The sequence below is a fragment of the Nonomuraea sp. NPDC050022 genome (assembly GCF_044460705.1).
Taxonomy (GTDB): domain Bacteria; phylum Actinomycetota; class Actinomycetes; order Streptosporangiales; family Streptosporangiaceae; genus Nonomuraea.
The window spans coordinates 225,294-279,786 of sequence record NZ_JBITKE010000017.1; the positions used below are offsets into that span (position 1 = coordinate 225,294).

Sequence of the window (54,493 nt, forward strand, 5' to 3'; positions counted from 1 at the left end):
CGGCGCCCGCGTCCACGACGGCGGCGTCGAGCGTCTGCTCGGCCTCGCTCGCCGCGGCGGCCGACAGCCCGGCCTCCCGCCTCACCAGCCGGGACAGCCGTCCCGCCAGCTCGCCGCGCCGCCGGGTCAGCTCCGCCAGCGCCTCGGCGTCGTGCCTCTCCCACGCCTCGCGCAGCTCCTGCCCGAGCGCCAGCAGTTCGCCGAGGTCGTCCGGGTGCTCGCGGGCCAGCCGGTTCACCGCCGACGCGGAGACCGTGGGTTTGCGCAGCCCGGCGATGTCGCGGGCCAGCCGTACCTCGCCCGCGTCCTTGGCGGCGCGGGCCTCGGCGTCGCGCGCGGCGGTGAACTCGGACGGCGGGAGCCCATACAGGCGACCGGCCACCTCGTCAAGATCCACACCTGTCAATTACCCCACATCCGCTGGTTTGTAGCGCATAGTGGAGACACGCCACTCGAACGGAGGCCTTCGGTGTTCGAGCGCTTCACTGACCGTGCCCGCCGGGTCGTCGTCCTCGCCCAGGAGGAGGCGCGGACGCTGAACCACGCCCACATCGGTACGGAACACATCCTGCTCGGCCTCATCCACGAGGGCGAGGGCGTGGCGGGCCTGACACTCGACAGTTTCGGCATCGAGCTGGGGAGCGTGCGCGCCTTCGTCACGCGCGAGGCTGGCCAGGGCGACGAGGCGCCGAGCGGGCACATCCCGTTCACCCCGCGCGCCAAGAAGGTCCTGGAGCTCTCGCTGCGCGAGGCGCTGCAGTTGCGCCACAACTACATCGGCACCGAGCACATCCTGCTCGGGGTGATCAGGGAGGGTGAGGGGCTGGCCGCCCAGGCGATCGTGGACGCCGGTGTGGAGCTGGGCGAGCTGCGGCACCGCGTGCTCATGCGGCTCGGGCAGGCGACGAAGGACCGGCCGGCCGAGATGTTCTTCGCCGGCGGTATGGCGCTCGGCGAGCGGCTCACGCAGATCCAGGAGAGCCTCGAACGCATCGAGCGCCACCTGGGCATCCAGCAGCCGGTGTCCGACCCGAAACCGGCAGAACCGGGCTCCGGGCCGGACCCGATGGAAAGGGACTCCGCCCCGAAACCGGCAGAAGGGGGCTCCGGGCCGGACGAGGACGAGCGGGACGATGGACGGGGTGAGAGCGCGTCAGGCTGACGCGACGAGAGCGCCTCAGGCCGACGCCATCGCGCCGACCGGCAGCCTGGCCTCGATCACGCCCGGGTCCTCGGTGTAGCCGAGCGTGGCGCCCAGCGACAGCAGCAGCCGCCGCATCCGTACGTTGTCGGACAGCATCGTGGCCCTGACCTCGGCGTAGCCGAGATCGCGCGCCTCACGCACCAGGCTCCTGGCCAGCTCCGTGCCAAGGCCGCGCCCCTGCCAGCGGTCCTCGACCAGGAAGGCCATCTCGGCGATACCGGGGTCGGGCGTGAACATAAGACTGGCCATGGCCACGACTTGGCCATCGTGCCCGGCGACGATCGAGCGGCCGCGGCTGCGGTCGCACAGCCGGTCGAACATCCGCGGCGGCAGCTCGGGCATCGAGGTGAAGTAGCGGAACCTGCGTGCCTCGGGCGAGCACCGGTCGTGCAGGTCGCGGACGGCCTCGCGGTAGATCGAGGTGAGTGGCCGGACCGTGACCTCCTCGCCGTCGGCCAGCTTGACCGTGGGCTCGGCGGCGCCCTGCTCGACCGGCGGCTGCGCGAGCCGGACGAAGGAGGCGGCCCGAGCCGCCTCGGTCAGGGTGAAGGGCAGCTCGGCGCGGCGCAGCCGGACGGCACGCCTGGGTGCGACGGGCACCACGAGCAGGGTCGGGTCGGGAAGATCACTCACCGCTTCACCATAGATCCACCTGGCATCGTCGGCGCGCAGCAACTCGGCCAGGAACTCCGGCAGCCGCCACGGCATCGACCGCAGCCGGGAGGCCAGCAGCAGCGCGCGGGTGGGCTCGTCGGTCAGCTCGTGCGCCGTCGCCGGGACCACCTGGACGCGGCGGCCACCGGCCGCCTCCAGAGCCGCGCGCACGGCCTCGGGCGCGGCGGGGATGTCGGCGACGAACTCGTCGACGGTGCCGTCCGCGTCCGACTGGACGCTCAGGCCGAGGATGTTGCCGCCCCTGTCCGCCAGGGCCGCGGCCAGGGAGGCCAGTCGTCCCGGACGCTCGTCCACCGTCGTGCGAATGCGCAAGAATCCCATAGGAAGAGGATGCCGGGGAGGTGTTACCTGGCCGCTAACGCCGTGTTTCGAATGCGAGTTTCATAGCGAGATGCGGCGTATAGGAGGATACGGGCCATGAACGCGCATGTCTCCCTGTCGTCCGGATTCGTGAACGGCGACGTATCCTTCTGGTACCGCTCCTCCGGCGTACCGGCCCCTGGTCCGCGACTCGACGGCGACCTTCAGGCGGACGTGGCGATCGTCGGCGCGGGCTACACGGGGCTGTGGACCGCGTACTACCTCAAGCAGGCCCAGCCGTCGCTGAACGTCGTAGTGCTGGAGAAGGACTTCGCCGGGTTCGGGGCCTCGGGGCGCAACGGCGGCTGGCTGACCGGCGACCTGGCCGGCTCGCATCAGCGCTACGCCAGGACGCACGGGGTGGAGGGGGCGCGGCGGCTGCAGCGCGAGATGTACGCCTCGATCGACGAGGTGATCCAGGTCTGCGAGAAGGAGGGCATCGACGCCGACGTCGTCAAGGGCGGCGTGGTCAACGTGGCCCGCACTCCCTCCCAGGCGGCCCGGCTGCGGGCCTCGGTGTCGGCCGCCCGCGCCTGGGGCATCGAGGAGGCGGACCTGCGGCTGGTCGATCCCGCCGAACGCCTGCGGGTGGCGGGGGCGGTGGCCGCCTCCTGGAGTCCGCACTGCGCGCGGGTGCAGCCCGCCAAGCTGGTACGAGGGCTGGCGCGGGCCGTACGGGAGCTCGGAGTGACCGTCTACGAGCGGACGCCCGTCACGGAGATCGCCCCGGGGCTGGCCGTGACGCCGTTCGGGACGGTCCGGGCGCGCCACGTGCTCCGCGCGACCGAGGGATTCACCTCGCGGCTGAAGGGGCTGCGGCGGCAGTGGCTGCCGATGAACAGCTCGCTGATCGTCACCGAGCCGCTGCCCGCCTCGTTCTGGGAGACGGTCGGCTGGGCGGGGTCCGAGCTGCTCGGGGACATGGCCCACTACTACATGTACGCGCAACGGACCGCCGACGACCGCATCGCCTTCGGCGGGCGCGGCCGGCCGTACCTGTACGGCTCGCGGGTGGACGCCAGGGGGCACACGCACGAGCAGACGGTCGAGGCGCTCTGGCGGCTGCTGATCGACTTCTTCCCCGCCGCGGCGTCCTCGTCAGTGGCGCACGCGTGGTCGGGAGTCCTGGGGGTGCCGCGCGACTGGTGCTCGACCGTGCACGTCGACCCGGCCACCGGCCTGGGCTGGGCGGGCGGCTACACCGGGCACGGGGTGACGACGGCCAACCTGGCCGGCCGGACGATGCGGGACCTCGTCCTGGGCGAGCGTACGGCGCTGACGGAGCTGCCGTGGGTGGGCCGCCGGGTGCGGGCCTGGGAGCCGGAGCCGCTGCGCTGGCTGGGGGTGCACGCGATGTACCGGTTGTACCGGGTGGCGGACCATCGGGAGCGGTCGATGCCGGGTACGTCCGTGCTGGCCCGCATGGCCGATCTGATCACCGGTCACTGACAAGATTGGGAGCAGGATGAACACGCTCTTTCGAGGGGGACGGGTCTTCACCGCGAAGACCGGCTTCGCCGAGGCCGTGCTGGTCCGTGACGGCGTGATCGCCGCCGTGGGCGACGAGCGGGACCTGGTACGGCTGGCGCCGGGGCACGAGACCGTGGACCTGGACGGGGGTCTGCTGGTGCCCGGGTTCACCGATGCGCATGTGCATCCGGTGCAGGCGGGCCTGGAGCGCGCCAAGTGCGATCTATCCGAAATTTACGGACTCGATGCCTATCTGGGGAAGATCGCCGACTATGCGGCGAAAAATCCTGAAAAAGAGTGGATTGATGGCGGCGGGTGGGACATGTCGGCCTTCCCGGGTGGGCTGCCGCACCGCGACCAGCTCGCCTTCGCCGACCGGCCCGTCTATCTCATCCAGCGCGACCATCATGCCGCCTGGGTCAACGCCCGCGCCCTGGAGCTGGCCGGCGTCACCGCCGACACCCCCGACCCCGCCGACGGCCGCATCGAACGCGACGCCGACGGCACCCCCAGCGGCGTCCTGCACGAGGGCGCGATGGACCTCGTCGGCCTCCTCACCCCCCGTCCCTCCTCTCGCGACCTGGACCTGGCGCTGGAGGAGGCGGAGCGATACCTGTTCTCGCTCGGCATCACCGGCTGGCAGGACGCCATCGTCGGCTCCTACGCGGGCTCGGTGGACCAGCTTCCCACCTACCTGTCGGCGGCCGGCTCCGGCAGGCTGCGGGCCCGCGTGGTGGGCGCGCTGTGGTGGGACCGTACCCGTGGCCTCGACCAGATCGACGACCTGATCGCGCGGCGCGCCTCGGCGCAGGGGCTGGACCGGTTCCGCGCGACCTCGGTGAAGATCATGCAGGACGGCATCACCGAGAACTTCACCGCCGCGACGCTGGAGCCCTACTGCCTGTGCGGCGGCACGGGCCTGTCCTACGTCGACCCGGCCAAGCTCAGGACGTACGTGGCCGAGCTGGACCGCCTCGGCTTCCAGGCGCACGTCCACGCGATCGGCGAACGGGCCGTACGCGAGGCGCTGGACAGTTTCGAGGGCACCTCGCCCGCCAACCGGCACCACATCGCGCATCTGCAGATCATCGAGCCGTCGGACGTGCCCCGCTTCGCCGCGCTCGGCGTGACGGCCAACCTGCAGCCGCTCTGGGCGACCCATCACGCGCAGATGGACGAGCTGACCCTGCCGTTCCTGGGCGAGCCCCGCTCCTCGTGGCAGTACCCCTTCGCCGACCTGCTCTCCCACGGGACGAGGTTCTGCGCGGGCAGCGACTGGCCGGTGTCGAGCGCCGACCCGCTGCAGGGCATGCACGTGGCCGTCAACCGTACGGAACCCGGCAGCTCGGTGCACGCCGGCTATCCCACGGCGCAGACGCCGTTCCTGCCCGGCCAGCGCCTCGACCTGGCGACCGCGCTGACGGCGTACACGGCCGGCTCGGCCTGGGTCAACCGCTCCCCCGCCGGGGTGATCGAGCCGGGCCGCCCGGCTGACCTCGTCGTCCTGGACCGCGACCCGTTCACACTGCCGGAGCGCGACATCTGGACCACCGGGGTGCGCATGACGTTCGTGGACGGCGTCACCGTCCACGACGGGTGACCCCGACGGGACAGGTAGGTGCGCGATCCGGCGCTACGGAACGCGCACCCTTCCCGCGTACCGTCGCCTCCGACACTAGTGGAGGGTATGAACTGTCGCCGGCATTCGCCATGCGAGCTGGTGGTTACCGTTAGAACTGTTGTTGGATTTCTCCGACGCGATCTGTTGCGACGGATGGTAATCGCAGGGTAATTTTCTGTCACAGCCGGGTGCCTGACTGGCGCTCGGTCCCCACCCCTGTCGGTGTCCGCATCAACGGGACAGTGTCCGGCGGGGCGGTGGCCCAAGAGGCGCACTTCCTCCAGGAGTGCGCAATCAGGCCCTGACAACGCGGTTCTCCATCACGGTCCACCCCGCTCCCGGGCGGACGCGGCTCCGGCTTCCACCGGATCGCTTCCCGGCCTCGGCCGGCATGCGACGAGGCTACGCCGATGTCCGTTTTACTTAGGTGAACACAGAGAATCGAAGACACTGACATGGTGATGCGGAGAACGTGGGCCGTCGCGGCGCTCGCCTGCGCGATGACGGTGACCATTCCCGGCGTCGCACAGGCGACGACCCAGAGCGGCAGGGACGTGGTGATCACGTCCAGGCGCGGCTGGCAGGACACCGGGATCTACGTCTACGCGGGCGACCGCGTCCGGGTCGAGCAGGTGGGCGGCAGCTGGACGGTCGACAACAACTCCTTCCCGTGGGTGGGCGCCGACGGCTACGACTGGGACACCGACTCGCACATCTACCAGGGCTGCAAGATCCACGACAGCTCCCCGTACGGCAGGCTCCTGTCCCGGATCAACGGCGGCTCGCGTGCCCTGGGCGCGCACCGGAGCTGGCGGGCCGGTTCCGGTGGCCGGCTGTTCATGAGGATCAACGATCAGAACCGCTGCCTCGGCGACAACGCGGGCGCGCTGATCATCAGGATCTGGCACTAGCCATCAGGTCCGGAGTGTAATGACCGTGTGACGGGGACACACGGCAAGCGCGTGGTCGTCGTGGACGACGACGACATCAGCCGCACCGGCATCGTCGCCATCCTGTCCGAGACACCGGGTGTGGAGGTGATCGCCGGACTCGATCACCGGGCGGCGGCCGGCTGGTCGTACGAGGGCGTCGACGTCGTGCTGGTGGACGCCGCCGACGAGCGCAGCCCCGACGACCACTTCCCCGGTGTGGCGGTCGTGGAGGCCGTCCGCCGCGTCCGGAGCCGTCAGCAGACCACGGTCATCGTGCTCACCGGCCACTTCCTCGACGGCGCGGTCCGGCGGCGCATGCGGGAGGCCAGGGCCGACTACTTCTACCATCGCAGCCAGCTCGGCGACGCGGCCCGCCTGCGCGCCGCCGTACTCCAGCCGTCTGGGGGCGTGCCCGGCCCCGCCGACCCCGAAGAGGAGATCCGGCTCGGCGTCTCCCCCGTCAGCCGGGTCAACGCGGCCGTGGCGCACGCGCTGGCGGAGCATCTGCCGGAACGGCTGGACGAGCGGGCCAGCCCCCGGTCGCGGGCCTGGATCCGATTACGGGAGCGGTTCAACCGGCAGGCCCGGCTCGCGCCGACGACCTCCGACGGCCGCGCTCCGGACCGCACCCAGTCCCTGCCGTCGCTGCCACAGATCGCCCGCTTCCTGACCTGGGCGACAAGGGTCAAAACACCCCCGCCACCGCCAGCCCCACCACCTTCCCCCTCGCGATGTCCCGCACCACCTCCGTCACCACGGCGACCACCCCGCCCCTCCCGGTCACAGTCGCCGCCACCGGATGAGTGAACCGCTCAGGGGCGCCACGCGGTCCACCTCGTTCACCGCCGTCCGCCTCTTCCTCAACCTGCGGCTGGCCTCGCGGGTGACGATCTGCGTGACCCTCTGGGAGACCCTCACGCCACCCGTGGCGCTGCTCACCCTGCTCGCCTCATGCCTGTACGACGTGCTGGTCTTCCGCGCCCTCAGACGCCACGGCATCCCCGTCCCGGTACGGCTGGCGCTGGACGTCGCCGACGTGGCCGCCTGGTCGGCGCTGGCCGGCGACCCGATCGACGCCCCCGCCCTGCTGGCCGCGCCCCTGGCCTACGAGCTGGCCTTGGCGCACGGCTGGACGGCGCTGGCCGTACCGCTCACGTCGGGCGCGGTGGCCAACGTGGCACTGGCCGTGGCGGGCTGGTCGTACAGTCCCGCGCCCTTTCTCTGGCCCGCCGGGGGTGTGGCGGGCGGTGTGTTCATCGGCCGGTACCTGCGTGGGCGGCTGCGGCAGCGGCTACGCGTGGCCGCGGCGGAGCGGCAGGCCGCCAGGAGCCGCGCCGAACTGGCCGGTCGGCACAGCGTGGCCATGGGCGCCGACACCGTGGTGGACCTGCTGACCCGTACCTGGCCGCTGCTGGCGGGGCCGGGCCGCCAGGTGGCGTCGCCTCTGTCGGCCTGGCGGCAGCGGCTGGCGGAGGAGACTGCCGACCACGCCGAGTACCTGGCGGTCGCGTTGCTGCGCTGGGAGCAGCGCCACAATCTGGCCAGCCCGGACCTCTCCCGCGACGTGGAGTTCCGTCCCACGGACGGGAGCGGCTCGTTGCTGCTCTCCCCCGCCCAGACGGCCGCACTGCACGACGCCCTGGTACGCCTGGCACCCACAGGCTCGCTCACCGTCACCGCGGAGGAGCCACGGCCGCTCGGGCGACGGCAGGAACTGCGGATCGGCTCCAGCAAGGTGGTCCTGCCTGAGGACGCCCGCCCGCACACTCCGCCGTTCGACGCGGGACCGATCGCCATCGCCCTCGGCGCCGTCGGCTCGCTCAGCCACTCGTGGCGCGACATGGACGGTGTGCCGCTCCCGGCCTGCGCGGCCCTCACGGTGACCGGGCTGCTGGTCGCCTTGTGGGCGCATCGGCGCGTCCTCGCCCGTGGCACGGCGGCGCACGCGCGGGTGCTGGCCGCGGGACTCTGCTTCGGCGCGGTGGACGCGCTGGTCTCGACGTCCCTCATGCGGACGATGGCCGCCGGCGGGCTCACCCGGATGCCGTTCCTGCACGCGATGCTCTTCGCCGTCCCGCTGACGGTCATGTACTGGCGCGACCTGGGGCTGGGACGCCGGATCGCGGCCGTGGCCTCGGTGGCGTCGATCCTGTGCGTCTGCGTGTGGCTGCTGCCCGTACCGCTGCACTGGGCCGACCTGGCCGGACTGGTGTGGCCGTTGGCGTTCACGATCGGCGCCTCGGCGGTGCGCGACCTGCTGGACCTGGACACCACCGGGGTGGATCACGAACTGGCCGCCGAACACGCGGCCGCGGTGCGCGAGGGCTACCTCAGCGGCCGGGCCGACGTGCTGCGGCTGGTGGAACAGGTCACGGACGAGGCCGCCCACCGCCTGAGCACGGACCGGGAGTCACTCGACCCGCGCTTCCTCCCGGAGATCGAACGCCGCCTGTCCCAGGTCCGCGACCGCGTCTCAGCTCTCCGGCACCAGCCAGACCCCTGAGACCACCCCATAGACCCCGGCACCCCGAACCCCGCCAAACGCTACAGACCCAGCCGTAGAGGGCCCCAGTACCCCGCCATACCCGTAGAGGCCCAGCACCCCGCTATACCCCCCGCAAGGCCCGCTATCCCGCGAACCCCACAGATCCCGACGCCCCGGCCGAACCCCACGCCGCGAACGGCCACCCACGACTCACAGCACCGCCGACCCCCACCCGGCGAAACCCGGGTCGCCCATGACAGCCCATCCCACGAACAGCGAAGGACCCCGGCGCAGTTGTGCCGGGGTCCTTCGGAGATAACTCTGAGATAACAAGGTCCTACCAGGGGGACTTGTTGTTGCGCAGACGCTCCAGCGCTTCCTCGAGGATCGCCTTGCCGTCCTTGTCGCTCCTGCGCTCCTTCACATAAGCCAGGTGCGTCTTGTACGGCTCGTTCCGGGGCGGGGCAGGCGGGGCCTGCTCGTCCTGGCCGGCCGGGAGGCCGCAGCGCGGGCAGTCCCACATTTCGGGCACCGCCGCATCGCTGGCGAAGCTGGGACGCGTCTCATGCATGTTGGCGCACCAGAACGAGACCCGCACTCTCGGAGCTGCCTCGCCGCGCTCGGCCTCCCCCATCGGGCCGGCGCCGACACGGCTGCCACGGATCGCGTTGCCACTACCCACGGATGAACTCCTCGCTCGATCGCCCCGTGACACACGGGGGGAGAATCACTGTCACGCGTCAATCTGACTCAGGGCCGCAGAAGCAGACCCAGAGCGATGATGCAGACGAACCAGACGGTGCCCGTGATCACGGTCAACCGGTCGAGGTTACGCTCCACCACCGAGGAACCACCGAAGTTCGACGAGAAACCGCCGCCGAACATGTCAGACAGGCCACCACCCTTGCCCTTGTGGAGCAGGACGAGCAGGATCATGAGACAGCTCGCCAGGATGAGGGCGATGGAGATTCCGATTTCCACGGTATGCCTAGTCCTTCAATGCTCTGTCACGCGTGACGATTCAAACTTGCTTCTAGAGGGTACGGCTTGTTGTCAAGTCGCACCCCCGGAACGACTCAGTTAGCCAGACATATCGGAGAAACGGCAGATCTTAACGAACTCCCCGGCATCGATGCTGGCACCGCCCACGAGCGCGCCGTCGATATCGGGTTGAGCCATGATCCCAGCGATGTTGCCTGACTTGACTGACCCTCCGTAAAGGATACGTACTGCGGAGGCCACTTCGGCGTCGTACAGCTCAGCGAGTCTGCCTCGCAGCGCCGCACAGACCTCCTGCGCGTCCTCGGGAGTGGCCACCTCGCCGGTGCCGATCGCCCACACCGGCTCGTAGGCCACTACCATCGATTGTGCCTGCTCAGCGGAGACTTTGCGCAGTCCGCCGTCAAGCTGAGCCAGGCAATGTGAAACGTGCTCGCCCGCCTGGCGCACGGGCAGGCCCTCGCCGACGCACAGGATCGGCGTGAGCGAGTGGCGGAACGCGGCGTGCACCTTGGCGTTGACCAGGTCGTCGTCCTCGCTGTGATACTGGCGCCGCTCCGAGTGGCCGGCCAGGACGAACGTGCAGTTCAGCTTGGCCAGCATCGCGCCCGAGATCTCGCCGGTGTAGGCGCCCGCCTCGTGCTGGGACAGGTCCTGGGCACCGTAGACGATGCGCAGCTTGTCGCCGTCGACGAGCGTCTGGACGCTGCGCAGGTCGGTGAACGGCGGCAGGACGGCTATCTCCGCCTTGTCGAAGTCCTTGTCGGTGAACGCGAAGGCGAGCTTCTGGACCAGTGCGATGCCCTCAAGGTGGTTGAGGTTCATCTTCCAGTTGCCGGCGAAAAGCGGCTTTCTCACGGTCAGTCCTCCAGGGCGGCGAGTCCGGGCAGAGTCTTGCCCTCGAGATATTCCAGGCTCGCGCCACCACCGGTGGAAATGTGCGAGAAGCCGTCTTCGGGCAGGCCGAACTTGCGTACGGCCGCCGCCGAGTCGCCACCGCCGACCACTGTCAGGGCGTCGGCCCCGATCAGCGCCTCGGCCACGGCCCGGGTGCCGCCGGAGAAGGCGTCGAACTCGAAGACGCCCATGGGGCCGTTCCAGAAGATGGTCTTGGCGTCGGCCAGCTTGGCCGCGAACAGCTCACGGGTCCTGGGACCGATGTCGAGCCCCTCGCGGTCGGCCGGGATCGCCGTGGCCTCGACCACGTCGTGCGGCGCGTCCTCGGCGAAGCCGGTCGCGGCCAGCACGTCGACGGGCAGCACGAGGTCGACGCCGCGCTCGGCGGCCTCGTTGAGGAAGCCGCGCACCTGGTCGAGCTGGTCTTCCTGGAGCAGCGACTTGCCGACCTCATAGCCCTGGGCCTTGAGGAAGGTGTAGGCCATGCCGCCGCCGATCAGCAGCCGGTCGACCTTGGCCAGCAGGTTGGCGATGACGCCGAGCTTGTCGGAGACCTTGGCGCCGCCCAGCACCACCACGTAGGGGCGCTCGGTGTCCTCGGTGAGCCTCCTGAGCACCTCCAGCTCGGCCACGATGAGCTTGCCCGCCGCGTGCGGCAGCAGGCGGGGCACGTCGTAGACGCTGGCGTGCTTGCGGTGGACCGCGCCGAAGCCGTCGCCGACGTAGAGCTCGGCGAGCCCCGCCAGCTTCTCGGCGAACGCGCCGCGCTCGGCCTCGTCCTTGGACTCCTCGCCCGCCTCGAACCGGAGGTTCTCCAGCAGGGCGACCTGGCCCTCCTCCAGCGCGCCGGCGACGCCCTGGGCGCTGTCACCGACCACGTCGGTGGCGAAGGTCACGTCCTCGCCGAGCAGCTCGGCGAGGCGCTCGGCGACCGGCTTCAGCGAGAGGCCGGGGTTGGGCCGCCCCTTGGGACGGCCCAGGTGAGCGCAGACGATGACCTTCGCACCCGCGCCGGTCAGCGCCTTGATCGTCGGCACCGACGCGCGGATGCGGCCGTCGTCGGTGATCGTCTCACCGTCGAGTGGGACGTTGAGGTCGGCGCGCACGAGCACACGCCGACCCTTCACATCGAGATCGTCGAGCGTACGCATCAGAGGTCCGCGCCCACCAACTGGATGAGGCCGACGAGGCGGTTGGAGAAGCCCCACTCGTTGTCGTACCAGCCGACGACCTTGACCTGGTTGCCGATGACCTTGGTCAGGCCGGCGTCGAAGATGCAGGAGGCCGGGTCGGTGACGATGTCGCTGGAGACGATCTCGTCCTCGGTGTAGCTGAGCACGCCCTTGAGCGCCCCCTCGGCGGCGGCCTTGTACGCGGCGTTGACCTCTTCGACTGTCACGTCGCGGCCGACCTCGACGGTCAGGTCGGTGGCCGAGCCCGTGGGGATCGGCACGCGCATCGCGAACCCGTCGAGCTTGCCCTTGAGCTCGGGCAGCACCAGGCCGATGGCCTTGGCGGCGCCGGTCGAGGTGGGCACCACGTTGACGGCGGCGGCGCGGGCGCGGCGCAGGTCCTTGTGCGGGCCGTCCTGCAGGTTCTGGTCCTGCGTGTAGGCGTGGATGGTGGTCATCAGGCCCTTCTCGATGGTGAAGGCGTCGTTCAGGACCTTCGCCAGCGGAGCCAGGCAGTTGGTGGTGCAGGAGGCGTTGGAGATGATCGTGTGCTTGGCGGCGTCATAGATGTTGTCGTTGACACCCATCACGATCGTGACGTCTTCGTTCTTCGCCGGGGCGGAGATGATGACCTTCTTGGCGCCGTTGTCGGCGTGCACCTTGGCCTTGGCCGCGTCGGTGAACAGGCCGGTCGACTCCAGCACCACGTCGACGCCGAGGTCGCCCCAGGGCAGCTTGGCCGGGTCGCGCTCCTCGAAGACCTTGATCGTCTTGCCGTCGACGGTGATCTCGTCGCCGGAGACCTTCACCTCGTACGGCAGGCGGCCGAGGATGCTGTCGTACTTCAGCAGGTGGGCGAGCGTCGCGTTGTCGGTCAGGTCATTGACCGCAACGATCTCGATGTCCTTGCCGCTGGCGGCCACCGCACGCCAGAAGTTGCGACCGATGCGGCCGAAGCCGTTGACGCCTACGCGGATGCTCACGGAAACCGATCTCCTCGTACGTGATGGCGAGCTAAAAACCTCAATGCCAAACCCTATCGGAACCAAATTGGTTTAGACCACTCGACTCCCCCTACCGTGAATCCGCGATCAGGCGGCGTAATTTGTGAGCTTCGAGTAAAGTGCCCGACTCATCGGAGTAAGTTCCGGCATTCTCTGGGGGCTGAGATGTCACAACCTAGGTCCGGCCTGCTGTCTGGCCTGATCGTGGGTTTCGTTGCCACGCTCGTCTGCGCCATCGCGCAAGCGGCGGTACTCCTGTACGGAGACCGCTTCATCCCGGCTGCCTTCCTGACCGCCAGCGACGGCCTCTGGGCGATGACCACGATCGCCTTCGCCTCGGCCCTGCTCCTGTCTCTCCTGGTATGCCTGTTCAGGCCGGGCAGCCGGCTCCTGCCATGGTGGTCGGGCCTCTGCTCGGCGGCGGCGGTGGCCCTGGGATGGACCACCGCCCGCGCGACGACCACCGGCGGCCGGCCCGACCTGAGCCTCGAGCGCCTCATCACCAACTTCCCGGCCGAGCTGACCGGCCTCTGGCCCTCGCTGAAGGACTCGTGGGAGCCCTGGCTCCCGCTGGTGTTGGCGGCCCTGACGGCTTATTTCCTCGTACGCGTACGAGTACGTCGCGTCCGAGCCCGCCGAGCCTCCCTCACCCCACCGGAGGACCCGGCCCCGGCCGAACCGGAGTACCGGGCCCCCTTCGAGCCCCTCCAAAGCCCCTCCAGCCCCTCACGCCCCACGGGCGACCTCTTCACCCCGAGAGACTCGGGCCAGGCCTGAAACGGCTCACCGGCCCATTCCACGGAGACGGCCAAGCATGCGCACGTCACGGCGGGAAGTCCCGCCACCGGAGGAGCGTCCCCCTGGACAGGGCCCAGCCCACAACGGCGGTCGGCGCCCACCGTGCCTGCCGTAACACATGAACCGCCTTGGCGGAAAGGCACGCACGGCAGAGCGACGCAAGCGATACCCCGCACGAACAGAACCCTCAGAACGCTCCTACCGCGCTCTCAGAGACTCCTGACACACGCAGTCACTTGCCCGCGGTCACCGGGCCGCCACACCGCGCACAGAACCTTCACGGGGCCACCACACCGCCCAGAGACAGAGGCAACGGCCGTTGAGAACCCTCACTGGGCGAGCATGTCCACGGTGAGGTTCGCCTCGGTGTTGGGGATGCCCAGGTCGGTGGCGCGTTTGTCGGCCATCGCCAGCAGTCGCCGGATACGTCCGGCGATCGCGTCCTTCGTCAGCGGCGGATCCGCGATCTGTCCCAGCTCCTCCAGAGACGCCTGCTTGTGCTCCACCCGCAGCCGCCCCGCGATCACCAGGTGGTCGGGCGCCTCCTCGCCCAGGATCTCCAGCGCCCGCTGCACCCGCGCCCCCGCCGCCACCGCGGCCCGCGCCGAGCGGCGCAGGTTGGCGTCGTCGAAGTTGGCGAGCCGGTTGGCCGTGGCCCGCACCTCGCGGCGCATCCGGCGCTCTTCCCAGGCCAGCACGCTGTCGTGCGCCCCGAGCCGCGTCAGCAGCGCGCTGATGGCGTCGCCGTCGCGTACCACCACCCGGTCGACGCCCCGCACCTCCCGCGCCTTGGCGTGGATCTTGAGCCGCCGCGCCGACCCCACCAGCGCCAGCGCCGCCTCGGGCCCCGGGCAGGTGACCTCCAGCGACATGGAGCGCCCCGGCTCGGTCAGCGAGCCGTGCGCCAGGAACGCCCCGCGCCACGCGGCCTCGGCGTCGCAGGCGGCCCCCGCCACCACCTGACGAGGCAGGCCGCGGACCGGGCGCCCGTGGTTGTCGATGAGACCCGTCTGCCGGGCCAGCGCCTCACCGTCGCGGTAGACGCGCACGACATAGCGCGAGCCCTTGCGCAGCCCGGCGGGTGCCAGCACGAGCACTTCGGCCTTGTGACCGAACACCTCCCCGATGTCCTTGATCAGCCGCCGCGCGGTGGCGTTGGTGTCGAGCTCCGCCTCGATCACGATGCGCCCGCCCACCAGGTGCAGCCCGCTGGCGAACCGCAACAGCGTCGACACCTCCGCCTTCCGGCAGCAAGGCTTCAGCACCGGCAGGCGGCTCAGCTCGTCCTTCACCACACCCGTCATCGCCATAAGCGTTAGTCCTCCCCCATTCAGACCGGCTCTCAGCAGTGTCTCGCACCTTTGCGCCGCGCCGACCAGGATCAACGCTTCTGGAGGAAAATCTCGTCCAGGACGGAGGCAAGACGTCGTGAGTCATGCCGGGGGGAGCCGTCTGCGGCCGCGACGTCGGCCATGACGAGCCGCCCGCCGAGCGCGGTGGCGGCCTTCTCCAGAGCGTCGCGGTCGTCGACCACGCCGGTGTCGGCGAGCACGACGTCGACGCGCAGGCCGGGCGCGTGCTGCCGGAGCACCTCCAGGTGCTGCTGGGGTGAGAAGTCGTCGGTCTCGCCGGGCTGCGGCGCCAGGTTGAGCGTCACCAGCCGCTGAGCCTTCGACTCGTGCAGCGCCCGAGCCAGCTCGGGCACCTTGAGATGCGGTAAAACGCTGGTGAACCACGATCCGGGCCCGAACACCAGCCAGTCGGCCTCCAGCACGGCGCGCACGGCCTCGGGCCGCGCGGGCGGGTCCTCCGGCACCAGCGAGATCGCCTGCACCCGGCCGGGGGTCAGCGCGCAGGCCACCTGCCCGCGTACGGTCGAGGTGACGCCGTCGAGCTCCACCTCGGCCACGATGTCGAGCGGCACCGACGCCATCGGCAGCACCCTGCCGTGGGCGCCGAGCAGCCGGCCCACCCAGTCGAGACCCGCCACGGGGTCGCCGAGCAGCTCCCACAGCGCCACGATGAGCAGGTTGCCGACGGCGTGGCCGTGCAGGTCGCCCTCGCTGCGGAAGCGGTGCTGGACCACCTCGCTCCAGGTGCTCCCCCACTCGTCGTCGCCGCAGAGCGCGGCCAGCGCCATGCGCAGATCGCCGGGAGGAAGCACGCCGAGTTCACGCCTGAGCCGCCCGCTGGAGCCGCCGTCGTCGGCGACCGTCACCACCGCGGTCAGGTCGCCCACCACGCCGCGCAGCGCCGACAGCGAGGCGTAGAGCCCATGCCCCCCGCCCAGCGCCACCACCCGCGGCCGGTCATCCGACGGCGCGCCGGCTGCGACGGCGTCACCCAGCGCCGCGTCGGCTACGGCCGCCTCACCCTGGTCTTGGCCTTCATCGGTCACTCCCGCCCCACATCCCGGTGGCTGACCTGGACTTCCATGCCGCGGTCCCGCAGTCGGCCGGCGACCTGCTCGGCCATCGCCACGCTGCGGTGCTTGCCACCCGTACAGCCCACCGCCAGTGTGGCGTAGCTCTTGCCCTCGCGCGCGTATCCGGCGGCGATCACCTGCAGAACCTCCTCGTACGCGTCGAGGAACTCCTTGGCTCCCGGCTGGCCGAGCACGTAGTCGCGCACCGGCGCGTCGAGCCCGCTCATCGGCCGCAGATCCGGCACCCAGTGCGGGTTGGGCAGGAAGCGGCAGTCGACCACGAGGTCGGCGTCGACCGGCAGGCCGTACTTGAAGCCGAACGAGACCACGTTGAGCCGCAGCCCCGGCCGGTCCTCGCCGCCGAAGAAGTTGACGATCTTGTTGCGCAGCTCGTGCACGTTGAGCGAGGAGGTGTCGATCACCAGGTCGGCGTTGGCGCGCACCTCGCGCAGGATGCCGCGTTCGCGGGCTATGCCGTCGACGAGCCGGCCCTCGCCCTGGAGCGGGTGGGGCCTGCGTACGTTCTCGAACCTGCGTACCAGCCCTTCGTCGCTGGCCTCCAGGAAGACCACGCGCACCCGCACGCCGCGGCCCTCAAGCTCTTCGATGGCGGCGTTGAGGTCGCTGGTGAAGGCCAGGCTGCGCACGTCGACGACGGCGGCCACCTTGTCGGCGGCCAGCTTGACCTTGCCCGCCTCCTCCGCCATGGCGAACAGCAGTCCCGGCGGCAGGTTGTCGATGACGAACCAGCCCAGGTCTTCCAACGCCTTGGCCGCGGTGCTGCGACCCGCGCCTGACATGCCGGTGACGATGACGAACGCCGGCTCGGTGTTCATTGCCTCACTCCGTTCGGCGGGCTCACTGTCCCTCCCCCTTCAGCGTCGACGCGATCACCTCGGCGATGGCCGGGCCGATGCCGGGGACCTCGCACATTTCGGCGGCGGTGGCCTCGCGCAGCTTCTTCACGGAGCCGAAGTGTTTGAGCAGCGCCTGCCGACGCGCCGGTCCGAGGCCGGGCACAGTGTCGAGCGCGCTCTCCTTCACGGTCTTGGACCTCTTAGCACGATGGTAGGTGATGGCGAACCTGTGTGCCTCGTCCCGCACGCGTTGCAGCAGGTAGAGTCCCTCGCTGGAGCGCGGCATGATCACCGGCTGGTCGTCGCCGGGCAGCCACACCTCTTCGAGCCGCTTGGCCAGGCCGCACACGGCGACGTCATCGATGCCGAGCTCGTCGAGCGCCCGCTGGGCGGCGGCCGCCTGGGGGCCGGCGCCGTCGACCACGACCAGATTGGGCGGGTAGGCGAACTTGCGCGGCTTCCCGGTCTCCGGGTCGATGGGCCCGTTGGGTCCGTCGGCATCGTCGTCGGCCGCCAGCTCTCCAGTGTTCGAGCGCTCCTCCAGGTAGCGCCGGAACCGCCGCTGGATGACCTCGTAGATGGAGGCGACGTCGCCTTCCTTGGTCTTGACGGCGAAGCGGCGGTATTCGCTCTTGCGGGCCAGGCCGTCCTCGAACACCACCATCGACGCCACGACGTTCTCGCCCTGCAGGTGCGAGACGTCGTAGCACTCGACGCGCAGCGGCACCTGGTCGAGGTCGAGCGCGTCGGCGATCTCCTGCAGCGCCTTGCTGCGGGTGGTCAGGTCGCCGGCCCGGCGGATCTTGTGCTGGGCGAGCGACTCCTTGGCGTTGCGCTCGACGGTCTCCATCAGCGACTTCTTGTCGCCACGCTGCGGCACCCGGACCTCGACCCGGGCGCGGCGCTGCTCCGACAGCAGCTCGGTGATCGCCTCGTTGTCGGGCGGCAGCACGGGCACGAGGACCTCGCGGGGCATCGACTCGGCGCCCGCCTCGCCGTACATCTGCAGCAGGAACTGCTCCACCAGCTCGCCCGGCGAGCTCTCCTCGACCTTGTCGACCACCCAGCCGCGCTGGCCGCGGATGCGGCCGCCGCGCACGTAGAAGACCTGGACGGCGGCTTCGAGCGGGTCCTCGGCCAGCGCGATCACGTCGGCGTCGGTGCCCTCGCCGAGGACGACGGCCTGCTTCTCGAGCGCGCGCTGCAGGGCCTGGATGTCGTCGCGGAGCCTGGCGGCCCGCTCGTATTCCTGTGCCGCGGCGGCCTCGCGCATGTCGCGCTCAAGCCGCTTGATGAAGCGGCCGGTGTTGCCCGCCATGAAGTCGCAGAAGTCTTCGGCCAGGGCCAGGTGCTCGTCCGGGGTGACCCGGCCCACGCACGGCGCCGAGCACTTGTCGATGTAGCCCAGCAGGCACGGCCGGCCGATCTGCCCGGCCCGCTTGAACACCCCCGCGCTGCACGTGCGGACGGGAAAGACGCGCAGCAGCAGATCGACGGTCTCGCGGATGGCCCAGGCGTGGGAGTAGGGGCCGAAGTAGCGGGTGCCCTTGCGCTTGGCGCCCCGCATCACCTGCACGCGCGGGAAGTCCTCGCCCATGGTGACGGCGAGGTAGGGGTAGGACTTGTCGTCGCGGTATTTGACGTTGAAGCGGGGGTCGAACTCCTTGATCCAGGAGTATTCGAGCTGCAGCGCCTCGACCTCGGTGCCGACCACCGTCCAGTCGACGTCGGCGGCGGTGGTGAGCATCGTCTGAGTGCGCGGATGCAGCGCGGAGAAGTCGGCGAAGTAGGAGTTGAGCCGCTGCCGCAGGCTCTTGGCCTTGCCGACGTAGATCACCCGGCCATGCGCGTCCCTGAACCGGTAGACCCCCGGAGAGTCGGGAATGGACCCCGATTGGGGGCGGAAACTCAGGGGACTGCGCGCTGATCTCGCCACGTTCAAAGACTAACGGGCCGCACCGACAAGGCGGCCCGCCGTACCAGTCGTCCTGGTACGGCGGGCGTGCGCCTAGGCGAGCGTGATCTGGTCTCCCTCAACCTTGATCTGCTGCTCAGGAAGCGGCTTCTTGGCCGGTCCGGCGGAGACGGATCCGTCGTCGATCTTGAACTTGCTGCCGTGGCATGGGCAGTCGATCATCCCGTTCGCGACGCCGCCGACCGTACAGCCCTGGTGGGTGCAGATCGCGCTGAACGCCTTGAACTCGCCCGACTTGGGCTGCACCACCACCACTTTCTGCTCCTTGAAGACCGTCCCCCCGCCCACGGGGATGTCGGAGGTCTTCGCCAATGCGCCGCCCGCGGCCGCCGGAGCACTCGACTGCGTGTCGGCGGTCGAGGTCTGCGCGCCGCTCGCGGCGTCGTTACTGCCGCACGCGGTCAGCGCCAGTGTCAGACCACCTACGCCCACACCGGCGATCATCGCTCTGCGACTCTGAAAGTCATCTCCCATGAGCTCACCCAACCGCACACAGGTGAGAAATTCATGAGGACCCGCTAGGCGAGCGTGATCTTACCGTCGCTGACCTTGATCTTCTTCTCCGCGAGCGGCTCGGAAGCCGGGCCACCTGCGACGGAACCGTCCGAAATCTTGAACTTGCTCCCGTGGCACGGGCAGTTGATGGTGCCGTCCGCGACCTCGTCGACCGTGCATCCCTGATGGGTGCAGACCGCCGTGAACGCCTTGAACTCCCCCTCCGTCGGCTGGGTGACGACTATCTTCTGGCTCTCGAAGACCTTCCCGCCCCCGCTGGGGATGTCGCCGGTTTCGGCGAGCGCCTTGCCGGCGGCGGCTTTCTTCTTCTTCGGGGCCGCGGACGACGGCTCGTCGGCCGCAGGTGCCTCACTCGCCTGGGTCGTCGGCGAGCCGTAGCTCGCGCAAGCGGTCATCACCACTGCGAGCCCGGCGCCTCCGGCCCCGAGCACCACCGCCCGGCGCGTCGTTTCGGTCATATTGCGTCCTCCCAGGTCTCGTTCTCACTTCAGGTACGGCCAGCGCCCTCGCGCCGGTTCAGCCTGCCGTACGCCAATCCCGGGAACCACGCAGAATTACCTGTTCAGGCCACCACGACGCCGTCACCCACGACCTTGACCTGATAGGCCACGAGCGGCGCGGTCGCCGGGCCCTTGAGCGCCTTGCCGCTGTCGGCGGCGAACTCGCTGCCGTGGCACCCGCACGTGATCACGTTCTCCTCGGGCGAGCCGACGGCGCAGCCCTTGTGCGTGCAGACCGCGCTGAACGCCTTGAAGACGCCCTTCGCCGGCTGGGTGACGACGATCTTGTACTTCTCCACCAGGACGCCGCCGCCCACGGGCACGTCCGCGGTCTTGGCGAGCACCTGCCCCTTGATTCCGGCAGGCTCCGCGCTGGCGCCGCCGCCACACCCCGCGACCGCGAGACCGCACGCCGCCAGTCCGGCCGCGCCGAGCGCCTCGCGACGCCCGATTTCGGGCATGGCGCTGCCCAGCTCCGTAATCCCCATGGTGTGAGCCCTTCCCCGTGGCCACTGACCCCCTGCAGGCCAGGCCGCTATCGTCTGGTCAACTTTATTCCCGACACCCCTCGGTCCCCCGTCCGGGTCATCGCCGCGAGGCAGAGAATCCCGAGCCACCGCGCCTCGCCCGACGTAGGCCCCGCAGGCCCGCCCGACCGTTCAACGCCCAGCCAGCACCGCATGACGCCGCCTCAGGGACCCGCACCTTCGGGGCTGTGACCGCCTTACCGGACCTCATGACGCCCCTCAGAGGCCCGCCCTTCGGGGGTTGTGACCGCCTTACCGGACCTCATGACGCCCCTCAGAGGCCCGCCCTTCGGGGGTTGTGACCGCCTTACCGGACCTCACGGACCCGCCCCTGCGAGGGGGTGACTGTGACACATTGCTATCGGGCCCCATGGCGCCCCTTAGGGACCCGCACCCCCTCAGGCCCGCACGACGGTCCCAGGCCCCGTCCATCACCAGGCCGAGCCCCCGACCGTCCCGTCCCGACGGACACGGCCGGTCCCCGGGTTTCCGTACGGCGGCTACCCGCCGTACAGAAAAACCCTGGAGAAAAGGGAACCTCAGAGCGAGAGGATCTTGCGCAGGAAGCGCCCCGTGTGGCTCTCGTCCACCAGCGCGATCTCCTCAGGCGTCCCCGTGGCGACCAGCGTGCCGCCCCGCGAGCCACCCTCGGGCCCCATGTCGATCACCCAGTCGGCCGTCTTGATGACGTCGAGGTTGTGCTCGATGACGATCACCGTGTTGCCGCCGTCGACCAGCCGCCCGAGCACTCCGAGGAGCCGCCGGATGTCCTCGAAGTGCAGCCCGGTGGTCGGCTCGTCGAGCACGTAGATCGTCCGCCCGGTCTGCCGCCGCTGCAGCTCGGAGGCCAGCTTGACGCGCTGCGCCTCGCCGCCGGACAGGGTCGTGGCGGGCTGCCCGAGCCGTACGTAGCCGAGGCCGACGTCGTTGAGCGTCTGCAGGTGGCGCTTGATCGCCGGAATCGCGTCGAAGAAGCCGAGCGCCTCCTCGATCGGCATGTCGAGCACCTCGGAGATCGTCTTGCCCTTGTAGTGGACCTCCAGCGTCTCCCGGTTGTAGCGGGCGCCGTGGCAGACCTCGCACGGGACGTACACGTCGGGCAGGAAGTTCATCTCGATCTTGATGGTGCCGTCGCCGGCGCACGCCTCGCAGCGGCCGCCCTTGACGTTGAAGCTGAAGCGTCCCGGCTGGTAGCCGCGCACCTTGGCCTCGGTGGTGGCCGCGAACAGCTTGCGTACGTGGTCGAACACGCCGGTGTAGGTGGCCGGGTTGGAGCGCGGGGTGCGCCCGATCGGCGACTGGTCGACGTGGACGACCTTGTCGACCTGGTCGATGCCGTTGATCCGGGAGTGCCGCCCGGGCACGGTGCGCGCCCCGTTGAGCTCCTTGGCCAGCGCGTTGTAGAGAATGTCGTTGACCAGGGTCGACTTGCCGGACCCCGACACGCCGGTGACCGCGGTGAACAGGCCGAGCGGGAACTCGATGTCGACGCCCTTGAGGTTGTGCTCGCGCGCGCCCTTGACCGTGATCTGCCGCTTCCTGTCGCGCTTGCGGCGCTTGGCGGGGATCGGGATGCTCCTGCGCCCGGACAGGTATTGGCCGGTCATCGACTCTTCGCTGGCCAGCAGCTCCTGAACGGTGCCGGACACGACGACCTGGCCGCCGTGCTCGCCCGCGCCCGGACCGATGTCGACCACCCAGTCGGCGGCCGCGATCGTGTCCTCGTCGTGCTCGACGACGATCAGCGTGTTGCCCATGTCGCGCAGCCTGATCAGCGTGTCGAGCAGCCGCATGTTGTCGCGCTGGTGCAGGCCGATCGACGGCTCGTCCAGGACGTACAGGACGCCGACCAGGCCGGAGCCGATCTGGGTGGCCAGCCGGATGCGCTGGGCCTCGCCGCCCGCCAGGGTGGCGGCGGCGCGGTCCATGGTCAGGTAGTCGAGGCCGACGTCGAGCAGGAAGCCCATGCGGGCGTTGATCTCCTTGACCACCCGCTCGGCGATCTGCATGTCGCGGTCGGACAGCTTGAGCTCGGACAGGAACTCCGCGCACTCGCCGATCGACATGGACGACACGTCGGCGATCGACTTGTCGGCGACGGTGACGGCCAGCGTGACCGGCTTGAGCCTGGCGCCCTTGCAGGCCGGGCAGGGGATCTCGCGCATGTAGCCCTCGAACCGCTCGCGGGTCGAGTCGCTCTCGGCTTCGACGTGCCGGCGCTGGACCCACGGGATGACGCCCTCGTAGGTGGTGTAGTAGGAGCGCTGCCTGCCGTAGCGGTTGCTGTAGCGGACGTGCACCTGCTCGTCGTGGCCGAACAGCAGGGACTTCTGCGCGGCCTTGGGCAGCTTCTCCCACGGCGTGTCGAGGGTGAAGCCCATGGTGTGGCCGAGCGCCTCGACGAGTCTGACGAAGTATTCGCTGGTGTGGCCGCCCGACCAGGGGTGGAGCGCGCCGTCTCGGAGCGTCGCCTCCGGATCGGGGACGACCAGGTCGGGGTCGACCTCCATCTTGGTGCCGAGCCCCGTGCACTCCGGGCAGGCGCCGAAAGGCGAGTTGAAGGAGAACGAGCGCGGCTCCAGCTCCTCGAACGACAGGTCGTCGTAGGGGCAGTAGAGATGCTCGGAGTAGAAGCGCTCGCGGTTGGGATCGCCCTCGGGCAGGTCGACGAACTCCAGCGTGATCGTGCCGCCGGACAGCTGCAGCGCGGTCTCGACCGAGTCGGTGAGCCGTCGGCGCGACGACTCCTTCACCGACAGCCGGTCGACGATGACCTCGATGTCGTGCTTCTCCTGCTTCTTCAGCGTGGGCGGCTCCTCCAGCCGGATGATCACGCCGTCGACCCGCGCCCGGGCGAAGCCCTTGGTCTGCAGCTCTCGGAACAGCTCGGCGTATTCGCCCTTGCGACCCCTGACGACCGGGGCCAGCACCTGGAAGCGGGTGCCCTCCTCCAGATCCATCACGCGGTCGACGATCTGCTGCGGCATCTGCCTGGCGATCGGCCGCGCGCACACCGGGCAGTGGGGCTTGCCGATGCGCGCCCACAGCAGCCTCAGGTAGTCGTAGACCTCGGTGATCGTGCCGACCGTCGAGCGGGGGTTCTTGCTGGTGGCCTTCTGGTCGATCGACACCGCGGGAGACAGGCCCTCGATGAAGTCCACGTCGGGCTTGTCCATCTGACCGAGGAACTGGCGGGCGTAGGCCGACAACGACTCGACATAGCGCCGCTGGCCCTCAGCGAAGATCGTGTCGAAGGCCAGGCTCGACTTGCCCGAGCCGGACAGGCCGGTGAAGACGATCAGAGAGTCTCGCGGCAGGTCCAGCGAGACGTCTTTGAGGTTGTGTTCTCGTGCACCACGCACGATCAGGCGGTCTGCCACGGCGATCCCGGATGTCGAAAGGCGGATAGGTCCACGGGGGATGGTAGACGGGGGCTCCGACAATTTCGGCGGCCCGCTCGTCGAACCCCGAAAATCCGTCGCTACCAGGTTACGGCCTACTCCCACCCCTGCAGGTGGCCTTTAGCTGTCAACCGCGTGACCAGCCATTTTATGCCCCCAGCAGCCCCCAGAACCCCCCGGATGATGAAATATCCGGCATGACCGTTCTGCTGACGCTGCAGGCCGAGCTGGCCGCGTCGACCGCCCGTTTTCTGGCCACGGCGGCGTCCCTTACCGAGGACGACGTCGCCGCCCCCTCGCTCCTTCCGGGCTGGTCCAGGGGCCACGTGCTCGCCCACGTGGCGGGCAACGCCGACAGCCACATCAACCTGCTGACCTGGGCCAGGACCGGAGTCGAGACGCCGCAGTACCCGACCGCCGCGGCGCGGGAGGCGGGCATCGAGGCCGGCGCGGGCCGTACTCCCGCCGAGCACGTCGCCGAGCTGGCGGCCGCCGACGCCCGGCTGGCCGCCGAGATCCACGACCTCCCGGAGGCGGCGTGGCGGGCGACCGTCTCGGCCATGCGCCCGCCGCCGCACCCCGCCTGGTACATCCTCGTACGGCGGCTGCGCGAGGTCGAAGTGCACCACGTGGATCTCGGCGCGGGGTACGGCCCGGCGGACTGGCCCGAGACGTTCGTCGACCGGGAACTCCACGACTGCATGCGGTGCTGGCCGCACGCGCGAAGCACCGTCAGCGAGATCACCCTGCGCGGTGGGCGGACGTGGGGCGACCTGGGCCCCGGGCCGGCGGTCGAGGGCGACGCGGCCGACGTTCTGGCATGGCTCATCGGGAGATCCGACGGCACGGGCGTTAGGGTGGTGACGGAGGGGCGGCTGTCAACGCCGGTTCCCGTGGCGCCGCCCTGGATGACGATGCCCGCCCCCGCTGATCTGCCCGCGACGCCCCCGAAGGACTACCCATGACCTACACAGGTGACGTCCAGGTCGGCGGTCCCGCCGACGTACGCGAGCTCCCGAAGCTGTCGATCTGCAAGCTGGCAGTGGGGCCGTTCGACAACAACGCCTACCTGCTGCGCTGCACCCAGACCGGCGACGGCCTGCTGATCGACGCCGCCGCGGAGGCCGACCGGCTGCTGGCGCTCATCACCGACCAGCCGATCAGCGCGATCGTCACGACCCACCAGCACGGCGACCACTGGCAGGCGCTGGAGCAGGTGACCAAGGTGACGGGCGCCCAGGTGATCGCGCACCCGCTCGACGCGCCCGGCCTGCCGATCCCGGTGGACCGCACGGTCGAGCACGGCGACAGGATCACGGTCGGCGTGGCCGACCTCGAGGTGATCCACTTGCGCGGTCACACGCCCGGTTCGATCGCCCTGCTGTACGACGGCGGCGACGAGGGGCGACACCTGTTCACCGGCGACTCGCTCTTCCCGGGTGGGGTGGGCAACACGCAGAAGGATCCGGAGCGCTTCGCCCAGCTCTTCGGCGATGTCGCCGAGCGGATCTTCGACCGGCTGCCCGACGACACCTGGGTGTACCCGGGCCACGGCAAGGACACCACGCTCGGCGCCGAGCGCCCGTCCCTGCCGGAATGGAAGGCCCGAGGCTGGTAAGACCCGCCAACGTCAGCGGTTCGCCAGGACTCGGGCGATCCGCTGGGCCGCCAGGGCGGGATCGTCGGCGAGGCCGACGACCTCGCCCCACGACCAGCGGTAGAACCAACCCTCCGGCAGCGGCACGCAGTCGACGGTCTCGACGAGCATCGCGGTGTCGGGATCGCTGACCCGCAGCGCGGGCGGGTAGGGCAGCAGGGTAGTGGTCAGCCCGTGCAGCTCCAGCTCCCTGGCCAGCTTCGCGAGAAAGTACGTACGCGTGTGCTCGCGCGGCGTGGCCGACATGGCTGCATCACCACCCGGATAACGGCGGACGTATCCGCTCAGCTGCCGATGCGCTCGGCTTCCCTGCGCTGCTCACGCTTGTAGAACAGCACCCGCAGCGGGATCGCCGCCACGAGCGCGATCTGCATGGTGGCGCCGATCTTGATGGGCAGGTCGCCACCCTCGGGCCAGGCCACCCAGAAGGTCAGGAAGGCCACATTGATCATGATCCACCCGAGCACCACCGCGGCGAGCTGCCCCTTGGGCTTGGGGTATTCGATCCGGCTCACCATCAGCCAGGCCACGCCGAGCACCGCGAGCAACGAGTAGAGGCTCGGCTGGAACAGCATCACGATCGAGATGACGGTCATGGCGCCCATGGGAATGGGCAGGCCCATGAAGTCGCCGCTCTTGGTCTTGACGCAGGCGAACCGCGCCAGCCGGACGACACCGGCGACCAGCACCGCCGCGGCGGCGGCCACCACAGCGGCGAACGGCACCTTGTCCGTGAAACCACCCCAGATCACGACCATGAACGCGGGCGCGAACCCGAAGCTGATCACGTCGGCGAGGTTGTCGAGCTCGGCGCCCATGGCCGAGGCGCGGAAGCGCCGCGCGACCAGACCGTCGAACAGGTCACAGGTGGCGCCGATGAGCAGCAGCACCACGGCGGTCGCGAAGTAGCTCGGCGCGGGCGTGAAGTCGCCCCCGGCCTTGAGCGACTGGATCGCCGATGAGGCCAGGACGCACACCGCGAGAAACCCGCAGATGGCGTTGCCCAGCGAGAGCGAGTCCGCCGCGGACAGGCGGAACGCCTTGCCGACGGGTCCTCGAGGTTCTTCGTCGTCGGCCTGCCAGCTGCCGGCGTCAGCCGCGGTCAATTCTGGTCACCCCCGCAACCGTCTTCTCGCCCACGGACACCGCGGACGAGATCCCTTCGGGAAGGTAGATGTCGACCCGCGACCCGAACCTGATGAGCCCGATCCGCTCGGTCTGCGAGACCTTGGCGCCGACGGTCACGTATGGCACGATCCTGCGCGCCACCGCGCCTGCGATCTGCACCATCTCGACGTCGCCGAGCGCCGTCGCGAAATGCCACACCACGCGTTCGTTCTGGTCGCTGTCCTTGTTGAAAGCCGGCAGGAACCCACCCGCCACATGCTGCACGGAGGTGACATTTCCCGCAAGGGGGGCCCTGTTCACATGGACGTTCAGCGGGCTCATGAAGATCGCGACGCGGGTGCGCCCGTCGGCCTGCGGGTCGATGCTCTGCACGACGCCGTCGGCCGGTGACAGGATCCGCCCCTCGCCCGGCGTGCGGTCCGGGTCACGGAAGAACCAGAGCATGGCACCGGTGAGGGCGCCCAGCGGCACAGCCGCCAGCGCCCATCGACGGTCCCGGCGCGTCAGCAGCGCGGTGGTGGCCGCGGCGGCGACGGTGGGGAAGAGCCACGGGGACACCCCGCGCGCGAGCCGCACGCGGCCCGTCTTGGCAGAATCGTCTGACACGTACAACCTTCGATGGTGACTGGACTGGGCGCTTTGCCGTGATGTTACAGAGTCAGCAACTATTACACGGCGCAACTTCTCAAGCAAAGCGCCTCGAAAGCCATTTAGCTAGCCCTGCTGGCTTCCTCGCCCTTGCGCGCATCGACACGGGCCTTGATCAGGCTGGCCGCGGTGGTGATGACCATGGTGGCGCCGATGACCGTGAGCGAGACCCAGATGGGGATTTCGGGCGCCCAGGAGACCTCGCTGGCATGCAGTGCCTCCAATATGAGCTTAACCCCGATGAAGCCCAATATGAACGCAAGTCCATAGCTGATGTAGACCAGTCGCTGAAGCAGGCCCCCCAGCAGGAAGTAGAGCTGACGTAGTCCCATCAGCGCGAACGCGTTGGCCGCGAAGACGATGAACGGGTCCTTGGTGAGTCCGAAAATGGCGGGAATCGAGTCGAGCGCGAACAGCAGGTCGGTGCTGCCGATGGCGACCATCACGATGAGCATCGGGGTGACCATCCGACGCCCGTCGATCTTGACGGTGACCTTCGACCCGACGTAGCCCTCGGTGGTGGGGAAGGCCTTGCGCACCCACCTGAGCAGGATGTTCTCGTTGAACTCCTCTTCGTCGCCCTTGAGGTGCTGCCGGATCAGGTTGATCGCGGTGTAGACCAGGAAAGCGCCGAAGACGTAGAACAACCAGCTGAACCGCTCCAGCGCCGCCGCGCCGAGCGCGATGAAGATGCCGCGCATGACCAGCGCCAGCAGGATCCCGACGAGCAGCACCTTGTGCTGGTACGCCTTGGGCACCGCGAACCTGCTCATGATGATGAAGAAGATGAACAGGTTGTCGACGCTCAAGCTGTATTCGGTGATGTAGCCGGCGAAGAACTCCCCCGCCTTGGCACCGCCGAGCGTGGCCCACAGCAGACCGCCGAACACCACGGCGAGCAGCACATAGAAGGTGACCCAGTATCCGGCCTGCCGCATCGAGAACTCGCGGGCTTCACCGCGGTCGACGATCCAGAGGTCGATGGCGAGAACGACCAGCAGGCCGCCTATGACGGCGATCCAGGCCCAAACAGGTACGATCACGTGGTCTACCTCCGGCATGCAAAAAAAGAGCGCCGGAGGTCTCTCCCGCCCGCCAAGCACGCGGACCGGCAGCCCCGGGGGCCCCGTGGAGCGGGACTACACCGTGATGACGAGGCTGCCGCGAAGGGATACTCCCCTCCCTAACGCACGCAGTATATGAGAACGCGTAAGTCTCGCCTAATCATTCGTGCTGTCTTGACCGTCCGTAGACGTTCAGCACACTTTCCACCGCTTCGTCGGCATCCGGAAGCTCGGCCCCCCGCAGCGCCGCCGCCGCGGCCAGCCGCGCCGCCCCGGCGTCGTCTCCGACCACATCCTGTACGGCACCCCGCAGCGCCGCCACGTCCCCGTACGGCACCAGGATCCCCGCCCCGGCCAGCAGATCGGGCACCCCGCCCACCGCCGTCGCGATGACCGGCCGCCCCACCATGAGGGCCTCGCTCACGCTCAACGGCTGGCCCTCCCACCTGCTCGCCCACACCACGACAGTCGCGGCGGCGAGCAGGTCGGGCACGTCATCCCGGTTGCCCAGAAGCACCACGGGCAGCGCCTCGGCCTCGATCCGGCGCCGCAACTCGCCGAGCAACGGCCCATCCCCCGCCACCGCGAACAGCGGCGTCTCACCCTCGCCCGCCCAAGGCCCGCGAGCGGCGTCGAGGAGCGTCTCCAAGCCCTTCTGCTGGGCCAGCCTGGCGACGGTCAGCACGATCGGTCGCCGCCCCGCCCCCAACTCGGCCCTGACTTCCTGCGGCGAACGCCGGGCGGCCCGCGGCACCGGCGCGGGCACCACGGCCGGCCCTACCTCCCGCGCCCCCAGCGCCCTCATCCGCTCCCCCAGGTCGGGCGAGACGACCAGCACCTGGTCGGCCAGCCTGGCCACAACCCGTTCGAGCCCGCCGTAGACGACCCCGATCAGCCCCCCGGCGGTGAGCGCGTTGTGCAACGTCACCACCAGCGGCACCCGGCCCCACAGCCCCAGCCCGGCCAGCGCCCCGGCCCGCAGGCCGTGGGCGTGCACCACCTCGGCGTCCTTGGTCACCCGCCGGATCGCGAGCACGGCACGCAGGTCATTGACCGGATGCGGCCGATCCGACATCGGCACCGCCACGAACCGGGCCCCGGCCGCAGCGAACGAGAACTGCTCCTCGACGCTCTCCGGCCCCACGACCACCACGCGATGGCCACGCCGGATGAGCCCCTCGACCAGCATCCGGACATGCCGTCCCGTCCCCCCGGACGCGGTGCCCATCACGAACGCCACCCGCACAGCCACCCCTCACTTCCCAGATCCACGCCTGAACGAACCGGCCACCGCCCGAGCCGTCGGCCGGTCCACCAGCGCCACCACCACGCCACCGGCGACGGCCGCCGCGAGCGCCGCCAGCACGGTCGCCCCGACATTGGGCCAGATGCCCCGCGCCCCCAGCACCCCCACGACCGCCGCGCCGGCGAGGTAACCCGCGCCACCGCCGGCGACCGAGGCCAGCGCGGCCCGGCCCAGCCCGGCCACCGCGACGTGCCCCCGCGCCCGCACCACCGAGGCGAGCAGCAGCGCGCCCCCCACCGTCATCCCGGTGGTCATGCCGAGCGCCAGCCCCCCGAGCTTCCAGTCACCGGGAAACGTCAGCGCGAACACGGTCTGCGCCACCATGACGACGCCCCACCCCAGCACGGTGCCCGTCGCCACGGCCCGCCCGCGCCCGGCCGCGTACAGGACCCGGCTCAGCTGCGCGATGAGCCCATAGCCGACGAGCCCTGGCGCGAACAGCGCGATCGCGCGGGCGAAATCCGGCGCGGGCACGTCGCTCTTGAAGCCGAGGAACACCACCGCCCCGGGCTCGGCCACTGCGGCGAGCACCCCGGCGGCCAGCCCCGACACCAGCACCACCGCCCGCGTGGTCCGCGCCGCGAGCGCCGCGAACCCCGCCGTGTCGCCGCTGCCCGCCTGCGCGGACAGCCGTGGAAAGGCGCTGGTGGCGATGGGCACGGCCAGCACCGCGTACGGCACCAGGTAGATCGCCCAGGCGTAGTTGTAGACCACGATGGCCCCGTTGCCGACCTCCCGGTTGGACAGCACGACCACCATGGCCATGGCGGCCTGCTGGGCGATCAGCGCGGCCACCCCGGCCAGCGCGAGCCTGCGCACCTGGACGGCCACGCCGTCGGGGAAGCGCAGCGTGGGCCGCCACCGCAACCCGAGCCCGGCGACCGGGCCGATCACGGTCAGCACCAGGGCCAGCACCCCGAGGCTGGTGCCCACGGACAGCGCGAGCTCGGCGGGCACGGGCACTCGGCCAGGATCGGTGACGCCCCCGCTGAGCGGCACGAACAGCAGGTAGGCGACGATGACCACGAGGCTGGACACCAGCGGGGCGACGGCGGGCCCGGCGAAGCGGTGGTGGGACTGGAGCACGCCGTAGAGGACGACCGCGACGCCGTACAGCGGGATCTGGGGGGCGAAGACGACCAGCATGCGGGTGGCGACCGCGGTCACCTCGCTCAGGTCACAGTCAGGCACCGCGTTGCCGAAGAACAGCCCGAGGATCGGCCCGGCGAGCACCGCGGTCAGCACGCCGAGCGGCACCAGCACCACGAGCACCCAGCTCAGCAGCGCCGAACTGATCCACCCGATCCGCTCCCGGTCCGGGCCGCCGCTCGAATCGTGCCCCGGCCCGGCTCCCGCGAGCACCGGGACCACCATCCCGGCGAGCGCGCCGCCGACGACCACCTCGAAGACGATGTTGGGGATCCCATTGGCCGTGGCGTAGGCCGTCCCCAGGCAGTTGGTGCCCACCGTCTGGGCGAACGCGTATTGCTTGGCGAACCCGGCGACCCGGGCCAGCACGGTGATGGCCCCGATGAGCAGCGCCCCACCGGCGACGCCGCGGACGAGCCGCTCCCTCACCACACCCGCCCCGCCCCGAACCCGATCACGCGAACATCCTGGCAGGCCGCACCGACAATCGCGCAGGGCGCCCCATCACCTAACAGGACACCGACTCACACCACGCCGCAGGACACCACACACCACATCGACGGGACGGCGACTCATGCCGGGTCGACGGGACGGCGACCGAGCATGTCCAGCCGATTGAGCACCGGATTACCGGCGATGACCTTGGTGAAGCTGACCTTCTCCGACGCCGCCGTCAACGCCGCCACCGTACCGAGCAGCACGAACCGCCCCGGACGCCCCAGTTTGGTCACCGCGGCCAGCCCGAGCAGCGCCCCCAGCGCGTTGGCCCCCGCGTCGCCGAGCATCGCCCGCTCGCCGAGGTCGTCGGGGAGCAGCGCGGCGGCGGCGCCCAGGGGCACGGCGGTCAGCGCGGCGGTCAGCGGCGCGTCACGGAAGAGCGAGGCCGCCAGCAGCGGCCCACCCGTGAGCAGGCCCACCTTGATCGCCCGGCCGGGCCGCAGGTCGAAGAGGTTGGCCAGGTTGGCGGTGCCCGCGATGGCCGCGCCGTTGACCAGCGTGTCGACCGGCCCCCGTGAGACGAGCGCCGCCGCGCCCAGCCCGGTGGCCCCGATGCCGAGGATCTTGACCGCCCCGCTGGTCACCTCGCCGCGGCCCAGCGCGGTCAGGTGCCCCTTGAAGCCCTTGGACTTGGTCGTGCCGTAAAGGTCGTCGTAGGCGCCGAGCGCTCCGCTGCCGACCCCGGCCAGCAGCGCCGCCAGGCGTACGCGGGGCGGAAGACCCGGCGCGAGCGCGGCCGCCGCGCCGGAGCCGGCCACGAACGCGGGGCCCTCCAGCAGCGTGATCGGCTCGCCGCGGTGGTTGGTGCGGGTCCAGCGGCCCGGCTCCTTCTCGTCGGCGCGCGGCGCCAGGCGGGTGAAGGCGGTGTAGGCGGCGCGGGCCGCGACGGCGCCGATCGCGGCGCCGGCGAGGGCGTAGAGGAGGCCACGAGCCATGTCAGCTCCCTGACTGGGTGGGGGACGGGGTCGCGGTCGGTGCCGCGGGCTGGAACGTAGGGGCTCCCGTGCCGATGCCGTAGTGGCCGGCGCGGCCGCTCAGCTGCTCGCGGAGCGCGTCGACGACCACGATCCGGCCCGCGGGCATGTCGGGCGTGTCGACGGTCGAGACGCGCTTGGCGATCTCGCCCTCGTCGCGCAGCGCGCCGACCACGCCTCCGGAGACGGCGGCGGTGGCGGCGGTGCCCGTCACCACCGCGCCCTTTCCGCCGGCGTCGAGGCCGCTCACGAGCGAGATGAGGGCGTCGGCCTGGGCCTCGGCGTTCTCGCCTTCGTACGGCTTCTCCGGGGCGAACATCACGGCCAGCGTGGCCCGCTTGCTCGGATCGCCCTCCACGCTGAGGAAGCCGCCCTCCTCGAAGCCACCGAGAACCGCGCCGGTGGCCGGGTTGGCCGTGCCGGCCACGGCCTGGTCGGCGGTCATGACGGCGGCGGCCAGCACGGCGCCGGCCTTCTGGTAGGCGGTGATCGCGGCAGGAAAAGTGACGTTGTCCGGCTTAAGAGTGTTGGCCAGACCGTCGATCACACCGCTCTGCTTGGTGTCGACGAACTTCTCGCTCAGCACGACGCGCCCCGTGACCACGGCGCCCGACTGGGCCAGCACCTGCTGCTCGGCCTCGCGGTAGGTGGTGCTGGAGCCCGGCGCCTCGATGAGCACGACGTGCTGGCCGGTGAGCTCGCCCGCGACGCGTTGCGCGGTGAGCGCGGTGACGAAGGAGTCGTTGCCCGCCTCCCTGCCCCGCAATGCGTCGATCGTGGCTCTGAGGCTGGTGTTGTCCTTGGTCATCTGGTCGCTCGTCCGTCTGGCCAGCTCGATGGCGGGCGACTGGAGCAGCGTGGTGCCCATGACGATGCCGACCGCCAGCGCGAGGAAGATCGCGACGATGGACACGAGGTGATAGCGGAAATCGATCACGAGAAGAGTCCGACCAACCAGAAGATGAAGGCGTTCCAGAAATCTTGCATGCCGTTCAGCCAGGTCTGGCCGATCGGCGACAGGAAGAGCGCGACGCCCATCGTGATCAACGCGGTGATCACGAGCAGCAGCAGCTGGGGCGTCGAGATGCGGCTTCGGTAGAGCCTACTCACTCCCTTGGCGTCGATGAGCTTGCTGCCGACCCGCAGCCGGGTGAGAAAGGTGCTGGCCATCCCCGAACGACCCTTGTCGAGGAATTCCTCCAGCGTGCCGTGGGTGCCGACCGCCACGATCAGCTCGGCGCCCTTGTCGTCGGCCAGCAGCATCGCGATGTCCTCGCTGGTGCCGGTGGAGGGAAAGATCACCGCTTCGCGGCCGAGCTGGTGGACGCGCTCCAGGCCGGGCGCCCTGCCGTCGCGGTAGGCGTGCACGACGAGCTCGGCGCCGCAGCTCAGCGCCTTGGTGGAGACCGAGTCGAAGTCACCGACGATCACGTCGGGCAGGTAGCCGGCCTCCAGCAGCGCGTCGGCACCGCCGTCGACACCGACGAGCACCGGGCGGTATTCCCTGATATAGGGGCGCAAGGTGGCGATGTCTTCTTTGTAGTGGTAGCCGCGCACCACGATCAGGACATGCCGGCCCTCCATGGGGGTGCGGATGTCCGGCACGCCGACTCCGTCGATGAGCAGCTTGCCCTCGCCCCGGACGTACTCCATCGTGTTGACGGCGAACGCCTCGATCTGCACCGCGAGACCGGCACGCGCCTCGGCCATGGCGGCCTCGACCGCGTCGGGCGTCTGCTCCTCGCCCTTGCCGACCACGTCACCGTCGAGGTAGACGACCCCGTCGTGGATCCGGACGACATCGCCGTCCTTGACCCGTTCGAACAGATCCTGGGTGGCGTTGTCGACGAAGGGCACCCCGGACTCGATGATGATCTGCGGGCCGAGGTTGGGATAGCGTCCACTGATGCCGGCGGCGACGTTGACCACGGCCGACACCCCGCACGCGACAAGCGCCTCCCCGCTGACCCGGTCCACGTCGACGTGGTCGATAATCGCTATTTCACCGGGCTGGAGGCGCTTGGTCAGCCTCTTAGTCCGCCGATCGACTCTCGCCACTGCCGTGACACCGGGAAGGTCCGTGACCTTCCTAGCGCGGAGGCCCGGCATCCTGCTCCCCGGAACCTTCATCAAGACCATCCTGCCAGAGTGAAGCAGCGCAGAGGCCACGCACTGCGCGGCGTGTCCGCTATGTCACTCAGGATCACCGATCGGCGGCCGCTAGCCCGAGGAGTTCTTCGGCGTGTGCTCTGCCCAGCTCGGAGTCTTCCAACCCCGCCAGCATGCGGGAGAGCTCGCGTACCCGGCCTTCGTGGTTGAGGGTGAGGACGCCGCTGCGTACGACACTGCCGTCGCTGGCCTTCTCGACCACCAGATGCTGGTCGGCGAACGCGGCCACCTGCGGCAGGTGGGTGACGACGATGACCTGGGCGGTCCGTGCCAGCCTGGCGAGGCGGCGCCCGATCTCGACCGCGGCCTTGCCGCCCACCCCCGCGTCGACCTCGTCGAACACGAACGTCGGCACCGGATCGGCGCCCGCGAACACCACCTCGATCGCCAGCATGACGCGACTCAGCTCGCCGCCGGACGCGCCCTTGTTGAGCGGGAGCGGCGGCGCGGCGGGGTGAGCGGCCATGCGCAGCTCGACCTCGTCGACGCCTTCGGGGCCGAAGTCCGAGACCTGGGTGAGCTGGACGATGACCCTGGCGTGCGGCATGGCCAGCGCGGTCAGCTCGTCGGTGACGGCCTGGCCGAACCGCTCGGCGGCGCCCTCGCGCACCCGGGTCAGCTCGGCGGCCAGCTCGGTGAGCCGGGCGGTCAGCTCGTCGTGCTCGCGGGTCAGCTCGTCGATGCGCTCGTCATCGCCCTCCAGCTCGACCAGCCGGGCGGACGCCTCCTGAGCCCACTGCAGGACACCAGCGCTGTCTTCAGCATATTTCCGGACCAGTCCTGACAGCAGGGCCCGGCGGTCCTGCACGGCGGCGAGCCGCGCGGGGTCGGCCTCGATCGACTCGGCGTACGCGGCCAGGTCGGTGGCGACGTCGGAGATGAGGTAGCCGGCCTCGGCCAGCCGGTCGGCCACCCCGGCGAGCTGCGTGTCGTAGTCGCGCACCGCCTCGACGGCCGAGCGGGCCTCGCCCAGCAGGGAGATCACGTCGTGCGCGCCGCTCGCGGCCTCCATCGGGTCGCCGAGCAGCGCCGTGTGCGCGCTCGTCGCGGCACCGCGCAGCGCGTCGGCGTGCGAGAGCCGCTCCTCCTCGCCGCGCAGCTCGACGTCCTCGCCGGCCTTCGGCTCGACCTTCTCGATCTCCTCAAGGCCGAACCGCAGCCGGTCGGCCTCCTGAGCGCGCTCACGCGCCCTGGTGGTGAGCTCGTCGAGCAGCGCCCCCACCTGCTTGTGCCGTTTGTACGCCTGGGAGTAGGCGCGCAGCGGCTTGACCAGATCGTCACCGGCATAGCGGTCGAGGGCGGCCCGCTGCTTGGCCGGCTGCAGGAGGCGCTGCTGGTCCATCTGCCCGTGGACGGCGACCAGGTCGTCGGCCAGGTAGGTCAGCGTGCCGACCGGCACCGTCCGGCCGCCGAGCCAGGCCCGCGACCGGCCCTCGGCCGAGACGGTGCGGGAGATGATGAGCTCGCCGTCCTCGATCTCGCCGCCGATGTCCTCGACCTGCTGGGAGACGCGGCCGTTGGCTTCGATGACCAGCGTGCCCTCGATGGTGGCCTTGTCGGTGCCCGGCCGGATGCGGGAAGGGTCGGCCCGGCCGCCGAACAGCAACCCGAGCCCGGTGACGACCATCGTCTTGCCGGCACCGGTTTCGCCGGTGACCACGTTGAAGCCTGGCGAAAGCTCCAGAACGGCCTCATCGATGACGCCGAGCCCCTGGATGCGGACCTCCTCGACCCTTGGTCGCACTGCCCACTCCCGTCGCTCCGAACGCTTGTGCGATCTAACTGTACGCGCTGCACCTGTAATTGAGTCAGGGACGCACCCTTCCGCGCCAGCCCTGGACGGGTAGTTCGAACTTGGCGACCAACCTGTCGGTGAAGGGGGCGCCGGTGCTCTCCACCCCGTGCAGCCGGGCCAGACGTACCGGCTGGGAGCCGCGGCGTACCTCCACCCGGCTGCCGGACGGCAGGTCGAAACGGCGCCGCCCGTCGCACCAGAGAACGCCGCCGGGTGTGTCGGGCAGGATCTCGACGGCGAGCGTGGACCGCGGCGAGATCACCATCGGCCTGGCGAACAGCGCGTGCGCGCTGATCGGCACCATCAGCAGCGCCTCGACCTCCGGCCACACGACGGGGCCCCCGGCGGAGAAGGCGTAGGCGGTCGAGCCGGTCGGGGTCGCGCAGATCACGCCGTCGCAGCCCCAGCGGGACAGCGGCCGCCCGTCGATCTCGGCGACCACCTCCAGCATGCGCTCGCCCTTCTCCACGCTGGCCTCGTTGAGCGCCCACGTGTCGGCGAGCACCTGGCCGTTCTGCCTGGCCAGAATGTCGATGGTCATGCGTTCCTCGACGTCGTAGCGGCCCGCGACCACACTGTCGACCGCCGACTTCAGGTCGGCGACCTCGGCCTCGGCCAGGAAGCCGACGTGCCCGAGGTTGACGCCGAGCAGCGGGGTGCCGGTGGGCCTGGCCAGGTCGGCCGAGCGCAGCAGCGAGCCGTCGCCGCCGAGCACGATCAGCATCTCCGCGTCCTTGGCGGCACCGGGATCGCAGGGCACCACTTCGGCGCCGCGGCAGCCGATGTCGTCGGCCTCCACATCGAGCACCCTGACCCGGATCCCGGCCGTGACCAGGCGGTCGATGACCAGGCGGGCGCTGTCGACCGCGGCCTCCCGCCCTGTGTGCACGGTGACCAGCACAGTACGGTTCATTGTGGCCCTTCCGCGACGGCCCGCTCGATCTCGGCTTCGAGGTCGGCGACCGGCGGCTCGCCCTCCCCCTTGCCCAGCCAGAGCAGATACTCCACATTTCCCGACGGACCTGGCAGCGGGCTCGCGGTCACGCCGCGCACCACCAGGCCGAGCTCGCGCGCCTTGGCCGCGGCCTGTCGCACCGCGCCCGCCCGCAACACCGGGTCTCGCACCACGCCACCGGCACCCACCAGGTCCTTGCCCACCTCGAACTGCGGCTTGACCAGCAGCACGAAGTCTGCCTGAGCGGCGGCCACCGAGGCCAGCGCGGGCAGCACCAGCCGCAGCGAGATGAACGACAGATCGCCTACGATCAGCGAAGGGGGCTCACCGACCAGATCCGGGGTGAGATCACGTACGTTGACGCGCTCCATCACGGTCACCCGGTCGTCGGTCCGCAACGACCAGGCGAGCTGGCCGTAACCGACGTCGACGGCCAGCACGCGTTCGGCGCCCTGCCGCAGCAGCACGTCGGTGAACCCGCCCGTGGACGCGCCCGCGTCGAGGCAGCGGCGGCCCCGGATCTCCAGCGCGCCGAACGCCTCGATCGCGCCGAGCAGCTTGTGCGCGCCGCGCGAGACGTAGTCGGGACCGTCGGCGGACTCGGCCACGACGATGGCCGAGGCGGTGTCGACCTGGGTCGCCGCCTTGCCCGCCCGCCGGCCGCCGACCGTGACCCGGCCGGCTTCGATGAGCTGGCCGGCCTGCTCACGCGACCTGGCGAGGCCGCGCCGCACCAACTCGCTGTCCAGCCGGATGCGTCGGCTCACCGGTCGCCCGTCCGGCCGTCCACCTGGCCGTTCACTTGCCCGTCCACGGCCCCCAGCGCGGCCTCGAGCCCGGAGAACGCCTCGTCGAACACCGCGACGTGCTCACCCACCGGCCGCCCGGCCAGGTCACCGAGACCGGCGAGGACCGCGTCGACTCGCTCGTCGCCGGTCTCCTCCGGTACCTCACTCATGACAACGACCGTAACGCCTCATGCGAGCACCCGGCACCTTGGCAGGTGTGTCACACGTTGAAGGGTCACACGGGGGTGCCACTGATGTGGAACGCTACCGTCCTGAAATGGAAGAAAGGATCCCGACATGGCAAGCGTCGAGGAGTGCCGGGCGGCACTGGCCAAGCTCGTCGACCAGTTCGACGAGATCGGCGAGGAGGACCGGGCCAAGCACGTGGTCGAGCGTACGGTGAGCTGCCGGATCTCCGACCTCGACTTGATCTTCTACGGCCGGCTGCATCCTGACGGACTGGACCCGTTCAGTGAAGAGCCGCCCTCGAACGGCAGGTCGGCCGATGTGAAGCTGACGATCGTCAGCGACGACCTGATCGCCCTTGTGGACGGGGAGCTCGATCTGGCGCGCGCGTTGCTCGGCGGCCGGGTACGGATCGACGCCAGCTTCGGCGACCTGCTCCGCCTACGCCGCCTCCTCTGACCTCCAGTCGCTGCCGGCCCGCTGGACCCCATCGGTGAGGCCGCCCAGTAAGGCAGCAAGGCAGTGCGACCGAGCAGGAGGGCGGCGCGTCCGGCCCAGCACCGGCTCAGCCGATCCGATCCAGCACCGGTTTGACCGCGTCCTCCTCGGCCCGGCTTTCGCCCGCATACGTCCAGGCCGCGTCACAGGCGGCCCTCAACCCGTCGGTGCGACTCCCGTCACCCTCCAGCGTGAGCACTCCGTCGACCCACTGGGCCCGCCATCCCGCGCAGACGCCCTGCCGTACCTCCGGATAGGGCCGCAGCAGCGCGGACAGATCCTCGGCCACGTACGTCGGCCGCTGCTGAGGAGAGGCCGTGAGCACGTCGAGCGGCGTGGCGACCCCGGTGAGCACCAGCAGTCCGTCGACCCCCGCGTTGACGGCGCCCTCGATGTCGGTGTCGAGCCGGTCGCCCACCACGAGCGGCCGCTTCGCCTCCGTACGGATCATCGACTCCCGATGCAACGGCGGATCCGGCTTGCCCGCGAACACCGGCTCCACCCCGGTCGCGGTGGCGATCACCCGCGCCATCGCCCCGTTGCCGGGCAACTCACCCCGCCGCGTCGGCAGCGTGCTGTCCCTGTTGGCGGCCACGAACAACGCGCCCTGCCGTACGGCCAGCGCGCCTTCCGCCAGCAGCCCGTACGCGAGACCGAGCGCCATGCCCTGCACGACCGCGACCGGCGCGTCCGCCGCCGTGGTGACGGGCCTCAGTCCTTGATCCCGTACGGCCAGCCGCAGTCCGGACCCGCCCACCACGAGCACAGGGGAACCGGACGGCACCCGCTCGGCCACCAGCCGGGCGGCGGCCTGCGCCGAGGTCACTACGTCTTCCGCCCTGGCGGAAAGGCCAAGCTCGCGCAGATGCTCGGCGATGGCGGCGGGGGTGCGTGAGGCGTTGTTGGTGACGTACGCCAGCCGCGTACTCCTGCCCCGCGCCTCCTCCAGCGACTCGACCGCATGGGGAACCGCGTGGGCGCCCAGATAGACGACCCCGTCGAGGTCGAGCAGCAGGGTGTCATAGCCGTCGATCAGCACTGCGCCTCTTCCCGTTGACTTGTCGCACCGCGTGAGACTTTAGCGTCGCCTTCGTACTCATCTGGAGAAGGGCTGACCCTGTCCACAGATTCCCCCGTCAACCTCCCAGAACCCGCCGATCTGCTCGGCGACCTCAACCCCGCGACGCACGCGGTGAAGGCCGAGGAGCGCTACACGGCATGGATAGCTGCGCACGCGGCTGGCCGCACGCGGCGCCCGAGCCCACGGGGCGCATGCCGCCGCACGGGGCGCACGGGGCAGAGGTGGCATACGGGGCGCAGGTGTTTCATGGGGCGAAAGCGTGCATGGGGCGGCGGAGGTCGAGAGTCGCGCACGGATTCGGGTAGATGGATGCCACTCGGCCACCTGAAAGCAGCCCGCCCGTAATGTCAGGTCCACTTCCACACACCACACAGCGATTTGATCTCGCACAGCAACGCCAATGCCGGCGCCCCATGCGACCGAACGAGCTAAATACCCCAAATATGCCATTTCAGAGCCGTCCACAAGCAGCCTAGTTAAGCCCACTGCCCACGCCGAACCCAGCCGCGCGGCAGAATAATCGCTGTGACGAACACCCCCAGCGCGAAGCAGACAGTTCACACGATCAAGGTCACCTTGCGCGGTTCCCGACCACCGGTCTGGCGCCGGTTGGGGGTCGCCTCGGACAGTACGCTGCGGCACCTGCACGACGTCATCCAGGCGTCCTTCGGCTGGCAGAACTACCACATGTGGGTCTTCGACACCGCAACCGGCCACTTCGGCGACACCGACCGCGAGCTGGAGATCCGCAGCGCGGCCTCCACCCGACTCGACCAGGTCGCCCCGCGGGCCAATGACCGGCTCCGCTACACCTACGACTTCGGCGACGATTGGGAACACGACATCCTGGTCGAAGCCATCACCGACGCCGAACCCGGCACGGCCTATCCACGCTGCCTGACCGGACGCCGCGCGGGACCACCCGAGGACTCCGGCGGCGTCTGGGGCTACGAATATCTCCTCGAAATCCTCGCCGATCCCACCCACGACGAACACCAGGAGCGCCTGGAATGGCTCGGCCTCGACTCAGCCGACCAATTCAACCCGGCCAGCTTCGACGCCAACAAGATCAACGACGTACTCTCCGGCCTGGCGATCGTCCTCACCAAGGACTGACCACCCGCCATCTCCAACGAAATCGAAGCACTCGCACGATCAACACGCAGCACCGAAGCAGATCAGACGCTCCGGCGTTCATCCGGATCTGACCCGTCGTGGCTGTTCAGCAAGGCCCAGCATTCGCCGAACTCGCCCTGGGCATAGAGCAGATCCGTCGGCCGCCCACGCTGGACGAGCGCATCCGGATGGTCGGGCCTGAGGGAGAGCCCGTACCCATCGAACGCCTCACAGTGCTTGCTCAGCCTCGGCTTCGGCCAGCCGACCGAGGACATGGAGACTCTCGCCAAGCCCGACACGGATCTCCAGCATGACCACGCCCCTGGGCGCGACACGAGCGGGCGCAACACGAGCGGGCGCAACACGAGCGGGCGCAACACAGCAGACGCGACACGAGCGGGCGCGACACGAGCAGGCGGGCGTTGGCTCCGCAGGTAGCTCGCCGCGACGCCCAGCGCCTCCCGACGGCGCCGGATGGCGTCCCGCGCGCCCGCCCGCCGCGCCGGACGGCTTCCTCCAACTCGCCGTTGACGCGGAGCGCCTACGCGAAGTGCTGCCAATCGCTCAGCGATGGACGGTCCTAGGGCGCGGCTCCAGTGAGCTGCTGCCGGTGGTAGGAGATGGCGGCTCCGAAATCGGCGGCCCGCAGCAGGACGACACCGTCGTCGAGCACCGAGGCGCCTGAACCGCGAGCCTGTCGTACGGCTTGTCGCCCTCTCCAGGACGCAACCGGTGCGAGCGCCGACCGACACCGCCTCGGCCGGCCTCCTGTCTATCGTCTACATCTCACGCCGAGCCCGCAGAGTGGCGCGGACGCTCTTCAGCGCGGACACGTAGTGACGCTCATCCGGCCGCATGGCCACAGCGATCGCAAGGGGTTCCTGGGCCCCTTCAATGTCGCCCGTTCGCCACAGCGATAACCCAAGCCCGAAATAGGCGTAATCCTCAGTCGGATTGGCGTCGACGATCTGGCGGAAGCTCGCCGCAGCCTCCGCGTACTGCCGCGAATTGAACTGCGCTCGCGCGAGAGCCTCCCTGATGCTGCGCGAATCAGGCTCCGCAGCAGCGGCACGCTCGAGCAGAGCGGCAGCAGCTGCCGGACTGCCCTCTTTCAAAAGCTTCACCCCGCGCTGATACCAGTCGTAAACGCCACCCCCCGGAGCCCCAGGGGATTCATCGTGCACGTTTCTACCTTGGACCATGCGTGAGGCCTCCTTCATCGGCCGACAGGGTTCCGTTGAATTCGCCGCGGAATCAGGAGCGTTGGGAGCTTGGGGGCGACTTTCGGAAGACCCGGACACTTATGGGAGCATGCCCGGTATGGGGAATCCTGAACTGCCGGTGCCTGATGGACTGCTCCTACGCCCCTTCCGCGGCGTCCGCTTCACGGTCGACGATCCCGCCAAGGTGACCTCCCCGCCGTACGACCTGATCGCTGAAGGTGACGTACGCGCCCTCCTGGATTCCCATCCCAACAACGTCGTCCGCCTCATCCTTCCCTGCTCATCGCCACCCCAGTCCCCCGAAGGACACCCATCCGCTCCCGGCTCCCTCACCCACAACACGCCCCCCAGCGCCGCCCCCCACCACAACAAGACCTCCAGCACCGCCGCCCACCACAGCACGACGCCTGGCGTCACCTCCCACCACAGCACGACGCCCGGCGTCACCTCCCACCACGCCGCCCCCGCTGCGACGGCAGCCGACGAACAACCCGCTGCCACAGCCGTGAGCCCCGCGCTGGGCCCAGCGGTGAGCACCCGTCCGAGCGCACCTGACGATCAGAGCGCACCCGACACGGCCGTCAGCATCCCCCAACCCCACGACTCCATCAGCGCCCACAAGCACGACGCCGAAATCGCAGCCGGCGATCACGACAGCGACACATCTCCGGCCCCGATAGGTCACCACCCCGCCGGAACACGCGACAACGCAGCCGCCACCCGATACGACATCCCTCCGGAAGAAACCGCCGAACAGCTCCACGACGACCACCCCGGCGCCAGGCGGCCTGATGACGAGCGGCCCGAGAGCGAGCAGCTCAGTGACGAACACCTCAGGGGCGAACAATCCGAGGACGAGCAGCCCACGGGCAAGCACCTCAAAGACCGGCAGCCCAGGCACGAGCAGCCTCGTTCCGAGCAGTACGAACGGTCCCATGACGAGCGGCTCGCTGACAGTGACAAACAACTCAACGACATACGACCCGGCGATGAGCGCCAGGGTGACGCGCATGGGGATGTAGCGGTCCAGCCATCTGCCGACATACCCGAACGCTCAGCGAACGAGCGCTATTGCGAAGCCCGCGACACCCTCCTCGCCTGGCTGGACGCGAGGGTGCTGGTCGCTGACGAGCAACCAGCCCTATATGTGTACGAACAGCACGGACTGGGCGTCCTACAGCGCGGCCTCATCGGCGACGTGGCCCTGGCGGACCCGGCTCAACGCATCATCCTCCCCCACGAGGACATCTTCCCCGGACCCGTCGCCGACCGGCTCGCCCTCATGAGCACCACCCAGGCCAACCTCGAACCCATTTTCCTCCTCTACGACGGCGGCCAAGGCACGGCAACCCTCATGGTGGATCACGTGGCGTCGACACGCCCGCCTCTGGTGACGGCTGATACCCAGGACGGTCTCCGCCACCGCCTCTGGGCGATCACGGATCCGGCCGAGGTCGACGCCGTCAACGCCGACCTCCGAAACCGCCAAGCCCTCATCGCCGACGGCCACCACAGGTACGCGACATATCGGGTCCTACAACGCCAAGAGCACGCGGCCCGTGCCGGCCAGGTCCCCACCTCCACCTCATGGCCCGCTCCCACAACACCGGCATCCACCACCCCACAGCCTCCACTCACCTCGCCGCTGAACACACCACCGCACCTCGACGCACAACCAGAACCAACACCCGCGCCACCCCGCGGCGCTCAGCCTTCAGCGCCCCCTGCCACACCCGTTCAGGATTCAACACCCAATGCCGCACCCCCTCAGGGTCCAGCGAACAATCCGACACCAGCTCCGGATCCAGCCGCCAACGCGGAACCAGCTCAGGGCCCAGCAAGCAAAACCGAACCAGGCCAGGTGCCAGAACCCGCCGCCACATCAGCCCCCGGAGCCCAGCACCCCACGGGGCAGCATGCGCGTGGCGGGGAGCAGGGGCAGCCCACTTTGGGTCCATGGGACTTCGGGCTGGCGTTGCTCGTCGATTCGACCGCGTACCCGCCCGATCTCAAGGCCATTCACCGCGTCATCCCCGGCCTGTCTCTGACCGAGGCGGCGGCCAAGGCCAAGGGATCGTGGCGTGTCCACGACCATGCCACCCTCGACCAGGGCCTGGCCGCGCTTCAGGCCGCGGGGGAGCCCGCATTTCTGCTCGCCGGAGAAGGTGGCTGCCACCTGCTCACCAACCCTGATCCGGTCCAACTCGCCCGTGCCATGCCTCCGGACCGCTCCGATCGGTGGAACTCGCTGAACATCTCCATCCTCAGTGAGTTCGTCCTGCCCAAGGTGTGGGGCATGCAGGACGATCAGCAGGCCGTACGGATCGTGCATCATGACCCGGAGGCCGCCCTGCAGCTGGCTCTCGATACGGGCGGCACCGCCGTGATTCTGAAGCCGCTAGCCGTCGACGACGTGCTGGCAATCGCGGCGGGGGGCGAGCGCGTGCCTCGCAAATCAACCTCCTTCGGCCCCAAGCCCGTTACGGGCCTCGTCCTCCGTACCTTCGCCACCGGTTGAGGCGGGACATCGACCTGGACCCCCAGCAGCAGCACTGGATGACGTCCCGCAGAGCGGTGTACTTTCCCATCCGCTCAGCCCTGTTCGCCCACGTAGGAAACGCACAACGAGATCGTTGATCCACCACTGGCTGGGACACCACCCAGCTCGCGCTATGAAGAGCGCTCACCAGTTTCGTTAGTCATCCCTAGTGTTGTGTATGTATATTGTGTGTATGGAGTTGCTGCGGATGTCCAAGGCGGCGAAGCGTCTGGGTATCCACCCGATGACGCTTCGCCAGTGGGCTATCGATGGCAAGATCCCGTTTTCCTGGGTCGGTCGTGAGCGCCGGTTCTCCTCGCTGGATGTGGAGAACATGAAGCGCGGCAGCGGCTCCACGACCTCCCGTCCAAGGCGAGAGGTTCTGTATGTGCGCGTGTCCGGCTCGTCCGGGCAGGAGTCCTCGCTGGCAGCGCAGGAAGAGGAGTTGCGGGCCACGTCCACCGGTGAGGTCGTGAAGGTCGTCAAGGACCGTGGATCGGGCCTGCGGGAGAACCGGCCGGGCCTGAATCGGGTGTTGGCGATGGTTTCCGATGGCTCGGTGTCGGTGGTGCGGGTGACGCATGAGGACCGGCTGGCCCGGTTCGGGGTGGGATGGCTCAAGCGCCTGTTGTCCGTGTACGGCGTCACGCTCGAAGTCCTGCACCCGAACAAGTCCGGTGGCCGGGATGAACTCCTCGACGACTTCGTGTCCTTGGTTTCCACCTTCGCCGGCCGCCTGTACGGCATGCGCTCGACGGAGGCCCGCAAGCGACTGCTGGCCGAGACCGGCCAGTGCGCCGGCGAGGATGGTGCCGCGTGAGCCGGAAACTTCGGCTTGCCGAGGGCGAAACCTCCCGCACCGCAGCGCACCAGGCATGCTGCGCACCGCAGTGGATGAGAAGAGCGGCGAACTCCTGACCTGCGCTGTGCTGGCCGAGCGCGTCGGATGGGCTGTCGACCTCGTATCCGGCATGGTCGGCGCGCTGACCACCGAGCACTGGAACAGCGCCGATGTGGACCGGTTGGCCTGTGGTGTGGACGCCGGGGGCCGCAGACTGCCGTCGAATGCCTGGATGGCCTTGCGACGCCTCGGCTGGACGGCTGCCCCGCCCGAGGGCATCAAGGTCAACGACCGTATCGTGCGCATGGCCCAAGAGGCGGCCGGGCGGACGCTGCGGTCGGCGAAGTGGCGCGCCGACCTGACCGCCGCGATACTGGCCACCTGGCCCGCCGATCCGAACACGCGCACCGCGAAGGAGTGGGAGCAGGTCCGTGCGGCGGCACCCGGTGGGCAGTTCCTGCCGTCCAGCGTGATCAAGTCCCGCACCCGCCAAGCGGCTGCCTTCACCACCGAGCACGGACGGCTTGCGGCCGATGTGTTCGAACTGGAGCCCCCGCCCCGGGCGGCGCGGATACTGCTGCTGTCGGCATGCGACGCCCAGCAGGCCACCATCGAACGCGCAGGCGACGACTCCAGGCGGGCGCTGCTACGACTGCAGCTCCCCACCCGGCCCGACCCGCGGGCATACGCGGACTGGACGTGGGTCGCCTGCCCCATCACCCTGCCCCCGACGATCCCGCCGAGTGCGGTGCTGCACCTGCCCACCGTGCGCATCCACGGCGCTCAGGCGCGGGCCGATCTCGCTTTCACCCTGCCCGTCCCCAAGACCCAGCGCACCGGACACACCGTCGCGCTCGGCGTGGACTGGGGCCTCAACACGCTGCTGAGCGCGGGTGCGCTACGGCTGCACAGCGACGGGCAGATCACCGCGCTAGGGGCCGGGGGGCAGTTCCGGGCTGCTGGAGTGCTGGCCAAGCAGCACCGGCTCCGGCGTCTGTCAGAGCGTCTGCACGCCAAGATCGACCACTACCAGCGGCTCATCGACGGCCGCGCCCCCGATCCGGCTCTGGCAGCCAACCACACGCTCCTGTCGCAAGAGATCCAGCGCGTCTGCGCCCGCCGCTCCAACCTCAACGACGCCCTGTCCTGGGCCGCCGCCCGCTGGGCCGTGGACCAGGCCATCGCCGCCGGCGCCGGCGTCATCTACCTGGAAGACCTGCGCTCGATGGAGGCCAAGGGCATGGGCCGCACGCACAACACGCGCATGTCCCAGCAGGTGCGCGGGCAGATCACCGACCGCATGCGGCACCTGGCCGCCGAGACCGGCATCGCCGTGGTGAGCGTCCCTGCCCGCAACACCTCCAAGCACTGCCCCCACTGCCTCACGCCGCTGCGCCACCGCAAGGCACCCGACCGCCCCACGGTCGCGGGCTGGAAGTGGGCCATCTGCCCCAACCCGTCCTGCGGCTGGCAGGGCGACCGTGACATGGGCGCCTGGCGCCGCATCGCCGCCCGCGGCCTGGCCCACCAGGCCACCACCGCCATCGACCGCGCCAGCGCAACCATGCTCATCCGCACCATCGTGGACAAACTCGAAACCAAAGCCGTGCTCGTCGCGACCACCACCATCAGCCGCAGCGACCGGTCCAAGACCGGATCGACCCGGCACAGGCCAACACGCCCCGCGCCCAGGCGACGCAGGGCACCCTCCCCCACCAGCCCCCAGGGTTCGGCGGGTAAGCGTCCGGAGGGACACGCACCCACGGACCGGGCCCGGCTGCCCCGCGCAGCCCACCGGAACCAGGACGTGACCACGATCAGCACACCCACCACCGGCCACCGGCCACGCGGGGCAGCCCTGGGCGCGGGATTCCACCTCCACGCTCACGCCCCCCTCCACGGTGGGCACAACCCCCGCCAGACACCATGCCTGACGTGGGATCGCTCAGCTGATCAGAGACGCTGCAAGTACGAGAAATGGCGGAGCGGCCAGAGCATACTGCTCCGTCCTCGTGTACCGCCGCTGATCGGCGACTCAACGGCCCGGCTGGTGCAGTGACCGGCAACGTTCACCGAATCACAGCAGCAGGGCCCGTCGACCGAAAATGGTTTCACTTCCTTGAGGCGGCGCCCCTACTGTGTACGCCGTGACAACGCAGTTGATCGTGCTCAATGGCGGATCCAGCGCCGGCAAATCCTCGATCGTCCGGAACCTGCAGGCCATACTGCCGCAGCCCTGGCTTGCCATCGGGGGTGTCGACTCGATGATCCAGGCGATGCCCGAATCCATGATGACATCGGACACGGGACTCAAGATCGCCTCCGACGGAGGTGTGACCGTCGGGCCGGAGTTCCTGCAACTGCAGACGGCGTGGCGGGAAGGCATCGCCACGATGGCCCGTGCCAGAGCCCGGGTCATCATCGATGACGTCCTTCTCAGGGGCGCGGAGTCCCAGCAGCAGTGGCAGAGAGTTCTTGGCGGGCTCGACATCCTGTGGGTCGGCGTCAGGTGTGACAGCGCGGTCGCCGCCGAGCGCGAGCGGGCTCGGGGAGACCGCATCCCGGGCATGGCCGTGGCCCAGGCGGAGGCGGTACACGACGGTATGGTCTATGACCTGGAAGTGGATACCACGCGTACCGAGTCGCTGGTGTGCGCGAAGACCATCGCCGATTACATGTCGCAAGCCGACGAACGTTTCCGGTGACCGCACTAGACGAGCAATAACGATGCCGACCTCCTGAGTTGTGCCGCCCCACGAGCTACCTGCACCGATCTGCACGCTTGTGTCCCGCTGAGTGGTGGATCCACGATCTCGCTGTATGGCTTCTACCAGGGATGAATACGGCCGAGTGGCTGAGGCAACTACACCAGTCTGCGGGATGTCATCAGCGCACTGGTGGCGAGCAGTGCGCGGGCAGCGAGCAATGCGCGGGCCGCGCGCAGCGCGACTACCTGTTGGACCGGAGCGACTGGGCGCGCTCCCCTGTCCCTGACCCCGGGACCCCCGTTGTCGATCGTCCGGCGATCGACAGGCGATCGCCGGACACTTCCACGAGGTGCCACACCCGAACAGCGAGCTAGCCGGCCGGGGCCAGGTCCGGAGCCGGGCGTGGCGAGGGGATGGACAGGAGGATGTCGTGTCTGTCGTCGGCCATCGCGTTTCCGGATGGCTTTGGGGTGGGCGGAGGGGCCGGCCCGCGTCGGCACTCCTGAGCGTCCGGCGGTTCCGGGTCGTTGCCGAGCCGTCGGCTCTGTGCGAGTGGGAAAGGCTTTCGGCACGGTCGGGACGGCCTCGGCCGGTCAGCTGGGTCAGGTGGGGCTGCCTTCGCCATCGTGACCTCGACTTCGTAGCGCCAGATCTTGGCGGCGGTCGGGCCGTAGACGTGGCAGCGGAAAGCGCCCTTGATCTCCATGGTGTCGCGGGGTCTGAGGTTGCGGACGAAGGCGGCCGCCTCGGGATCGAAGGTCGCGCATGGCACGCTGTCCGTCATCGTTTGGCCACGTCTGTTTTCCGGGCGGCGCACGATCAGGCGCCATTTCGTGAGGATGTCGCCGCTCGGCAGGGGTTTTTCCTCTGGCGTCGCGGACAGCCTTCCCACCAGTACGACCTCGTTGCGGTCCACTGTCGTCCTCCCATCGGGGTTCTGGTGAGATCACTCTTTACGATGAGGGGTACGCCGGATCGGCTCGAACGCCATTCTGGGGATAACGGCAGCGGATCAGGAGTGACTGTGGACAACATCACCGCCCTGGGCGGCGACGTCTATGAGATCGATACGAAGATGGCCGGCTATTCGGGCATCACGGCTGGATATCTGATCCTGGGTGACCGCCCATGCCTGGTCGAGACCGGCACCTCGACCTCGGCGCCCGTGGTCCGTGACGCACTCGCCTCGCTCGGCGTGGGCCCGGAGGACCTTGCCACGGTCGTGGTCACGCACATCCATCTAGATCATGCCGGCGGCGCTGGGGACATGGCGAGGTACTTCCCATCCGCCCAGATCGTGGTGCATGAGAAGGGAGCCAGGCACCTGGCCGATCCGTCCAGATTGATGGCCAGCGCGAGGATGGTGTGGGGTGACCGCCTTGACACGCTATTTGGTGAACTATCGCCGACCGAGGCCGACCGCATCGTCGCACTCGGAGACACCGGATCCATCGACCTGGGCAACGGAAGGACGCTGAACAGCCATTACTCCCCCGGCCACGCCAAGCACCATGTGGGTCTCATCGATTCCGCCACTGGCGATCTGTACGTAGGCGACGCCGCCGGCGTGTACCTGCCTCAGACCGGGGATCTCCGCCCGGCCACCCCGCCTCCGGACTTCGACCTGGAGACGGCGCTCGACTCGATCTCGCTGTTCAAGGCGCTCGGCCCGCAGCGACTGCTGTTCAGCCACTACGGACCGGTCGGCGCCGTACAGGAGACGCTCGAACGCTCTGCGGAGGAACTTCGCGTCTGGGTCGATCTCACCCGCCAGGTACACACGGAGGGCCTCGACCTCGACCACGCCGTCGCCATGGTCAGGGACCGGACCATGGAACGGTACCAAGCGCTCAAGGCGGACGATGACACAGCGGAGCAGTTCGAGCTGCTTAGTGGCGCTCCGTCTAACGTCGCGGGCATCTACCACTGGCTCGACCGCGTCTCACCCTGACTTCTGGTACGAAATAGCTTCCGGTACGAAATGCCGTACCAGAACTCCGCCGTACACCGTGGAAGGTGTACGGCGGAGCAGGACGTCAGTCTTCGCGCTTGGAGTCGCGCTTGGCGGCGTCGTCGGCTGGTTCGTCGGGCTGGTCCAGGATGTCGCCGAAGTTCGGCTCGATGAACGCCGGAGTGATGCCTAGCGTCATCGGGGTCTCCACCGCAGGGGCCTTGGACTCCGGGACGCTCGACTCTGCCGTGCCGGAGTCGTCGTCCTGCGGCTCGTCGGGCTCGGCATCCTTCGAGCCGTCCTTCGAAGCATCCTTCGGGACGTCCTTCGAGGCGTTCGCCGAACCGTCCCGGAGGTCGCCGGACTCGGCGGCCTCCTGCTCGGAAGCGGATTCCGCCTGCTCAGGAGTGGATTCCGTCTCGCCGGCAGGCCCGTCCTGCTCGTCGTCGGCGTCCGCCCGGTCGGCAGAGCCGTCCTGCTCACGGATGGCGCCCTGCCGGTCCGCGGCGCCGTCCTGCTCATCACCGGCATCCTGCCGGCCGACCGGCTCGTCCTCCTGGTCCACCGGCTCGGCTTCCGTAGCCTGATCGTCGGTGGGCTCGGAGTCGTCGAGAAGGTCGTCTGCCTCAGCGAGGGCCTCGTCCTCGTCGACGTCCTCGTCCACCTTGATCATGGCGTCGGCCTGACCGGCCGTACCCGCGTCGTCGGAGTCGTCCTCGTAGTCATCGTCGTCGAACTCTTCTTCGACGTCCTCGATGACGGCACCCGTCAGCTCGGCGTACCGTTCGGCGGCATCCGTCTCACCGTCCTCGTCGAAGGCCATCGCCTTGGCGAACCAGTCGGTCGCGGCCTCCTGATGACCCGCGTCGGCCAGCGCGTCGGCGTACGCGAACGCGAGACGAGCCGACCAGGGCTTGGCCTGCGGGTCGCGCAGCTCGGGCAGGCGTTGCAGGGTGATGACGGCGGCGTCGTTCTGGCCCAGGTCGCGGCGGGCGCCCGACTCGACGATGGAGAGCTCGATGCGTCCCGCCCTGTCGAGGCGTTCGGCTTCGGGCGAGCGGACCAGGTCGAGGGCGCGTTCCGGACGGCCGAGGCCGCGTTCGCAGTCGGCCATGACCGCGAGGTAGGCGTCCGAACCGGTCATCCGCCTCGCCGCGCGCAGGTCGCTGAGGGCCTCGGAGAAGTGCCCAGCCCGATAGGCGACGATTCCCGCCGCCTCACGTACGACACCGATGCGGGCCGCGAACCTGCGGGCCACCTTGGTGTGCTCGTGAGCCTGATCGGGGTCGTCCTCCTCCAGCGCACGCTCGGCGGCGACCATGTGCCTGCCCACCAGCTCGGCGAGGTCGCCGGGGAGGGAGCGCAGCTCGTCGCGTACTTCCTTGTCGAGCTCTTCGGCGGTGATGTCGGGCGCGACCTCAGGCAGCGGCTCGCGCTTCGGAGCGTCGTCCTCGGGACGGCCGAACCTGGCACGGGTGCCGCTGGACGCCCGGTCGTCACGAGAATCGCGCGAGAACGGGCGGGAACGGTCATCGCCACGCGGGCCCCGGTCGTCGCGGTAACCACCCTCACGGGGACCCCGATCGTCACGGGAACCGCCCTCACGGCGCGGACCGCCGTAACCGCCCTCGCGGCGAGGGCCCCGGTCATCACGGTCCCGGAAGGAACGACGATCGTCGCCACCCTCAGAACGCTCACGGAACCCACCCGGCCGATGATCGTCACGGTCGCGGAAGCCACCCTCGCGCCGGGGACCCCGATCGTCACGGAAGCCACCCTCGCGGCGCGGACCACCGTAACCGCCCTCACGGCGCGGACCGCCGCCGTACCCGCCCTCGCGACGAGGGCCACGGTCGTCACGATCCCGGTACGAACGACGATCGTCGCCACCCCCAGGACGCGAGCCGCGGTCGTCGCGGAACCCACCTTCACGGGGCGGGCCGCTGTACCCACCTTCGTGACGGGGGCCACGGTCGTCGCGGTCCCGGAACGGACGGCGGTCGTCGCCGCCACGCGAACCCCGGTCAAAGCCGCCCTCACGGCGGGGACCTCGGTCACCGCCACCCTCGGGACGCGGACCCCGGTCGCTGCGGAACCCACCCGGGCGCTGGTCGTCACGGTCACGGAAACCACGACGATCCCCGCCGCCGTCACGGTCGCGGAAGCCGCCCTCGCGACGGGGGCCGCTGTATCCGCCCTCACGGCGCGGACCGCCACCGTATCCGCCCTCACGACGAGGGCCACGGTCGTCACGATCCCGGAAGGAACGACGATCGTCGCCACCCTCGGAACGCGGACCCCGATCATCACGGAACCCACCCGGCCGGTGATCATCACGGTCGCGGAAGCCACCCTCACGGCGCGGGCCGCCGTACCCACCTTCGCGACGCGGACCCCGGTCGCCGCCGCGGTAACCCCCCTCGCCACGCGGACCACGATCGCCACCGAACCCGCCCTCACGGCGCGGCCCGCCACCGTAACCACCTTCGCGGCGCGGACCAGCGTAACCACCCTCGCGACGAGGGCCACGGTCATCGCCGGAGCCGGCGTCACGACGCGGGCCCCGGTCGTCACGGTCACGGAAGGGACGTCGGTCATCGCCACCGCGCCCGCCCCGGTCATCACGGAAGCCACCCTCGCGACGCGGACCCCGGTCGCCGCCGCGGTAACCCCCCTCGCCACGCGGGCCACGATCGCCACTGAATCCGCCCTCACGGCGCGGGCCGCCACTGTAACCGCCTTCACGGCGGTCACCGCTGAATCCGCCTTCACGGCGCGGACCGCCGTAACCACCTTCGCGGCGGGGGCCGCGGTCACTACTGAACCCGCCTTCGCGACGAGGTCCCCGGTCATCGCCGGACGCACCCTCACGACGCGGGCCGCGATATCCTCCGCCGTCGCGCCCGGTGCCCCGGTCGCCGCGCCCCTGGTATCCGGAACGCTCGCCGTATCCGCGATCCCGCGACGCCCCTCGGTCGCCGCCGTCGCGTCGTGGCTCTCGGTCGCCGGAGCGCGGCCTGTCGTCGGAACGGAACGGACGGTCGCCCCTGGAGTCGCGCTGGTCGCGCCCGCGGGAGCCATACCCGCCGCTCCTGTCGCCGCCCTGGGGACGCTTGTCTCCGCCGTCGCCCCGTTCGCGCTGTCCGCCGTCCGATCCGTTATCACTGTTCACTTCTGGTCCATTTCGTTGGCTCACTCAGCAGACCCGTGCGTCACATGACGGTCCGCCGTGGCAGGTCGCCGCCCGATTTTCGGGCCTTACGCGACGAAGGCCACCCGCGGTGGGATGGCCCGGTACCACCAGCCTAGCAAGCCGCAGCATGTCACCGAGCCTGGCCCGGCCCGCATATTCGGTCGCGGTGATTGACCACTTCGGGAAAACTGCTCGACATGTCACTCCGCTTCCATGAGATCGCCGAGTCCCAGCACCGCATTCTGAACCCCATCACTGACGAAAAATTGCACCTCCTCGGCGAAATCTGCCGCATCACACCAGGCACGCGCCATCTGGATCTCGCCTGTGGGAAGGGGGAAATGCTCACCCAATGGGCCGCCCGTTACGGCTCGTACGGGGTAGGTGTGGACATCAGCAAGGTCTTTCTCACCGCCGCCAGAGATCGCGCGGACGAGCTCGATGTGGCCGACCAGGTACGCTTCATCGAGGCGGACGCCGGAACCTATGAGGACGAGCCGCACTCGTACGACATCGTCTCGTGCATAGGCGCCACGTGGATCGGCGACGGCCTCACCGGCACCCTCACCCTGATGCGCCGTCTGCTCCGCCCCGGCGGACTCGTCCTGGTCGGCGACTGCTACTGGATCAGCCCGCCACCGCCCGAAGCCTGTACATCGCTCCAAGTACCGAAAGATTCTTTCGCTTCGCTGTCCGGTACGGCCAAGCTCATCGAAGACGCCGGCTATGAGTTGGTGGAAATGGTCCTGGCGAACCACGACACCTGGGACAGGTACGTCGCCGCTCAATGGTGGACGCTGAGCGAATGGCTACGCGAAAATCCGGACGACCCCGATGCGCCGGCCTTGCGGCAATTCCTGGACCATGCGCGCGACTCTTATCTCGAGTACGGCAGGGACTACATGGGCTGGGGTCTCTTCATTCTTCGCGGATAAGCCGTTGATTGTACGATTCGGCGCCTGCGACTGCTCGGCAGTGCGGTCGGCTCAGTCCTGAATCGGCCACCGGTTCAGGACTGCAATCCGAAACTTGTACGCCTCCTGGCCGCGAACAGGCCACGTCCCGTAGAGCAGAGCCCGCTACTGCTTGCACCAGAGCCGGTAACGCAGAAAAGGCCCCACGCGTCATGCGTGGAGCCCTTTCTGCAACCAAAGATTGTCCGGCGGTGACCTACTCTCCCACACCCTCCCGAGTGCAGTACCATCGGC

At 69.7% G+C, this 54,493-nt stretch carries 50 protein-coding genes and 1 pseudogene (1 of these 51 running past the window's edge); 18 read left to right on the top strand and 33 right to left on the bottom strand.

The features are described from left to right. Window positions 1-397, bottom strand: the 5' portion of a protein-coding gene (locus ACIBO2_RS51390) for a hypothetical protein (protein ID WP_397304709.1). It extends 485 nt beyond the left edge of the window; the window shows 397 of its 882 coding nt (coding positions 1-397); it begins with the start codon at window positions 395-397; the stop codon falls past the left edge of the window. A gap of 72 nt (window positions 398-469) precedes the next feature. On the opposite strand from ACIBO2_RS51390, the pseudogene ACIBO2_RS51395 reads away from it, so the two are divergent. Further along, window positions 470-895: pseudogene (locus ACIBO2_RS51395) on the top strand (Clp protease N-terminal domain-containing protein); the annotation flags it as partial. A 282-nt stretch (window positions 896-1,177) separates the two neighbouring features. On the opposite strand, the gene ACIBO2_RS51400 reads toward ACIBO2_RS51395, so the two are convergent. Beyond that, the gene (locus ACIBO2_RS51400) at window positions 1,178-2,200 is read right to left on the bottom strand and encodes a GNAT family N-acetyltransferase (RefSeq protein WP_358540456.1); all 1,023 of its coding nucleotides are present in this window, start codon (window positions 2,198-2,200) and stop codon (window positions 1,178-1,180) included. A 96-nt stretch (window positions 2,201-2,296) separates the two neighbouring features. On the opposite strand from ACIBO2_RS51400, the gene ACIBO2_RS51405 reads away from it, so the two are divergent. From ACIBO2_RS51405 to ACIBO2_RS51425, 5 genes are all read left to right on the top strand, one after another. Further along, window positions 2,297-3,688, top strand: a complete 1,392-nt coding sequence (locus ACIBO2_RS51405) for an FAD-dependent oxidoreductase (RefSeq protein WP_357958390.1) — start codon at window positions 2,297-2,299, stop codon at window positions 3,686-3,688. A 16-nt stretch (window positions 3,689-3,704) separates the two neighbouring features. Beyond that, a complete protein-coding gene (locus ACIBO2_RS51410) occupies window positions 3,705-5,309 on the top strand; it encodes an amidohydrolase (protein ID WP_397304710.1) in 1,605 nt (534 codons plus the stop codon). Window positions 5,310-5,791: 482 nt separating this feature from the next. Further along, window positions 5,792-6,241 (top strand): hypothetical protein, encoded by a 450-nt coding sequence (locus tag ACIBO2_RS51415; protein WP_397304711.1) that lies wholly within the window; start codon window positions 5,792-5,794, stop codon window positions 6,239-6,241. 27 nt (window positions 6,242-6,268) lie between these two features. Further along, window positions 6,269-7,069, top strand: coding sequence for a hypothetical protein (locus tag ACIBO2_RS51420; protein ID WP_358540445.1), 801 nt, complete (start codon window positions 6,269-6,271; stop codon window positions 7,067-7,069). Beyond that, window positions 7,062-8,765 (top strand): hypothetical protein, encoded by a 1,704-nt coding sequence (locus ACIBO2_RS51425; protein ID WP_358540442.1) that lies wholly within the window; start codon window positions 7,062-7,064, stop codon window positions 8,763-8,765. The genes ACIBO2_RS51420 and ACIBO2_RS51425 overlap by 8 nt, the downstream gene beginning before the upstream one ends. Window positions 8,766-9,084: 319 nt before the next feature. Here the strand turns inward: ACIBO2_RS51425 and ACIBO2_RS51430 are convergent, their stop codons facing one another. The 5 genes from ACIBO2_RS51430 to gap form a co-directional block, all read right to left on the bottom strand. Continuing rightward, window positions 9,085-9,429, bottom strand: a complete 345-nt coding sequence (locus ACIBO2_RS51430; RefSeq protein ID WP_214636247.1) for an RNA polymerase-binding protein RbpA — start codon at window positions 9,427-9,429, stop codon at window positions 9,085-9,087. 68 nt (window positions 9,430-9,497) lie between these two features. Beyond that, on the bottom strand, window positions 9,498-9,728 hold the full coding sequence (gene secG, locus ACIBO2_RS51435; protein ID WP_214636246.1) for a preprotein translocase subunit SecG: 231 nt from the start codon (window positions 9,726-9,728) through the stop codon (window positions 9,498-9,500). A gap of 99 nt (window positions 9,729-9,827) precedes the next feature. Next, on the bottom strand, window positions 9,828-10,610 hold the full coding sequence (gene tpiA, locus ACIBO2_RS51440; protein WP_358541387.1) for a triose-phosphate isomerase: 783 nt from the start codon (window positions 10,608-10,610) through the stop codon (window positions 9,828-9,830). Next, window positions 10,607-11,794 (bottom strand): phosphoglycerate kinase, encoded by a 1,188-nt coding sequence (locus ACIBO2_RS51445; RefSeq protein WP_358540439.1) that lies wholly within the window; start codon window positions 11,792-11,794, stop codon window positions 10,607-10,609. The genes tpiA and ACIBO2_RS51445 overlap by 4 nt, the downstream gene beginning before the upstream one ends. Then, a complete protein-coding gene (gene gap, locus ACIBO2_RS51450; RefSeq protein ID WP_397304712.1) occupies window positions 11,794-12,798 on the bottom strand; it encodes a type I glyceraldehyde-3-phosphate dehydrogenase in 1,005 nt (334 codons plus the stop codon). Before gap ends, ACIBO2_RS51445 begins: the two co-directional genes overlap by 1 nt. A 186-nt stretch (window positions 12,799-12,984) precedes the next feature. Between gap and ACIBO2_RS51455 the strand changes: the two genes are divergently transcribed. Continuing rightward, entirely contained in the window at window positions 12,985-13,596 is a 612-nt protein-coding gene (locus tag ACIBO2_RS51455) for a hypothetical protein (protein ID WP_397304713.1), read from the top strand. Between the two features lie 350 nt (window positions 13,597-13,946). On the opposite strand, the gene whiA is transcribed toward ACIBO2_RS51455, so the two are convergent. The 8 genes from whiA to uvrA form a co-directional block, all read right to left on the bottom strand. Further along, the gene (gene whiA, locus ACIBO2_RS51460; protein WP_357656688.1) at window positions 13,947-14,927 is read right to left on the bottom strand and encodes a DNA-binding protein WhiA; all 981 of its coding nucleotides are present in this window, start codon (window positions 14,925-14,927) and stop codon (window positions 13,947-13,949) included. A 71-nt stretch (window positions 14,928-14,998) separates the two neighbouring features. Further along, a complete protein-coding gene (gene yvcK / locus ACIBO2_RS51465) occupies window positions 14,999-15,916 on the bottom strand; it encodes a uridine diphosphate-N-acetylglucosamine-binding protein YvcK (protein ID WP_357958576.1) in 918 nt (305 codons plus the stop codon). A 95-nt stretch (window positions 15,917-16,011) separates the two neighbouring features. Further along, window positions 16,012-16,878 (bottom strand): RNase adapter RapZ, encoded by an 867-nt coding sequence (gene rapZ / locus ACIBO2_RS51470; RefSeq protein ID WP_357958376.1) that lies wholly within the window; start codon window positions 16,876-16,878, stop codon window positions 16,012-16,014. Between the two features lie 22 nt (window positions 16,879-16,900). Beyond that, the gene (uvrC, locus tag ACIBO2_RS51475) at window positions 16,901-18,811 is read right to left on the bottom strand and encodes an excinuclease ABC subunit UvrC (protein WP_358541384.1); all 1,911 of its coding nucleotides are present in this window, start codon (window positions 18,809-18,811) and stop codon (window positions 16,901-16,903) included. Between the two features lie 96 nt (window positions 18,812-18,907). Further along, on the bottom strand, window positions 18,908-19,318 hold the full coding sequence (locus tag ACIBO2_RS51480; RefSeq protein WP_363994490.1) for a Rieske (2Fe-2S) protein: 411 nt from the start codon (window positions 19,316-19,318) through the stop codon (window positions 18,908-18,910). Window positions 19,319-19,392: 74 nt separating this feature from the next. Further along, window positions 19,393-19,848 (bottom strand): Rieske (2Fe-2S) protein, encoded by a 456-nt coding sequence (locus ACIBO2_RS51485; protein WP_358540427.1) that lies wholly within the window; start codon window positions 19,846-19,848, stop codon window positions 19,393-19,395. 104 nt (window positions 19,849-19,952) lie between these two features. Further along, window positions 19,953-20,378 (bottom strand): Rieske (2Fe-2S) protein, encoded by a 426-nt coding sequence (locus tag ACIBO2_RS51490; RefSeq protein WP_358540424.1) that lies wholly within the window; start codon window positions 20,376-20,378, stop codon window positions 19,953-19,955. Between the two features lie 578 nt (window positions 20,379-20,956). Then, the gene (gene uvrA / locus ACIBO2_RS51495) at window positions 20,957-23,797 is read right to left on the bottom strand and encodes an excinuclease ABC subunit UvrA (RefSeq protein ID WP_358540421.1); all 2,841 of its coding nucleotides are present in this window, start codon (window positions 23,795-23,797) and stop codon (window positions 20,957-20,959) included. A 218-nt stretch (window positions 23,798-24,015) separates the two neighbouring features. Here uvrA and ACIBO2_RS51500 point away from each other — a divergent pair, with 218 nt between their 5' ends. Beyond that, window positions 24,016-24,783, top strand: a complete 768-nt coding sequence (locus ACIBO2_RS51500) for a maleylpyruvate isomerase family mycothiol-dependent enzyme (protein WP_358540418.1) — start codon at window positions 24,016-24,018, stop codon at window positions 24,781-24,783. Then, complete coding sequence (locus ACIBO2_RS51505; RefSeq protein ID WP_357958362.1) at window positions 24,780-25,436, top strand: MBL fold metallo-hydrolase; 657 nt, start codon at window positions 24,780-24,782, stop codon at window positions 25,434-25,436. Before ACIBO2_RS51500 ends, ACIBO2_RS51505 begins: the two co-directional genes overlap by 4 nt. Before the next feature lie 12 nt (window positions 25,437-25,448). Here ACIBO2_RS51505 and ACIBO2_RS51510 read toward each other — a convergent pair whose 3' ends face one another. From ACIBO2_RS51510 to ACIBO2_RS51570, 13 genes are all read right to left on the bottom strand, one after another. Further along, complete coding sequence (locus tag ACIBO2_RS51510; RefSeq protein WP_357958360.1) at window positions 25,449-25,721, bottom strand: hypothetical protein; 273 nt, start codon at window positions 25,719-25,721, stop codon at window positions 25,449-25,451. Window positions 25,722-25,759: 38 nt separating this feature from the next. Beyond that, a complete protein-coding gene (gene pssA, locus ACIBO2_RS51515) occupies window positions 25,760-26,581 on the bottom strand; it encodes a CDP-diacylglycerol--serine O-phosphatidyltransferase (RefSeq protein WP_357958358.1) in 822 nt (273 codons plus the stop codon). Continuing rightward, on the bottom strand, window positions 26,568-27,209 hold the full coding sequence (locus ACIBO2_RS51520; protein WP_357958355.1) for a phosphatidylserine decarboxylase: 642 nt from the start codon (window positions 27,207-27,209) through the stop codon (window positions 26,568-26,570). The genes pssA and ACIBO2_RS51520 overlap by 14 nt, the downstream gene beginning before the upstream one ends. Before the next feature lie 104 nt (window positions 27,210-27,313). Continuing rightward, window positions 27,314-28,294 carry a TerC family protein gene (locus ACIBO2_RS51525; protein WP_358447821.1) on the bottom strand — a complete coding sequence of 327 codons (981 nt, stop codon included), beginning with the start codon at window positions 28,292-28,294 and terminating at the stop codon, window positions 27,314-27,316. Window positions 28,295-28,475: 181 nt separating this feature from the next. Next, window positions 28,476-29,567 (bottom strand): glycosyltransferase family 4 protein, encoded by a 1,092-nt coding sequence (locus tag ACIBO2_RS51530; RefSeq protein WP_358540415.1) that lies wholly within the window; start codon window positions 29,565-29,567, stop codon window positions 28,476-28,478. A 3-nt stretch (window positions 29,568-29,570) separates the two neighbouring features. Further along, on the bottom strand, window positions 29,571-31,199 hold the full coding sequence (murJ, locus tag ACIBO2_RS51535) for a lipid II flippase MurJ (protein ID WP_358540412.1): 1,629 nt from the start codon (window positions 31,197-31,199) through the stop codon (window positions 29,571-29,573). 143 nt (window positions 31,200-31,342) lie between these two features. After that, on the bottom strand, window positions 31,343-32,203 hold the full coding sequence (locus ACIBO2_RS51540) for a hypothetical protein (protein ID WP_358540409.1): 861 nt from the start codon (window positions 32,201-32,203) through the stop codon (window positions 31,343-31,345). Between the two features lies 1 nt (window position 32,204). After that, window positions 32,205-33,179 carry a copper transporter gene (locus tag ACIBO2_RS51545; protein WP_358540407.1) on the bottom strand — a complete coding sequence of 325 codons (975 nt, stop codon included), beginning with the start codon at window positions 33,177-33,179 and terminating at the stop codon, window positions 32,205-32,207. Continuing rightward, window positions 33,176-34,372: a putative cytokinetic ring protein SteA gene (gene steA, locus ACIBO2_RS51550; RefSeq protein ID WP_358540405.1), complete on the bottom strand. Its 1,197-nt coding sequence runs from the start codon at window positions 34,370-34,372 to the stop codon at window positions 33,176-33,178. Before steA ends, ACIBO2_RS51545 begins: the two co-directional genes overlap by 4 nt. A gap of 73 nt (window positions 34,373-34,445) precedes the next feature. Beyond that, complete coding sequence (gene recN / locus ACIBO2_RS51555) at window positions 34,446-36,155, bottom strand: DNA repair protein RecN (RefSeq protein ID WP_358540403.1); 1,710 nt, start codon at window positions 36,153-36,155, stop codon at window positions 34,446-34,448. Between the two features lie 64 nt (window positions 36,156-36,219). Beyond that, window positions 36,220-37,119, bottom strand: a complete 900-nt coding sequence (locus ACIBO2_RS51560) for an NAD kinase (RefSeq protein WP_358540401.1) — start codon at window positions 37,117-37,119, stop codon at window positions 36,220-36,222. After that, window positions 37,116-37,928 (bottom strand): TlyA family RNA methyltransferase, encoded by an 813-nt coding sequence (locus ACIBO2_RS51565; RefSeq protein WP_358540399.1) that lies wholly within the window; start codon window positions 37,926-37,928, stop codon window positions 37,116-37,118. The genes ACIBO2_RS51560 and ACIBO2_RS51565 overlap by 4 nt, the downstream gene beginning before the upstream one ends. Beyond that, window positions 37,925-38,119, bottom strand: coding sequence for a hypothetical protein (locus ACIBO2_RS51570; RefSeq protein ID WP_358540397.1), 195 nt, complete (start codon window positions 38,117-38,119; stop codon window positions 37,925-37,927). Before ACIBO2_RS51570 ends, ACIBO2_RS51565 begins: the two co-directional genes overlap by 4 nt. Before the next feature lie 127 nt (window positions 38,120-38,246). On the opposite strand from ACIBO2_RS51570, the gene ACIBO2_RS51575 reads away from it, so the two are divergent. Then, window positions 38,247-38,594 (top strand): SCP2 sterol-binding domain-containing protein, encoded by a 348-nt coding sequence (locus ACIBO2_RS51575; RefSeq protein WP_358540395.1) that lies wholly within the window; start codon window positions 38,247-38,249, stop codon window positions 38,592-38,594. Window positions 38,595-38,700: 106 nt separating this feature from the next. Here ACIBO2_RS51575 and ACIBO2_RS51580 read toward each other — a convergent pair whose 3' ends face one another. Beyond that, entirely contained in the window at window positions 38,701-39,672 is a 972-nt protein-coding gene (locus ACIBO2_RS51580; protein ID WP_397304715.1) for an HAD-IIA family hydrolase, read from the bottom strand. A gap of 567 nt (window positions 39,673-40,239) precedes the next feature. On the opposite strand from ACIBO2_RS51580, the gene ACIBO2_RS51585 reads away from it, so the two are divergent. Continuing rightward, window positions 40,240-40,830, top strand: a complete 591-nt coding sequence (locus ACIBO2_RS51585) for a plasmid pRiA4b ORF-3 family protein (protein WP_397304716.1) — start codon at window positions 40,240-40,242, stop codon at window positions 40,828-40,830. A gap of 62 nt (window positions 40,831-40,892) precedes the next feature. Here the strand turns inward: ACIBO2_RS51585 and ACIBO2_RS51590 are convergent, their stop codons facing one another. Then, window positions 40,893-41,105: a hypothetical protein gene (locus tag ACIBO2_RS51590; RefSeq protein WP_358540388.1), complete on the bottom strand. Its 213-nt coding sequence runs from the start codon at window positions 41,103-41,105 to the stop codon at window positions 40,893-40,895. 504 nt (window positions 41,106-41,609) lie between these two features. After that, a complete protein-coding gene (locus ACIBO2_RS51595) occupies window positions 41,610-42,032 on the bottom strand; it encodes a tetratricopeptide repeat protein (protein ID WP_357958326.1) in 423 nt (140 codons plus the stop codon). A 118-nt stretch (window positions 42,033-42,150) separates the two neighbouring features. Between ACIBO2_RS51595 and ACIBO2_RS51600 the strand changes: the two genes are divergently transcribed. The 4 genes from ACIBO2_RS51600 to cpt all read left to right on the top strand — a co-directional run bounded on the left by ACIBO2_RS51600 (window position 42,151) and on the right by cpt (window position 48,138). Continuing rightward, window positions 42,151-44,571, top strand: coding sequence for a DUF1015 family protein (locus tag ACIBO2_RS51600; RefSeq protein ID WP_397304717.1), 2,421 nt, complete (start codon window positions 42,151-42,153; stop codon window positions 44,569-44,571). 214 nt (window positions 44,572-44,785) lie between these two features. Then, window positions 44,786-45,412, top strand: a complete 627-nt coding sequence (locus tag ACIBO2_RS51605) for an IS607 family transposase (protein ID WP_358540381.1) — start codon at window positions 44,786-44,788, stop codon at window positions 45,410-45,412. A gap of 55 nt (window positions 45,413-45,467) precedes the next feature. Continuing rightward, complete coding sequence (locus ACIBO2_RS51610; RefSeq protein ID WP_397304718.1) at window positions 45,468-47,492, top strand: zinc ribbon domain-containing protein; 2,025 nt, start codon at window positions 45,468-45,470, stop codon at window positions 47,490-47,492. An 88-nt stretch (window positions 47,493-47,580) separates the two neighbouring features. After that, window positions 47,581-48,138 (top strand): chloramphenicol phosphotransferase CPT, encoded by a 558-nt coding sequence (cpt, locus tag ACIBO2_RS51615; RefSeq protein ID WP_358540377.1) that lies wholly within the window; start codon window positions 47,581-47,583, stop codon window positions 48,136-48,138. Between the two features lie 373 nt (window positions 48,139-48,511). On the opposite strand, the gene ACIBO2_RS51620 is transcribed toward cpt, so the two are convergent. Further along, window positions 48,512-49,057 carry a single-stranded DNA-binding protein gene (locus ACIBO2_RS51620; RefSeq protein ID WP_358540375.1) on the bottom strand — a complete coding sequence of 182 codons (546 nt, stop codon included), beginning with the start codon at window positions 49,055-49,057 and terminating at the stop codon, window positions 48,512-48,514. A gap of 108 nt (window positions 49,058-49,165) precedes the next feature. Here ACIBO2_RS51620 and ACIBO2_RS51625 point away from each other — a divergent pair, with 108 nt between their 5' ends. Beyond that, entirely contained in the window at window positions 49,166-50,092 is a 927-nt protein-coding gene (locus tag ACIBO2_RS51625) for an MBL fold metallo-hydrolase (RefSeq protein ID WP_358540373.1), read from the top strand. An 85-nt stretch (window positions 50,093-50,177) separates the two neighbouring features. Here ACIBO2_RS51625 and ACIBO2_RS51630 read toward each other — a convergent pair whose 3' ends face one another. Continuing rightward, a complete protein-coding gene (locus ACIBO2_RS51630) occupies window positions 50,178-51,413 on the bottom strand; it encodes a hypothetical protein (protein WP_397304719.1) in 1,236 nt (411 codons plus the stop codon). Here ACIBO2_RS51630 and ACIBO2_RS51635 point away from each other — a divergent pair. Both ACIBO2_RS51635 and ACIBO2_RS51640 read left to right on the top strand, forming a co-directional pair. Next, the gene (locus ACIBO2_RS51635) at window positions 51,363-53,312 is read left to right on the top strand and encodes a hypothetical protein (RefSeq protein ID WP_397304720.1); all 1,950 of its coding nucleotides are present in this window, start codon (window positions 51,363-51,365) and stop codon (window positions 53,310-53,312) included. The genes ACIBO2_RS51630 and ACIBO2_RS51635 overlap by 51 nt on opposite strands. Window positions 53,313-53,482: 170 nt before the next feature. Then, window positions 53,483-54,220, top strand: coding sequence for a methyltransferase domain-containing protein (locus ACIBO2_RS51640; protein WP_397304721.1), 738 nt, complete (start codon window positions 53,483-53,485; stop codon window positions 54,218-54,220). The last annotated feature ends 273 nt before the right edge of the window (window positions 54,221-54,493 follow it).

Excerpts from the sequence above, each read along its gene's own strand:
- ACIBO2_RS51400 (WP_358540456.1), bottom strand. The coding sequence starts at position 2,200 with ATGGGATTCTTGCGCATTCGCACGACGGTGGACGAGCGTCCGGGACGA.
- ACIBO2_RS51405 (WP_357958390.1), top strand. The coding sequence starts at position 2,297 with ATGAACGCGCATGTCTCCCTGTCGTCCGGATTCGTGAACGGCGACGTA.
- ACIBO2_RS51410 (WP_397304710.1), top strand. The coding sequence starts at position 3,705 with ATGAACACGCTCTTTCGAGGGGGACGGGTCTTCACCGCGAAGACCGGC.
- ACIBO2_RS51415 (WP_397304711.1), top strand. The coding sequence starts at position 5,792 with ATGCGGAGAACGTGGGCCGTCGCGGCGCTCGCCTGCGCGATGACGGTG.
- ACIBO2_RS51425 (WP_358540442.1), top strand. The coding sequence starts at position 7,062 with ATGAGTGAACCGCTCAGGGGCGCCACGCGGTCCACCTCGTTCACCGCC.
- ACIBO2_RS51445 (WP_358540439.1), bottom strand. The coding sequence starts at position 11,794 with ATGCGTACGCTCGACGATCTCGATGTGAAGGGTCGGCGTGTGCTCGTG.
- ACIBO2_RS51455 (WP_397304713.1), top strand. The coding sequence starts at position 12,985 with ATGTCACAACCTAGGTCCGGCCTGCTGTCTGGCCTGATCGTGGGTTTC.
- whiA (WP_357656688.1), bottom strand. The coding sequence starts at position 14,927 with ATGGCGATGACGGGTGTGGTGAAGGACGAGCTGAGCCGCCTGCCGGTG.
- rapZ (WP_357958376.1), bottom strand. The coding sequence starts at position 16,878 with ATGAACACCGAGCCGGCGTTCGTCATCGTCACCGGCATGTCAGGCGCG.
- ACIBO2_RS51480 (WP_363994490.1), bottom strand. The coding sequence starts at position 19,318 with ATGATCGCCGGTGTGGGCGTAGGTGGTCTGACACTGGCGCTGACCGCG.
- ACIBO2_RS51485 (WP_358540427.1), bottom strand. The coding sequence starts at position 19,848 with ATGACCGAAACGACGCGCCGGGCGGTGGTGCTCGGGGCCGGAGGCGCC.
- ACIBO2_RS51490 (WP_358540424.1), bottom strand. The coding sequence starts at position 20,378 with ATGGGGATTACGGAGCTGGGCAGCGCCATGCCCGAAATCGGGCGTCGC.
- ACIBO2_RS51500 (WP_358540418.1), top strand. The coding sequence starts at position 24,016 with ATGACCGTTCTGCTGACGCTGCAGGCCGAGCTGGCCGCGTCGACCGCC.
- ACIBO2_RS51505 (WP_357958362.1), top strand. The coding sequence starts at position 24,780 with ATGACCTACACAGGTGACGTCCAGGTCGGCGGTCCCGCCGACGTACGC.
- ACIBO2_RS51510 (WP_357958360.1), bottom strand. The coding sequence starts at position 25,721 with ATGTCGGCCACGCCGCGCGAGCACACGCGTACGTACTTTCTCGCGAAG.
- ACIBO2_RS51540 (WP_358540409.1), bottom strand. The coding sequence starts at position 32,203 with ATGGCTCGTGGCCTCCTCTACGCCCTCGCCGGCGCCGCGATCGGCGCC.
- steA (WP_358540405.1), bottom strand. The coding sequence starts at position 34,372 with ATGAAGGTTCCGGGGAGCAGGATGCCGGGCCTCCGCGCTAGGAAGGTC.
- ACIBO2_RS51560 (WP_358540401.1), bottom strand. The coding sequence starts at position 37,119 with ATGAACCGTACTGTGCTGGTCACCGTGCACACAGGGCGGGAGGCCGCG.
- ACIBO2_RS51570 (WP_358540397.1), bottom strand. The coding sequence starts at position 38,119 with ATGAGTGAGGTACCGGAGGAGACCGGCGACGAGCGAGTCGACGCGGTC.
- ACIBO2_RS51575 (WP_358540395.1), top strand. The coding sequence starts at position 38,247 with ATGGCAAGCGTCGAGGAGTGCCGGGCGGCACTGGCCAAGCTCGTCGAC.
- ACIBO2_RS51590 (WP_358540388.1), bottom strand. The coding sequence starts at position 41,105 with ATGTCCTCGGTCGGCTGGCCGAAGCCGAGGCTGAGCAAGCACTGTGAG.
- ACIBO2_RS51595 (WP_357958326.1), bottom strand. The coding sequence starts at position 42,032 with ATGGTCCAAGGTAGAAACGTGCACGATGAATCCCCTGGGGCTCCGGGG.
- ACIBO2_RS51600 (WP_397304717.1), top strand. The coding sequence starts at position 42,151 with ATGGGGAATCCTGAACTGCCGGTGCCTGATGGACTGCTCCTACGCCCC.
- ACIBO2_RS51605 (WP_358540381.1), top strand. The coding sequence starts at position 44,786 with ATGGAGTTGCTGCGGATGTCCAAGGCGGCGAAGCGTCTGGGTATCCAC.
- ACIBO2_RS51610 (WP_397304718.1), top strand. The coding sequence starts at position 45,468 with ATGCTGCGCACCGCAGTGGATGAGAAGAGCGGCGAACTCCTGACCTGC.
- ACIBO2_RS51630 (WP_397304719.1), bottom strand. The coding sequence starts at position 51,413 with ATGGTCGCCGCCGAGCGTGCGCTGGAGGAGGACGACCCCGATCAGGCT.
- ACIBO2_RS51640 (WP_397304721.1), top strand. The coding sequence starts at position 53,483 with ATGTCACTCCGCTTCCATGAGATCGCCGAGTCCCAGCACCGCATTCTG.